Annotated in this window: 42 protein-coding genes and 2 pseudogenes (2 of these 44 only partly in view); 11 read left to right on the top strand and 33 right to left on the bottom strand. The window is 64.1% G+C overall.

What is annotated here, in order from left to right:
* From fabG to ACZ0AV_RS22855, 5 genes are all read right to left on the bottom strand, one after another.
* On the bottom strand, positions 1–415 hold the 5' portion of the coding sequence (gene fabG, locus ACZ0AV_RS22875) for a 3-oxoacyl-ACP reductase FabG (RefSeq protein ID WP_499153131.1). The gene continues 329 nt to the left of window position 1, outside the view; 415 of the gene's 744 nt are visible here — the first part of the coding sequence; it begins with the start codon at positions 413–415; the stop codon falls past the left edge of the window.
* Positions 416–436: 21 nt separating this feature from the next.
* Entirely contained in the window at positions 437–1,381 is a 945-nt protein-coding gene (gene fabD, locus ACZ0AV_RS22870; RefSeq protein WP_499153130.1) for an ACP S-malonyltransferase, read from the bottom strand.
* Between the two features lie 98 nt (positions 1,382–1,479).
* Positions 1,480–2,496 (bottom strand): phosphate acyltransferase PlsX, encoded by a 1,017-nt coding sequence (gene plsX, locus ACZ0AV_RS22865; RefSeq protein ID WP_499153129.1) that lies wholly within the window; start codon positions 2,494–2,496, stop codon positions 1,480–1,482.
* 3 nt (positions 2,497–2,499) lie between these two features.
* On the bottom strand, positions 2,500–2,682 hold the full coding sequence (rpmF, locus tag ACZ0AV_RS22860) for a 50S ribosomal protein L32 (RefSeq protein ID WP_025167420.1): 183 nt from the start codon (positions 2,680–2,682) through the stop codon (positions 2,500–2,502).
* Between the two features lie 12 nt (positions 2,683–2,694).
* Positions 2,695–3,222 (bottom strand): YceD family protein, encoded by a 528-nt coding sequence (locus ACZ0AV_RS22855; protein ID WP_499153128.1) that lies wholly within the window; start codon positions 3,220–3,222, stop codon positions 2,695–2,697.
* Between the two features lie 111 nt (positions 3,223–3,333).
* Here ACZ0AV_RS22855 and ACZ0AV_RS22850 point away from each other — a divergent pair, with 111 nt between their 5' ends.
* From ACZ0AV_RS22850 to ACZ0AV_RS22835, 4 genes are all read left to right on the top strand, one after another.
* Positions 3,334–3,912 carry a Maf family protein gene (locus tag ACZ0AV_RS22850; protein WP_499153127.1) on the top strand — a complete coding sequence of 193 codons (579 nt, stop codon included), beginning with the start codon at positions 3,334–3,336 and terminating at the stop codon, positions 3,910–3,912.
* A 275-nt stretch (positions 3,913–4,187) separates the two neighbouring features.
* Positions 4,188–5,132 (top strand): aliphatic sulfonate ABC transporter substrate-binding protein, encoded by a 945-nt coding sequence (locus ACZ0AV_RS22845; protein WP_499153126.1) that lies wholly within the window; start codon positions 4,188–4,190, stop codon positions 5,130–5,132.
* A gap of 99 nt (positions 5,133–5,231) precedes the next feature.
* Positions 5,232–6,155: a sulfurtransferase gene (locus ACZ0AV_RS22840; protein WP_499153125.1), complete on the top strand. Its 924-nt coding sequence runs from the start codon at positions 5,232–5,234 to the stop codon at positions 6,153–6,155.
* Between the two features lie 205 nt (positions 6,156–6,360).
* Positions 6,361–7,518, top strand: a complete 1,158-nt coding sequence (locus ACZ0AV_RS22835) for a YeeE/YedE family protein (protein WP_499153124.1) — start codon at positions 6,361–6,363, stop codon at positions 7,516–7,518.
* A gap of 574 nt (positions 7,519–8,092) precedes the next feature.
* On the opposite strand, the gene recD is transcribed toward ACZ0AV_RS22835, so the two are convergent.
* The 12 genes from recD to ACZ0AV_RS22775 form a co-directional block, all read right to left on the bottom strand.
* Complete coding sequence (recD, locus tag ACZ0AV_RS22830; RefSeq protein WP_499153123.1) at positions 8,093–10,117, bottom strand: exodeoxyribonuclease V subunit alpha; 2,025 nt, start codon at positions 10,115–10,117, stop codon at positions 8,093–8,095.
* A complete protein-coding gene (gene recB, locus ACZ0AV_RS22825; RefSeq protein ID WP_499153122.1) occupies positions 10,114–13,749 on the bottom strand; it encodes an exodeoxyribonuclease V subunit beta in 3,636 nt (1,211 codons plus the stop codon). The genes recD and recB overlap by 4 nt, the downstream gene beginning before the upstream one ends.
* A complete protein-coding gene (gene recC, locus ACZ0AV_RS22820) occupies positions 13,746–17,198 on the bottom strand; it encodes an exodeoxyribonuclease V subunit gamma (protein ID WP_499153121.1) in 3,453 nt (1,150 codons plus the stop codon). Before recC ends, recB begins: the two co-directional genes overlap by 4 nt.
* A 360-nt stretch (positions 17,199–17,558) precedes the next feature.
* A complete protein-coding gene (locus ACZ0AV_RS22815) occupies positions 17,559–18,206 on the bottom strand; it encodes a response regulator (protein WP_499153120.1) in 648 nt (215 codons plus the stop codon).
* A 404-nt stretch (positions 18,207–18,610) separates the two neighbouring features.
* Positions 18,611–19,675 (bottom strand): protein-glutamate methylesterase/protein-glutamine glutaminase, encoded by a 1,065-nt coding sequence (locus tag ACZ0AV_RS22810; protein WP_499153119.1) that lies wholly within the window; start codon positions 19,673–19,675, stop codon positions 18,611–18,613.
* 14 nt (positions 19,676–19,689) lie between these two features.
* Complete coding sequence (locus ACZ0AV_RS22805) at positions 19,690–20,502, bottom strand: CheR family methyltransferase (RefSeq protein ID WP_499153118.1); 813 nt, start codon at positions 20,500–20,502, stop codon at positions 19,690–19,692.
* Positions 20,499–20,996 carry a chemotaxis protein CheW gene (locus ACZ0AV_RS22800; protein ID WP_499153117.1) on the bottom strand — a complete coding sequence of 166 codons (498 nt, stop codon included), beginning with the start codon at positions 20,994–20,996 and terminating at the stop codon, positions 20,499–20,501. The genes ACZ0AV_RS22805 and ACZ0AV_RS22800 overlap by 4 nt, the downstream gene beginning before the upstream one ends.
* A gap of 13 nt (positions 20,997–21,009) precedes the next feature.
* Entirely contained in the window at positions 21,010–22,653 is a 1,644-nt protein-coding gene (locus ACZ0AV_RS22795; protein ID WP_499153116.1) for a methyl-accepting chemotaxis protein, read from the bottom strand.
* Positions 22,654–22,664: 11 nt separating this feature from the next.
* Positions 22,665–24,875, bottom strand: a complete 2,211-nt coding sequence (locus ACZ0AV_RS22790) for a chemotaxis protein CheA (protein ID WP_499153115.1) — start codon at positions 24,873–24,875, stop codon at positions 22,665–22,667.
* A 12-nt stretch (positions 24,876–24,887) separates the two neighbouring features.
* Positions 24,888–25,196: an STAS domain-containing protein gene (locus ACZ0AV_RS22785; RefSeq protein ID WP_499153114.1), complete on the bottom strand. Its 309-nt coding sequence runs from the start codon at positions 25,194–25,196 to the stop codon at positions 24,888–24,890.
* Positions 25,196–25,561, bottom strand: a complete 366-nt coding sequence (locus ACZ0AV_RS22780; protein WP_499153113.1) for a response regulator — start codon at positions 25,559–25,561, stop codon at positions 25,196–25,198. Before ACZ0AV_RS22780 ends, ACZ0AV_RS22785 begins: the two co-directional genes overlap by 1 nt.
* A 21-nt stretch (positions 25,562–25,582) precedes the next feature.
* Entirely contained in the window at positions 25,583–26,509 is a 927-nt protein-coding gene (locus ACZ0AV_RS22775) for a methyl-accepting chemotaxis protein (RefSeq protein WP_499153436.1), read from the bottom strand.
* Positions 26,510–27,070: 561 nt separating this feature from the next.
* Between ACZ0AV_RS22775 and ACZ0AV_RS22770 the strand changes: the two genes are divergently transcribed.
* Positions 27,071–27,913 carry a prohibitin family protein gene (locus ACZ0AV_RS22770; protein ID WP_499153435.1) on the top strand — a complete coding sequence of 281 codons (843 nt, stop codon included), beginning with the start codon at positions 27,071–27,073 and terminating at the stop codon, positions 27,911–27,913.
* A gap of 262 nt (positions 27,914–28,175) precedes the next feature.
* On the opposite strand, the gene ACZ0AV_RS22765 is transcribed toward ACZ0AV_RS22770, so the two are convergent.
* From ACZ0AV_RS22765 to ACZ0AV_RS22755, 3 genes are all read right to left on the bottom strand, one after another.
* Positions 28,176–28,736, bottom strand: a complete 561-nt coding sequence (locus ACZ0AV_RS22765; protein ID WP_499153112.1) for an ankyrin repeat domain-containing protein — start codon at positions 28,734–28,736, stop codon at positions 28,176–28,178.
* Between the two features lie 98 nt (positions 28,737–28,834).
* A complete protein-coding gene (locus ACZ0AV_RS22760; RefSeq protein WP_499153434.1) occupies positions 28,835–30,334 on the bottom strand; it encodes a catalase in 1,500 nt (499 codons plus the stop codon).
* A 969-nt stretch (positions 30,335–31,303) separates the two neighbouring features.
* Positions 31,304–33,226, bottom strand: coding sequence for a methyl-accepting chemotaxis protein (locus ACZ0AV_RS22755; protein ID WP_499153111.1), 1,923 nt, complete (start codon positions 33,224–33,226; stop codon positions 31,304–31,306).
* Positions 33,227–33,579: 353 nt separating this feature from the next.
* Between ACZ0AV_RS22755 and ACZ0AV_RS22750 the strand changes: the two genes are divergently transcribed.
* Positions 33,580–34,272: a DUF421 domain-containing protein gene (locus tag ACZ0AV_RS22750; protein WP_499153110.1), complete on the top strand. Its 693-nt coding sequence runs from the start codon at positions 33,580–33,582 to the stop codon at positions 34,270–34,272.
* A 59-nt stretch (positions 34,273–34,331) separates the two neighbouring features.
* On the opposite strand, the gene ACZ0AV_RS22745 is transcribed toward ACZ0AV_RS22750, so the two are convergent.
* From ACZ0AV_RS22745 to ACZ0AV_RS22735, 3 genes are all read right to left on the bottom strand, one after another.
* Positions 34,332–35,684, bottom strand: coding sequence for an APC family permease (locus tag ACZ0AV_RS22745; RefSeq protein WP_499153109.1), 1,353 nt, complete (start codon positions 35,682–35,684; stop codon positions 34,332–34,334).
* Between the two features lie 273 nt (positions 35,685–35,957).
* Positions 35,958–36,197 (bottom strand): hypothetical protein, encoded by a 240-nt coding sequence (locus tag ACZ0AV_RS22740; RefSeq protein WP_499153108.1) that lies wholly within the window; start codon positions 36,195–36,197, stop codon positions 35,958–35,960.
* A 138-nt stretch (positions 36,198–36,335) separates the two neighbouring features.
* Positions 36,336–37,544, bottom strand: a complete 1,209-nt coding sequence (locus tag ACZ0AV_RS22735; protein WP_499153107.1) for a cyclic di-GMP phosphodiesterase — start codon at positions 37,542–37,544, stop codon at positions 36,336–36,338.
* 271 nt (positions 37,545–37,815) lie between these two features.
* On the opposite strand from ACZ0AV_RS22735, the gene ACZ0AV_RS22730 reads away from it, so the two are divergent.
* The 4 genes and pseudogenes from ACZ0AV_RS22730 to ACZ0AV_RS22715 all read left to right on the top strand — a co-directional run bounded on the left by ACZ0AV_RS22730 (position 37,816) and on the right by ACZ0AV_RS22715 (position 42,174).
* A complete protein-coding gene (locus ACZ0AV_RS22730; RefSeq protein WP_499153106.1) occupies positions 37,816–39,459 on the top strand; it encodes a methyl-accepting chemotaxis protein in 1,644 nt (547 codons plus the stop codon).
* An 80-nt stretch (positions 39,460–39,539) separates the two neighbouring features.
* Positions 39,540–39,812, top strand: coding sequence for a hypothetical protein (locus tag ACZ0AV_RS22725; RefSeq protein WP_499153105.1), 273 nt, complete (start codon positions 39,540–39,542; stop codon positions 39,810–39,812).
* Between the two features lie 208 nt (positions 39,813–40,020).
* Positions 40,021–41,316, top strand: a pseudogene (locus ACZ0AV_RS22720) (methyl-accepting chemotaxis protein); the annotation flags it as partial.
* A 102-nt stretch (positions 41,317–41,418) separates the two neighbouring features.
* On the top strand, positions 41,419–42,174 hold the full coding sequence (locus tag ACZ0AV_RS22715; protein WP_499153433.1) for a methyl-accepting chemotaxis protein: 756 nt from the start codon (positions 41,419–41,421) through the stop codon (positions 42,172–42,174).
* On the opposite strand, the gene ACZ0AV_RS22710 is transcribed toward ACZ0AV_RS22715, so the two are convergent.
* The 5 genes from ACZ0AV_RS22710 to treP form a co-directional block, all read right to left on the bottom strand.
* Positions 42,171–42,614 carry a thiol-disulfide oxidoreductase DCC family protein gene (locus ACZ0AV_RS22710; RefSeq protein ID WP_499153104.1) on the bottom strand — a complete coding sequence of 148 codons (444 nt, stop codon included), beginning with the start codon at positions 42,612–42,614 and terminating at the stop codon, positions 42,171–42,173. The genes ACZ0AV_RS22715 and ACZ0AV_RS22710 overlap by 4 nt on opposite strands.
* A 230-nt stretch (positions 42,615–42,844) precedes the next feature.
* Positions 42,845–43,153 carry a PTS transporter subunit EIIB gene (locus ACZ0AV_RS22705; protein ID WP_499153103.1) on the bottom strand — a complete coding sequence of 103 codons (309 nt, stop codon included), beginning with the start codon at positions 43,151–43,153 and terminating at the stop codon, positions 42,845–42,847.
* Positions 43,154–43,155: 2 nt separating this feature from the next.
* The gene (gene ptsP / locus ACZ0AV_RS22700; RefSeq protein WP_499153102.1) at positions 43,156–45,699 is read right to left on the bottom strand and encodes a phosphoenolpyruvate--protein phosphotransferase; all 2,544 of its coding nucleotides are present in this window, start codon (positions 45,697–45,699) and stop codon (positions 43,156–43,158) included.
* A gap of 100 nt (positions 45,700–45,799) precedes the next feature.
* Complete coding sequence (gene treC, locus ACZ0AV_RS22695) at positions 45,800–47,455, bottom strand: alpha,alpha-phosphotrehalase (RefSeq protein WP_499153101.1); 1,656 nt, start codon at positions 47,453–47,455, stop codon at positions 45,800–45,802.
* Positions 47,456–47,526: 71 nt separating this feature from the next.
* Positions 47,527–48,969, bottom strand: a complete 1,443-nt coding sequence (gene treP, locus ACZ0AV_RS22690) for a PTS system trehalose-specific EIIBC component (RefSeq protein WP_499153100.1) — start codon at positions 48,967–48,969, stop codon at positions 47,527–47,529.
* 244 nt (positions 48,970–49,213) lie between these two features.
* Here treP and treR point away from each other — a divergent pair, with 244 nt between their 5' ends.
* On the top strand, positions 49,214–49,918 hold the full coding sequence (treR, locus tag ACZ0AV_RS22685) for a trehalose operon repressor (RefSeq protein ID WP_499153099.1): 705 nt from the start codon (positions 49,214–49,216) through the stop codon (positions 49,916–49,918).
* Positions 49,919–49,941: 23 nt separating this feature from the next.
* Here the strand turns inward: treR and ACZ0AV_RS22680 are convergent, their stop codons facing one another.
* The 5 genes and pseudogenes from ACZ0AV_RS22680 to ACZ0AV_RS22660 form a co-directional block, all read right to left on the bottom strand.
* The gene (locus tag ACZ0AV_RS22680) at positions 49,942–50,187 is read right to left on the bottom strand and encodes an Abi family protein (RefSeq protein WP_499153432.1); all 246 of its coding nucleotides are present in this window, start codon (positions 50,185–50,187) and stop codon (positions 49,942–49,944) included.
* 13 nt (positions 50,188–50,200) lie between these two features.
* Positions 50,201–50,638, bottom strand: coding sequence for a hypothetical protein (locus tag ACZ0AV_RS22675; RefSeq protein ID WP_499153098.1), 438 nt, complete (start codon positions 50,636–50,638; stop codon positions 50,201–50,203).
* 45 nt (positions 50,639–50,683) lie between these two features.
* Positions 50,684–51,831, bottom strand: a pseudogene (locus ACZ0AV_RS22670) (IS3 family transposase).
* Positions 51,832–51,879: 48 nt separating this feature from the next.
* The gene (locus ACZ0AV_RS22665; protein WP_499153097.1) at positions 51,880–54,924 is read right to left on the bottom strand and encodes a DEAD/DEAH box helicase; all 3,045 of its coding nucleotides are present in this window, start codon (positions 54,922–54,924) and stop codon (positions 51,880–51,882) included.
* A 9-nt stretch (positions 54,925–54,933) separates the two neighbouring features.
* A protein-coding gene (locus tag ACZ0AV_RS22660) for an STY4851/ECs_5259 family protein (RefSeq protein ID WP_499153096.1) crosses the window boundary here: on the bottom strand, positions 54,934–57,671 show its 3' portion. 583 nt of this gene lie beyond the right edge of the window; 2,738 of the gene's 3,321 nt are visible here — the last part of the coding sequence; its start codon lies off the right edge, out of view; the stop codon is at positions 54,934–54,936.

The raw sequence follows: 57,671 nt of genomic DNA, 5'->3' as shown, positions 1-57,671 counted from the left end.
TGTTGATGATACGCCCGAAACGCGCCTTGGTCATGCCACGCAGCACAGCCTTCGACAAACGATAGAGGCTGTTGAGGTTGGTATCGATAACGTCATACCACTCGTCGTCTTTCATGCGCAGCATCAGGTTGTCGCGGGTGATACCGGCATTGTTGACCAGCACCAGCACCTGACCGAAGTCTTTCTGGATCTTTTCCAGGGTGGCCGCGACAGACTCGTCATTGCTGACGTTGAGCATCAGGCCGGTGCCTTCGATGCCATTTTCCTTGAGGGTGGCTGCGATGCGCTCGGCACCCGCCTCGGACGTCGCGGTACCGATTACCACGGCCCCCTGACGCCCCAGCTCCAGGGCAATCGCCTGGCCAATGCCGCGGCTCGCGCCGGTAACCAGTGCAACCTTACCTTGCAGACTCATAGCATTCTCCTAGTGTTGGGCCTAGACGGCGGCCAATGCGGCACGCGCAGCAGCGAAGGCCTCAGGGGTGTCGAGGTTGTGCGTGTTGACGCCCTTGACACAGCGCTTGTTAAGGCCCGACAGCACTTTGCCAGGGCCGCATTCGACCAGATCGGTGACGCCTTGCTCGCCCAGGCGAACCATCGACTCCACCCAGCGGACCGGGCTGTACAGCTGCGCCAGCAGGTCGCGCTTGAGGGTATCGAGATCGGCCACCACAGCGGCACTGACGTTCTGCACCAGCGCAATCTGCGGCGCCTGCCAGGCAATCGCGGCAACGGACTCGGCGAAGCGCTCGGCCGCCGGACGCATCAGCTCGCAGTGCGACGGCACGCTGACCGGCAACGGCAATGCGCGCTTGGCGCCACGCGCCTTGCAGGCTTCCACGGCGCGAGCCACGGCCGCCGCAGAGCCGGCGATCACCACCTGGCCCGGTGCGTTGTAGTTCACCGCGCTGACCACTTCGCCCTCGGCCGCTTCGGCGCAGGCAGCCTGCACGTCGGCATCTTCCAGGCCAAGAATTGCTGCCATGCCGCCCTGCCCAGCCGGCACGGCCTGCTGCATCAGTTGGCCGCGCAGTTCGACCAGCCTGACCGCTTCGGCGAAACCAATGGAGCCGGCGGCGACCAGTGCGCTGTACTCACCCAGACTGTGCCCGGCGACGAACGCAGGGCGCGCGCCGCCCTCGGCCAGCCACAAACGCCACAGGGCGATAGAGGCAGCCAGAATGGCCGGCTGGGTCTTGTCGGTCTGGTTGAGCTGCTCTTCCGGGCCCTGCTGGGTCAACGCCCACAGGTCATAACCCAGGGCGCTCGATGCTTCGCTGAAGGTATCGAGGATCAGCGCGTGCTCTGCGCCGTGGCCGGCCAGCATGGTCAGCGCTTGCGAGCCCTGACCGGGAAAGACGAATGCGAGGGATGCAGACATTGAACGGTTCCCTTAGTGATCTTCTCGTCGAACATTGACGCCCGCCATCGGCGAGCGCTGGAAAACTGACATTTTGGATGGCTGCCCATCCCAAGTGGTCACATATTACCGATCATGTGTTTGATTCGACCACTCAGTCGCTCCGGCAAATTCTCCTGCACATCGGTCATGGCCCGGCGAATGGCGCTCTTTATACCATCCGGGCCGGCACTGCCGTGACTCTTCACCACGATGCCCTGCAGGCCAATGAAACTCGCGCCATTGTGCCGCGCAGGAGCCAGTTCGCCGCGCAGGCGGCGCAACACCGGCAACGCCAGCAGGCCCGCGATGCGGCTCAGCAGGTTACTGCGAAACAGCGCCTCGAGCCGCGCCACGATCATGGTTACCAGCCCCTCGCTGGATTTGAGCAGCACGTTGCCCACGAAGCCATCGCAGACCAGCACGTCGGCGTCGCCGCGATACAGACCGTCACCCTCGACGAAACCGATGTAGTTGAGGCCTTCGACACCTTCGAGCAGCGCAGCCGCCTGCTTGACCTGCTGGTTGCCCTTGGTCTCTTCGCTGCCAACATTCAGCAAGCCGACCCGCGGCGCCGGGATGCCCTGCACCTCGGCCGCCACAGCCCCCATGATCGCGAACTGGCAAAGGTGCTCGGCAGTGCAATCGACATTGGCACCCAGATCGAGCAGGTGGCAGACGCCATGGCGACTTGGAATGGCCACTATCATCGCCGGCCGGTCGATACCCGGCAGCGTCTTCAGCACGTGACGCGACAGGGCCATCAGCGCCCCGGTGTTGCCGGCACTCACACAGGCATGGGCGCGCCCATCGCGCACCACCTCCAAGGCCACGCGCATGGAGGAATCCGGCTTGCCGCGCAACGCCTGGGCCGGGCGCTCGCCCATCTCGATGGACTCGCCGGCATGCTCGATCTGCAGGCGCGACCGATCCACACCGGAGATTCCAGCGAGCAGGGTTTCGATAAGGGGGGCTTGGCCGACTAGCACCAGGTGTAGCGAGGGGAACTCAGCCAGACAGGCGACGCTGGCTGGAACAATGCAGTGGGGACCGAAGTCCCCACCCATTGCGTCAATCGCGATGATCGGAGCGGACAAGATTTACTCGTCAGCGCCCTTGTCGATCACTTTGCGACCACGGTAAACACCTTCCGGCGATACGTGGTGGCGCAGGTGAACTTCACCGGTGCTCTTCTCAACCGACAGAGCGTTACCCTCGAGCGCGTCATGCGAACGACGCATGTCACGGGCGGAACGGGATTTTTTGTTCTGCTGAACAGCCATACTAGTAAACTCCTAAACGTTTGGGTCACGCTTTAACTGTGCCAATACACTGAACGGGTTGGACCGCGTCTCCCCGTCCTCGCTCGACTCGGGCTCATCAAGGCCCGCCGGCTGCTGGCAATCTTTCGGGTCATGAACCGGCACGATGGGCAAGGCGAGCAAAAGCTCATCCTCGATCAAGGCCAGCAGATCCAGAGGATCTTCACCCATTTCCAGTACGTCATAGCCTTGCGGCACGGACTGGGTATTCGCGCCTTCCTTCACCACAGCGTAATCACACTCGCTGAGGATCGGTAAGGTGACCTGATCCAGACAACGCTGGCAAACCATCTTGACTTCGACCTCAAGCTGGCTGTGGATGACCACAGCATGGCGCTCGTCACGCTCGAAAGAAAACTTCGCGCGCACGTTACCGCCATTATCGGCAAGAGGGTCGCAGAGCCTCGACAAATCGGCTAGGGGTAGCTCACCCTGAAGGGTGGCACCACGGTCGGCGAGTTTGCGTGGATCAACGTGAGGTGGAATCGGGCCATTTGACATAGGCGCCGCATTCTATGGATGCGGCCGTACGCTGTCAAAGGAAATTGCGCCTGTCCAGCGCCTTTGCCGACGACTAGAATCAGCCGCTCGTTCCGTACAAGGTCAACGCCGATGCCGTCCCTGGTTCTTGCCTCCAGCTCCCCCTACCGTCGCGAGCTGCTGGGCCGTTTGCGCCAGCCCTTCGAGTGGGCCGCGCCAAGCATCGACGAGTCGCCCCAGGCCGGTGAATCCGCCGAGGCGCTGGTGCGCCGCCTGGCCCGTGAGAAAGCCCTGGCACTGGCCGAACGCTTCAGCTCGCACCTGATCATCGGCTCGGATCAGGTCGCCGTGCTGGACGGGCAGATACTCGGCAAACCCCACGAGTATAAACGCGCCCACGCCCAGCTGACCGCAGCCAGCGGCAAAAGCGTGACCTTTCTCACCGGCCTGGCACTGCTCGACAGCCGCGACGGCTCCTGCCAGGTCGACTGCGTTCCTTATACGGTGCACTTCCGTGTCCTGAGCGGCGCGCAGATCGCGCGCTACCTGAACGCCGAAGAACCTTATGACTGTGCTGGCAGTTTCAAGGCCGAGGGCCTCGGTATCAGCCTGTTTCGCCGCACCGAAGGCAGTGACGTCAACAGCCTGATCGGCCTGCCGCTGATTCGCCTGGTCGAGATGCTGGACGCCGCCGGCGTGCAAATCCCCTGAAATGCTTTCTTACAACGACCGAACGGCCTCGTAACGTCGTTGCTATCGCCTCGTAAGCTGCTGCATGGCGTCAATTCATGGCGTCGCGGGGCCGGCCCGATGCTGGATTCAGCATCGGGCTGCAATCCATCTAAGCTAATTCCTATTAATTATTGGATTCATATTTTTTAGATCGTCTAGTTTGCCTTACCGGATCACCGGACACCCTGCTCAACCCAGACCGTCCCGTGACCCGCCCTTATCCATGGCTGGCCACGCCATTGATGAGGCTCACCATGTCACTGCTCCGCCCTGCGCTGATCGCCGCCAGCCTGCTGCTTGCCCTGCCCCAGGCCAATGCCGATACCCTGCGTATCGGCTATCAGAAATCCTCGACCCTGATCAGCATCCTGAAAACCCAGGGCACGCTGGAAAAAGCCTTGGCCGATCAGGGCGTGCAGATCAGTTGGCATGAATTCCCCAACGGCCAGCCGCTGCTGGAGTCACTCAACGTCGGCAATATCGATCTGTCAGCGGATGTCGCCGATACCGTACCGGTGTTCGCGCAGGCTGCGGGGGCCGAGCTCACTTACTTTGCCCAGGAAGCGCCCTCACCTGCCGCCCAGGCAGTAATCGTTCGCGAAGATTCCCCAATCAACACCCTGGCCGATCTCAAGGGCAAGAAAGTCGCCGTCACCAAAGCCGCCGGCAGCCACTACCTGCTGATCGCCGCACTGGCCAAGGCCGGGCTCACGTTCGGCGACATCCAGCCCGCCTACCTGACCCCCGCCGATGGCCGCGCCGCCTTCGAGAACAAGCGCGTGGATGCCTGGGTGACCTGGGAACCCTTCCTCAGCGGCGCCCAACAACAACTGCCGACCCGAACCCTGGCCGATGGCGAAGGCCTGGCCGACTACCAGCGCTATTACCTGACCAGCACCCGCTTCGCCAAGGCCAACCCCAAGGTGCTCGAAACCGTATTCGCCGAACTGCAAAAGACCGGCGACTGGGTACGCAGCAACCCCCGTGAGGCCGCCGAGCTGCTCGGCCCGTTGTGGGGGAACCTGGACCCGGCCGTCGTCGAGAAAGCCAACGCACGGCGCAGCTATCAGGTGCGCGCCGTACACCCGGGCAGCCTGAAAGAGCAGCAAAAGATCGCCGACGCCTTTTACAAGGAAGGCTTGTTGCCCGCGCCAGTGGATGCCGTGGATGTCGCCACCTGGGCACCAGAGAAGCGCTGACACCAGGGCGCATCACAGGGAGGGCCAGGACGATCAATAGAACTGCCAGAGACACCGACCCAACAACGCCTAATTGCATCAGATGAAAAGGAGCCTCATATGCACATTCGTTCCCTGTTCGGCGCTGGCGTGATCGCCGTCGCCAGCCTGCTGTCCGCGCCCACCTGGGCTGCCAGCGAATTTCTGGTCACCACCGAGTGGCTGGAGAAGAACCTCGACAATCCGAAGGTACGCATCATCGAAGTCAGCGTGGTGCCTGGCGTCTATGAGCGCGGCCATATCCCTGGCGCGGTCAACCTGGCCTGGCACAGCGATCTGGTCGATCCGGTCAGGCGTGACATCGCCAGCCAGGAAGCCCTGCAGAGCCTGCTGCGCCAATCCGGCGTCTCGGACGACACCACCACCATCCTTTATGGCGACCACAACAACTGGTTCGCCGCCTGGGGTGCCTGGGTGTTCGATGTCTACGGCGTGGAGAACGTGAAGCTGCTCGATGGTGGGCGAGTCAAATGGGAAGCGGAAAAACGCACCCTGAGCAACCGCGCCAGCAGCCCGGGCAACGGTAACGTCACCCTCAAGGCCGCCAACAAGGAGCTGCGCGCCTTCCTGCCGGACGTACTGGCCGCTGCGGAAAAACGCAGCGACGCGCAACTGGTGGATATCCGTTCCGCCGATGAATACAACGGCAAGGTCTTCGCGCCTCAGGGGGTACAGGAGCTGGCTGTGCGCGCCGGCCACGTGCCGGGCGCCGTCAACGTTCCGTGGGGCCAGGCCGTCGCTGCCGACGGTACGTTCAAGTCCGCCGAGGAGCTGAAGAAAGTCTACGCAGCCGTGGGCATAGACGGCAGCAAACCGATCATCACCTACTGCCGCATCGGCGAGCGCTCCAGCCACACCTGGTTCGCGCTTAAGAAGATCCTCGGCTACGACGTGCGCAACTACGACGGCTCGTGGACCGAATACGGCAATGCCGTCGGCGTACCCGTAGTCAACGTCGCCGGCACGGTCTGGGGCGGCAAGTAACCCCAGGAAAACACCCTTGACGGGGCGGATGTGCCAGGCGTGGCATCCGCCCCTTTTTATGGCCTGCCATCCATGGCGGCCACCCTACGGGCCGTCGCAAGCGACGTTAAAAATCGCTCCCGGCGATTGTTATGGGCGCCCTCAACGCTACTCGGGATCTGTCCCAATTCCACCCAACGGACAACCGTCAATGGAGCGACCTTCCATGCTCACCTTGCGCACCGGCGGCGCCATCCTGGTTCTCTCTGCCCTGGCCATGGCCGCCTGGCTGCTAGCCACGCCTAGCAACGAAGGACGGGCCCTGAGTTTTTCCCTGCTGGCAGGCGGCCTGTTCGGTGTGCTGCTGCAGCGTTCGCGCTTCTGTTTCTTGTGCGTCAGCCGCGATTTCATCGAACGCCGTGACCCACGCGGCCTGCTCGGCATCCTCGCTGCCCTGGCGGTCGGCACCCTGGGTTATCACGCGGCCTTCGGCGCCTTCCTGCCGGACCCTGCCAGCGGGCGCCTGCCGCCGGACGCCCATATCGGCCCATTGAGCTGGGTATTGGCGTTGGGCGCCGCCCTGTTTGGCCTGGGCATGGCGATTTCCGGGTCGTGCATCAGCGCCCATCTGTACCGTTTGGGCGAAGGCGCCCTGGCCTCGGTGCTCGCACTGCTGGGTGCGCTGATCGGCTTCTTTCTCGGCTTCCTGTGCTGGAACACCCTGTACCTGGCTAGCATCCAGGAGGCCCCGGTGATCTGGCTGCCGGCACAGTTCGGTTACGGCGGCTCGCTACTGCTGCAACTGGCGGTGCTTGGCGGCCTGGCCCATTTGCTGTTGCGCTACCGCAAAAGCGATGAGCCCGGGCGCCCGGACAGTGGCCTGCGCCAATTGTTATTTGGCGCACGATGGCCGACCTGGGTCGGTGGCATCCTGATCGGCACGCTGGCCCTGGCGGCTTACCTGCGCGTCGGCCCGCTGGGGGTAACCGCCGAGCTTGGCAGCCTGTCGCGAACCGCCGCCAACGGGCTGGGCTGGCTGCCTGAGCGCCTGGAAGGTCTGGATGGATTTTCCGGCTGCGCCACCGTGGTGAAGGAAACCCTGCTGTCGAACAATGGCGTTTTCATTCTCGGCCTGGTTTTCGCCGCCTGGGCCAGCGCCCTGCTCGCTGGCGACTGCGCGCCGCGCTGGCCATGCGCTCGGGAGGCCCTGCGTAATTTCGTAGGCGGCGTATTACTCGGCCTGGGCGGCATGCTTGCCTTGGGCTGCACCGTCGGCACCCTGCTCTCCGGCATCATGGCCGGCGCCGCCTCTGGCTGGCTGTTCGCCGTGTTCTGCTTCGCCGGCCTGATCGCCGGGCTGCGCCTGCGCAAGGTGATTGGCTAACGACAAAACCGCAATAGTGAAATCCCGTAGGGTGGGTCACGCTTCACCGACCCACCAGGCCATTCAATGCCGATGGTGGCTGGCGAACATCGATACGCCTTTGAACTGCGCTCCGAACGGGGATCGCAATGGGGGATGAAAAGATCGTCGGCTACGCGCCCCGGCCCACCCTACGGTCTCAACCACGGGCTACCGCATCTCGTAGGGTGGGTCACGCTTCACCGACCCACCAGGCCATTCAATGCCGATGGTGGCTGGCGAACATCGATACGCCTTTGAACTGCGCTCCGAACGGGGATCGCAATGGTGGATGAAAAGAGCATCGGCTACGCGCCCCGGCCCACCCTACGGTCTCAACCACGGGCTACCGCATCTCGTAGGGTGGGTCACGCTTCACCGACCCACCAGGCCATTCAATGCCGATGGCGGCTGGCGAACATCGATACGCCTTTGAACTGCGCTCCGAACGGGGGTCGCAATGGGGGATGAAAAGAGCGTCGCTACGCGCCCCGGCCCACCCTACGGGGTGCTGCGCGGCCCGACCGATCCATCGGGCCATTCACCGGCCAAGGGACTATGTACTGAGCCGCTCCCACAACCCACTCCGGCGTTCGACACGGCGCCCGATGGCGGCCTCGAATATACCGGCGCGGCTTTCGATGAGGCTGAAACAATCGCGGGCGCGGGTGATGCCGGTGTAGACCAGCTCCTTGGTCAGCACAGGATTGAGAGTATCCGGCAGCACCAGGGCGCAATGGGCGAACTCCGAGCCCTGGGACTTATGCACGGTCATGGCGAATACGCTTTCAACGGCGCCGAGCCGGCTTGGCAGGATCGAGCGCAGGCCGCCCGAACCGTCATTGCGCGGGAACACCACACGCAGCGCCGAGCGCACTGGGCCGCCCGCCTCCAGCGCAGGCTCGGGCAAGCGCAGGGCGATACCAATATCGCCGTTCATCAAGCCCAGACCATAGTCGTTACGCGTGACCAGCACCGGACGGCCTTCGTACCAGCCGTGCTCCTGTTCGATCAGCCCGCGCTGCAGCAGGGCATGGGCGATGCGTCCGTTGAGCGCCTCGACGCCCCAGGGCCCCTTGCGTACCGCACACAACAACTGAAAGCGTTCGAACGCCGCCAGCACGCTGGCGCACCAGGTGTCCCAGCGATCATCACCATCAGCCAGATCAGGCCGTTGCCCGTGGAGAATATCCAGGTAGTCGGCATAGCCAACCGGGCGCTCTTCGCTGCCGGGCAGGCCATCCAGCAACAGCCGTTCGAAGGCGCCGTCCTGCTCACCTGCCAGGCGCAGCTGGTGCAGGTCCTTTCCGCCGGCGGCCAACACTTCGCGGGCCTCCATCGCGGCGCCACGATTCACCGCCAGGGCCAGCCGGCCAATGCCGGAACCGCCAGCGAAACGCCGCGAATGACGGAGCATGACAATGTGCTGCGACAGCGCCCGCTCCCCGATCTGCAGCCCTGCCTCGTCAATCCGCTCGCCGGTCTGCCGCGCCAGCCACTCGCGAGTGGCCGGGCTGTAGCCGCCCGCCTCGGCATCACGGCACAGGTCGCCCAGCACCGCGCCGGCCTCCACCGAGGCCAACTGGTCCTTGTCGCCCAGCAGGATCAGGCGCGCGTGGGTCGGCAGGGCAGCAAGCAGATTGGCCATCATTTCCAGGTCGATCATCGAGGCTTCATCGACCACCAGCACATCCAGTGGCAGCGGGTTGGCGGCGTGATGGCGAAAGTGCCGGCTGTCCGGCCGGCTGCCGAGCAGACGGTGCAAGGTGGTGACCGTCTTGGGAATCTGCTCGCGCACCGCTTCGCTGACTGGCAAGGTCGCCACCTGGGCGCCAATGGACTCGGTCAGCCGTGCCGCCGCCTTGCCGGTGGGCGCCGCCAGGCTCAGCCGCAACGGCGCGCCGCGATCCAGTGCAGCCGCCTGCAGCAGGGCCAGCAGGCGTACCACAGTGGTGGTTTTACCGGTGCCGGGGCCGCCGGTGATCAGCGTGAAGCGCGCCCGTGCCGCCAGGGCGCAGGCCAGTTTCTGCCAGTCGGCAAGGCGTTGGCCATCCAGTTCCAGCGGTTCGGGAAACAGCACCGCCAGGCGCTGAGCGAGATCGGCCGGCGCATCCGCCGCCGCGTGCAGGCGCTCGCCGAGGTCGATGGCGACGCTGCGCTCGTAGTCCCAGTATCGGCGCAGGTACAGGCAGGTGCCGTGCAAAACCAGCGGCGCGACCTCGTCTTCGGCATCGTGCAGCAGTGCGCTGTTGGTGCACGCTGTCAGCCAGGCGCCCGTGCTCAGACCGGCCAGCACCTCGGAGGGCAGCAGGCTGACGCCTTCGGCGCCCTCGCCTTCTGGCGGCAGCGACAGCGCCGAATCCGGGTCGGCCAGGGTGGTCTGCAGGTCGAGGCACACATGCCCCTGGCCCAACTGATGGCTGGCCAGTGCCGCGGCCAGCAGCAGCAGAGGCGAGGCCTCGGGATCGAGCTCGGCGAAGAAATGCGCCAGCGTCCGATCCAGCTCGCGCAGCCAGCCGCGCTCGCTCCAGGCTGCCAGCAGGGAGAACAGACCTTCGCGGTTATCGAGCATCGGCGTCATGCCAGGTCCTCCACGGGCTCGCCGAGAAACAGCGCATCCAGTCTTTCGATCAGCGCCCGCTGCGGCCGCGCACGGTACTGCCCAGCGCCCGGTGCGCGCAGAAACAGGTACAGCGCCCCGCCCATGTGCGTGTCGTAGTCGTAATCGGCCAGGCGCAGCCGCAAGTGACGGTGCAGGGCCAGCACGTACAGCACGTACTGCAGGTCGTAACGGTGGCTCGCCACGGCGGCGCTCATGGCCTCGACGGTATAGGCCTGCTCGTCGGCGCCCAGCCAGTTGGATTTGTAATCGACCACGTAGTAACGCCCCTCGTGTTCGAACACCAGGTCGATAAAGCCCTTGAACATGCCGTTGAGGGTGTCGCGGCTCAATTGCGGGCGCGCCACGCCGGGCATTTCAGCGCGCTGCACCAGGGCATCCAGGCGCAGCACGTCGACCCGGCGAGCCTCGAACCAGAACTCCAGCTCCGCCTGGTACTCCGTCAGTTGCGCCAGGCTCGCCGACCGGCCATTGCCCAATGCCATGGGCTGCACCAGCAGGCCCTGCAGCCATAGCCACAGCGGCTCGATCCAGCTTTCCAGGCCGCGTCGCTGGCAGCGTCGCGCCAGGTGCTCACGCAGCATCTGCGGGTCGGCCGCCATGGCTGCAAACCCTTCGGCCGCGGCGATTTCCAGCAGGCCATGGAGGAAGGTGCCGGGGTTCGGCCCACGGGGAAAGCGGTGCAAGCCCTGGGCAGAATGCGGAATCTGCTCCAGCGCCAGGGCAGGATTCTCGTCGTCGCTGGCGATCTGCACGGCAGAGCTGTCCGGGGACAGGTCGTCATGACGCGCCACCACGCTGGCGTCGCCCTCTTCCATGCGCAACGCGCTGTAGGAGGCGATCCACCAGTGCTCGGCGGCACGTCGTAATGGCGTGCGCCATTGTGGCTCGAAGGCGTCGGCCCCCTGCGCGCGGTACGGCTGCTCGCTAGCAACCGGCGCGGGCAACGCCACGCAGCGGGGCGGGTCGGCCAGCGGGCTCAGCCAGTCGAGCAGTTGCCCACTTCGTGCCAGCGGCTGCCCGCCACCAAGCAGGTAACCAAGGGCGCACTGGTGCAGGCGCGACGCCTTGGCGGTGCCGATCTTCAGGTCGGCGATACCCAGCCAGCAGGCGTGCTGGGCGCGGGTCAGCGCCACATAGAGCAGGCGCAGGTCTTCGCCCAGACGTTCCTGCTCGGCCTGGGCCAGGCTGTCTTCATCCGGTTTGAGCAGCAGCCGGCGACGCTCGCCGTCATGTACCTGCACGGGTTTCTTGTCGTCCAGCGGGCGGAAGGAACAGATGAAGGGCAGGAACACCAGCGGGTATTCCAGGCCCTTGGATTTGTGAATGGTCACCACCCGCACCAAGGCATCGTCGCTTTCCAGGCGCAGCACCTGCTCCTCGGCAGCCTGCCCGCGCCCGGCCAGGCACTCGCCCAGGTGGCGGATCAGCGCCAGCTCGCCGTCCAGCTCGGCGGCGGCCAGTTGCAGCAGCTCGGCCAGGTGCAGCAGGTTGGTCAGCACCCGCTCGCCGTCCGGGCGGCTCATCAACCGTTGCGGCAGACCGAAATCCTGCAGCAGCTGGCGCAGCATCGGCAGCACGCCCTGGCGCTGCCAGCGCTGGCGGTAACCGCGGAACTGCATGACTCGCGCCTCCCAGAAGCGCTCGTCGAGGTTCAGTTGCTCCAACTCGGAGAGGCTCAGGCCCAGGGTCGAGCTGGCCAGCGCCGCGCGCAACGGGCGATCCTGATCGGGCTCGGCGCAGGCGCGCAGCCACAGCAGCAGGTCATGGGCTTCGACGGTGGCAAATACCGAGTCCTTGTCCGACAGGTACACGCTGCGCACGCCCCGAGCCGCCAGCTCGCCACGAATCGCCTGGGCCTCCTTGAAATCGCGCACCAGCACGGCGATATCGCTGGGGCGCAGGGGCGTCAGCGTGCCCTCCTTGAGAAAGCCGGCACGCTGCTGCTGGCCAAGCACCAGCAGGCGAACGATCTCGCTCGCCGCGCTGGCGGCCAGGGCATCCAGGTAGCGGCCCTTGGCGATGGCTTCGTCGCTGGCCAGGTGCCAGAGATTGAGTGCCGGCTGCGCCTCGCCTTCCACGGTCCAGACTTCCTTGCGCCCCTGGGCGCCGACCGCCAGGAACGGCAGGTCGTCGCGCAGCAGAAAAGCGCCCTGCCCGCCTGCGCGAGTCTCGGCCAGCCCGAACAGCCGGTTGACCGCCGCGACCATGGGCTCGCTGGAACGGAAGTTGGTGTCCAGGTTGTAGTGCCGCCCGGCGGTGGCTCGGCGCGCACGCAGGTAGGTGTGGATGTCCGCACCGCGAAACGAATAGATGGCCTGCTTCGGGTCGCCGATCATGAACAGGCCACAGTCGTCGCGATTCGCGTCCACCTGATAGAGCGTGTCGAAGATGCGGTACTGCAGCGGATCGGTGTCCTGGAACTCGTCGATCAGCGCGACCGGGAACTGCTGGCGAATCACCTCGGCCAGGCGCGGGCCGCTGTCGCCCTGCAGGGCGTCGTCCAGACGGCTGAGCATGTCGTCGAAGCCCATCTCGGCGCGCTGGCGTTTCTCGCGGTCGAAGCGCTGGCGAATCCAGGTGGCGGCGTGACGCAACGCGGCATCCCCCGGCGCGGGCAATGCCTCGAGCTCGGCCCTGAGCGTGGCCATGGCCTCCAGCGCCGGATGCGCGGGTGGCGAGCCGACTTTCCAGGCTTCGGCCAGGCCGTCGGGGGTCAGCCGCATGAAGCCGGTACCGATATCCAGCTCGTCGTCATCGCCCAGTGCCCAGGCGCGCAGTTTGTCGAACCAGGGTTTGTAGTAGCGCGCCTGCAACTTCCGGGCATCCACCTGTTTCTCGGCTGCCGCCTGGTCGAGCAGGCCTTGCAGCGCGTCGGCCCAGCTTGCCCAGGGTTGCTTGAGGGCGAGCAGCGCGCGCTGACGCGCCTGCAGGGTGCCGTCCAGAAGATCGCCAAGGGCCAGGGCGGCGGCGCCATCGCTCTCGCCGAGCAGCGGGCGGATGCGCTGGCCCAGCTCGTCGGGCGCGCCCCAGTTTTCCGCCACCCAGTCGAGGGCCAGGCCCTGCAGCGGGTAGCAATGCTGGCGCCAATAGTCGCGCACCACTTCGGCAAGCAGCTCGCTGTGGTCGGTTTCCAGGGTCTGGCTGAACAGACTGCCGCTGTCGAAGGCGTGCTCGCGCAGCATGCGCTGGCACCAGCCGTGGATGGTCGACACCGCGGCCTCGTCCATCCACTGCGCGGCCAGTTCCAGCCGGCGGGCGCACTCGGACCATTGGCTGGCAGCGAAGTCGGCCTTCAGGGTGGCCAGCAAGGCATCGCCCTGGGCGTCGCCGCGAAACACCGTGGCCGCCTCCACCAGGCGCGCACGAATGCGGTCGCGCAGCTCGCGGGTGGCGGCATCGGTGAAGGTCACCACGAGAATTTGCGGCGGCAGCAAGGGCTCTCGAAACGCCGCCTCGCCACCGTGACGAAGGATCAGGCGCAGGTACAACGCCGAGATGGTGTAGGTCTTGCCGGTACCGGCGCTCGCCTCGATCAGGCGGCTGCCGTGCAGCGGAAAGCTTAGTGCCAGGGGGCGTGTCGGCTGACTCATGGCTGGTCGTCCTTGAGCTCGGTGATGCCGGCATCGAGCAGTGATCCGTAGAGCACGGCGCCCCAGTGAGCGAACTGGCCGCCGTCGTGCAGAAGGGCTTCGAAATCCGGGTACTGGCGTGCCAGGCTGGCGCTCTGCTGCACTTCACCGGTGACCAGGTGGCCGCCCTCGTAAACCTTGCGCGCGGCGTCCAGCGCCAGGTTCTCATCATCGCTCTTGTCGAGCTGAGCGAACCAGGCCGCTACCGTTCTGATCGCCACCGGCAGCGGTGCCTGCATGCCTGCAGCAAAGGCCTGCAGCCAGTGCTGCAGGATGCGCTCGCCGTCAGCCTGGGTCAGCGGCTCGAAGGCCAGACGCACGTCCTCGGCGACCAGCAGGGTGGTCAGCGGATGCCCACAGGCAGCGGCCACCACGTGGTTGACCCAGGGCCTGAGCAGGCGATGCCATTTGTACGAACGATCCTTGCGCTTCAGGTCACCGGCTTGCAGTTCCAGGCGCGCCAGGCCGTCGCCGCCACTGCGCAGCTCGCCGAGCCAGTCCTCCAGCGCCAGGCCGGCATGGGCGAAGCTCAGGCGAATCGGCGATGGCAGGCGAGCGGGCCAGCATGCCAGCAGGGCTTGATAGCCGCGCAGTTGCGCCGGCATCGGTTCGAGCAGTTGCGCGCGCAGGCGATCACCGAAACCCGCCACCGGCAGCAGGCCGCTGCGCTGGATACGCTGCGCGGCCCGTGCCAGCGCCGCGTCGACACCCTGCTGCTCGTCCAGCGCCAGGGCGGCGGCTTGCAGCAGTTGCTGCTGGACCTGATGACGCTGCAAGCCATCCAGCGCGAAGGGCTCGGCATCCAGCTCGGCCTGCTCGGCTTCGTCCAGGTGCACCTTGAGGCGCCCGGTGAAGAAGTGCTTTACCGGGTCACGCAGGAAACGCTGCAAGGTTTCCAGGCTGAGCGCATCGTCCGCCTGGTAAGTGCCCAGCGGCTGCTGGCTGGTTGCTGCCAGCGGCGCACGGTGGGAGGCGGCCCATTCGTGCACGTAGCTGAACAGCGGCCCCTCGCCGGAAAAATAGCGGCGACTGAAGGGTTGCAGCGGGTGCTCGGTGGTCAGGGCGTGGAGCAGATCACCGCCATCGGCCAGGCGCCAGGCGCTGCCCAGGTGGTCGCGCAACTGGCCGACCAGAACCGACGGCGGCCGCTCGGTGTTGTCGCGAATGCTGCGCCCTACCCAGCTGATATAAAGGCGCTCGCGCACCGCCAACAGCGCTTCGAGCAGCAGGTAACGGTCGTCTTCGCGGCGTGAGCGGTCACCGGGGCGGTAGTCGCCGCCCATCAGGTCGAAGTCCAGCGGCGCCTGGCTGCGCGGGTAGTCGCCGTCATTCATGCCCAGCAGGCACAGGTGGCGGAACGGGATGGCGCGCATCGGCATCAGCGTGCACACGTTCACCGCACCCGCCAGAAAACGCTGGCTCAGGCCACCCTGGTCGAGCCCGCCCAACCAGGCCTCGCGAACCACCGCCAGCGGCAAGGCGTCCTGCAGGCTTGCCGCCTCACACAGCTCCAGCCAGGTTTCCAGGGCATCCTGGGCCTGGTTGCGCAGCACTTCGTCGCGCTCGTCCTGGGGCAGGAAAAAGTCCTCCAGCAAGGCACGCAGGCGCTCGCCCCAGGTCACCGGCAGCAGCGTTTCGGCAAGGCTGTCGCAGTGACTCGCCAGGGCATCCAGCAAACGCGTCACCGGGCCGATAAGCGCCGCATCCAGGCCGCCGATCTCGTCATAGGGCTCGATCCCCGCACGCGCCCCGGCGCCGCCGACGGCATAGCCGAGCAGCATGCGGCGCAGGCCGAAGCGCCAGCTGTTCTGCTCCAGCCCGGCGCCCAGGCCGAGGGTTTCGCGCTGCGCGGCGTCCAGCCCCCAGCGTACGCCGGCGCCTTCCAGCCAGCGGCGCAGCAGCGGCAACTGATCTTCGCCAATCGCGAAACGCGCACGCACCGCGGCCACGTCCAGCAGGTCGAGAATCTCGCTCACGCTGAAGCGGCTGTCGGGCAGGCGCAGCAGGTGCTCCAGGGCGATCACCAGGGGCTCCTTGCCGCGCAGCCCCTGGTCCGCCAGGGTGAAGGGAATGAAGCGCGCATCGTCGCTGGCGAACTGGCCGAACACCGCGCGGATATGCGCGGCGTAGTTGTTCACGTCCGGCACCATGACGATGATGTCGCGCGGGCGCAGCGTCGGGTCTTCGCTGAACGCAGCCAGCAGGTGGTCGTGCAGCACCTCCACCTCGCGCTGGGCACTGTGGGCGACATGGAAGCGCAGCGAGCGGTCCTGTTGCGGGTCGATCGCCGGCCAGCGCGTGCGGCTTTCTTCGACCGGGCGCAGGTCAAGAATGTCGTTGTGCAACTGGCCGAGCAGAGTGCCCTCGTCCATCGGGCTGAACAGGTCGATGCGCTCGAACTGCTCGCGGTAGCGCTGCGGCTCGTCGTACTGGTCGAGCAGGTTGATGTAGTCGCGGCCCTGCTTGCCCCAGGAGGCCAGCAGCGGCTGGCCGTGCTGGTGCAGTTCCACGGCGTCGAACAAGCCCAGCTGGCCGACCTGCCCCGCCTGGCCCCCGGCCTTGCGCTTTTGCCGGCGGTACTCGTGGCGCAGCAGGTCCTTGTCTTCGACGATGTCGCCCCAGTGGTGCTGCGACGGGTTGTGCACGTAGAGCATCACCTGGCTGAAGCGCGCCATGGCCGCCAGGGCCTCGAGCATCTGCGCCGGTAGCGAGGAAATACCGAACACCGTGACCCGGCGTGGCAGGCCGCTGGGCGGCGCCTCCAGCTCGGCCAGCCTGGCGACGAAGCGCGGATGTACGCCGGCGCGGCTCTGCGACAGATGTTCCTCGCCAACATCGGCCAGCAGGGTGCGCCACAGCAGCGGCTGCCAGAGCGCGGTTTCATCGAGCGGGCGCACGCCACCACGAGCGTTGCGCAACTGATCGAGCCCCTCGGCCCAATCGGCCAGCCAGTCGGCGCGGTAGACCTGGTACTGGTCGAACAGGTCCGCCAGGCGCTCGGCCAACTGATGGCGCTTGCGCAGGTCGGCATCGTCGGCCAGAAAGCGCCGCAGCGGCGCGAAGCACGGTTCGCCGAGCAGGCTGGGCAGCAGGCGCATCAGCCGCCAGGTCAGCGGCGCCTTGTCCAGCGGCGACTGCTGGGGAATCGCCTCGCTGCCCAGCACGCTGCGGTAGGCCTGCCAGAGAAAGCGCGCCGGCAGGCTCACGTCGGTGGCGGCAGCGATGCCGCAGCCCTCCTGTTCGGCGAGCGCCAGCTTGAGCCATTGGGCGATGCCGTTGCTCTGCACCAGCAGCACCTCGTTCTCCAGCGGCCGCAACGGGTACCGGCGCATCCACTCCACCGCCAGGGCACGCAGCTCCTCGAGGCGGTTGCCATGGATGACGATCAGACCGGGGTTCAACGCCGACATGGATGAGGTTCTCACGCGTGCAAAGGCAAAGGGTGAATGATGACAGAGCGCGGCGCCAGGGTGGGAGGCGAGGCGACAATTGATTGCCTCACCACGCGCGAACCTGGGCAGAACCGCTGCGCGGCTGTGAGCTGGAGGCTGGAGGCTGGAGGCTGGATGAGCGACGCCGGTGATGAGCTGTCGACTCGCCCTTGCCGAAGATTTGCCATGGGCGGCCCGGTGGGAAGGCGGCACGACCAGCCTGGTGAATCGCTGGCGCCCGGACCAGCGGGCAAGGCTGCGCTGCCAGGGCCTGGTCAGCCCTCCTGGCTGGCCAACGCGCCGGGCCCCAGCGAAGCCCCTTGCGCCCCCAACGGGCGTTCAGTCGTCTGGGGTGATCAGCCCTTCGCGCACCGCATACAGCACCAACCCCGGCACGTCGTGGATATGCAGGCGGCGCATGATCTGCGCACGGTGCGCCTCCACCGTCTTCACGCTGAGGCCAAGGCCGTCGGCAATCGCCCGGGTCGAGGCGCCACGGGTGATCAGACGCAGCATCTCGATCTGCCGCGCAGTCAGGTTGCTTTCCGCGGGAATCGCCTTGACGTGGGCCAGAGCCTGGTCGATCACATAACGGGCCACCGCCGCGCTCAGGTAACGGTCACCGCGGCCCACGGCGCGCAATGCCATGTGCAGCTCGGACATGGCCGCATCCTTGAGCAGGTAGCCCGCGGCGCCGCGCTCCAGGGCCTCCAGCACCACCTTGGCATCGGTGTGCATCGACAGCATGAGAATGCGCGAGCCCGGCACCTCGCGACCGATCACTTGCAGCGCGTCGAGGCCGCTGAGCCGGTTCATGGTCACATCCAGCAGGATGATGTCCGGCATCAGGGCGCGCGCCATGGCGATGGCCTGGTCGCCGTCCTCGGCCTCGCCCACTACCTCGTACCCCTCCAGTTCATTGATCATCGCCTTCACACCGACGCGTATCAGCGCGTGGTCGTCTGCCAGCAGTAACCTGCACGTCATGGCACCGTCTCTTGTCTCGCTCCAGTGGGGAGCCGCGACGTCCCTTGCAGCCGCGGCTTATCCGTATCGCGCCCTCAAGCGACGACCGGATACGTCGAGCCTGTTCATTTCCTTGCCTGGCACCCACGCGGTGACAGCGACATGAATCGGCAGCCGGCGCGGCCTGCGCGAGGCGCCAGCACTGCAATGGGCCGTTAAGCCGGCCCGCGCCCGCCCGGGCCAACCGTCGCCCGGCCGCCGTGCTCGATGGCGGCATGCCCTGGTTGCGCTGATCATCACGATGCGGCTACGCAAAGATTGTGAACATGCTCTTACAAATGAGCATAGCCGGCCTTTGCCGTTCGCCCAGGCGGAGAAACGCTGCGCCTGGCCATGCCGGCTAGAGAGAAGCGCGGGCGCGGGCGTCAGCCGGTGGCATAACCGACATGCTGGAGGATGGTACGCGGCAGGTTCGACAGCGATTCGCTGAGCTGCGCGGCGCCCAGCTTGAGCGCTTCCTTGGGCATGCCAAAGACCACACAGCTGGCCTCGTCCTGGGCGATGGTGCAGCCGCCCGCCTCGCGCATGGCCAGCAGGCCACGGGCGCCGTCGTCGCCCATGCCGGTCATGATCACCCCCACGGCGTTCTGCCCCACATGCCGGGCCACCGAGCGAAACAGCACATCCACCGAGGGTTTGTGGCGATTCACCGGCGGGCCGTCGAGCACCTCCACCACGTACTGGGCGCCACTGCGCCTGACCTGCAGGTGGCGCCCGCCCGGAGCGATCAGCGCCAGGCCCGGCAGTACGCGGTCCATGTGCCGCGCCTCGCGCACCTCGATGCGGCACAGGCCATTGAGGCGCTGGGCGAAGGCCGCGGTGAACTTCTCCGGCATGTGCTGCACCACCACGATGCCGGGACAGTCGACCGGCAGGCGGCTGAGCAGCACCTCAAGGGCCTGGGTACCGCCGGTGGAGGTGCCCAGAGCGATCACCCGGTCGGTGGTGTTGAAGCGCATCGGCTCGGCGGCCGCCGGTGGCTGGGCCGCGGCGGTTTCGCTGGGGCGCCCGGGCAGTGGCCGGGGTCGGCTGCGCGAGGCCTGCTCGATCTGGCGGATCAGTTCGCCGGAAAGCTGCTGCAGGTTGTCCTTGAGGCCCAGGCGCGCCTTGGTGAACACGCCCACCGCGCCAGCCGCCAACGCCTCGAGGGTCAACGGCGCGCCGGCCTCGGTCAACGACGAGCAGATGATGCAGGGGGTCGGCCGCTCGGCCATGATCTTCCTGAGAAAGGTGATGCCGTCCATGCGCGGCATCTCCACGTCGAGCAGCAGCACGTCGGGCCACTGGCGCTTCATCTTGTCCAGGGCAAACAGCGGGTCGGCGGCCTGGCCGATCACCTCGATGCCCGGGTGGTTACCCAGGCAGGTGCTCAGTACCTGGCGCACCAGCGCCGAGTCGTCGACGATGAAAACCTTGATGGGCGTGGGCATCGTGGATGGCTCCCTCATGCCCGCTCGAACACCGAGGGGCGAATGCTGCGCAGTGGCAGGTTCATGCCATGCAGGCTTTCGGCATGACCGATGAACAACAGGCCGCCGGGACGCAGGCAGCCCAGGAGCTGACGCACGATGGCGGCCTTGTCGGTGTTGGAAAAGTAGATCAGCACGTTGCGCAGGAATATCGCGTCGAACACGCCAAGGTCCGAAGGCAGCGGCTGCATCAGGTTGACCTCCTCGAAGCACACGCGCTGGCGCAGCTCGTCGCGTACCCGGAACAGCCCATCGCTCTCTCCCACCCCGCGCAGGCAGTGACGCTGCAGCAACCCCTCGGGAAACTGCCGGGCCTGCTCCAGGGAATAGGTAGCACGCCGCGCCTTTTCAAGGATGCGCTGGCTGAGGTCGCTGGCATGGATCGACCAGTCCAGGTGGCCGGCCTGCTCCGCCAGGGTAATGGCCATGCTGAAGGCTTCCTCGCCCGACGAGCTGGCAGCGCTCCACAGGCGCAGCGAGCGCTTCTGGCGTTTGGCCCACTCGCCGAGAAACACGAAATGCTGCGGTTCACGGAAGAAGTAGGTCTCGTTGGTAGTGAGCAGGTCGACCACCAGCCGCCGTTCACGCTCCTCGCCGGCCTGGCGGATCAGTTGCACGTACTCCCGGTAGCCGGCTACCGCCCTGGCGCGCAGGCGTGACATCAGCCGCCCGGCCACCAGCATGCGCTTGTGGTCCGCCAGCTTGATGCCCGACACCTCGTTCATCAGGCGCTGCAGGTGGCGAAAATCCTCGTCGGCCAGCAGCGGCAAACCGTTCTCGCTGCTCATCCGCCAGCCTGCCCCGCCTGAATCAGGTGCAGGATATCCTCCAGCGAGAGGATCCGCGGCACATCGAGGATGATGGTGAAACCGCGTTCGTCGCGTGCCATGCCGGCGATGAATTCGGTGCGGATACCCACACCGAAGGCAGGCGTCGGCTCGATCTCGCGGGCTTCGATGTCCAGCACCGCGTCCACCGCGTCGACCACCAGGCCAATGCGCTGATCGATACCCTGCAGGCTCAGCTCGATGATTACGATGCAGGTCCGCCGGCCCGCCACGCTGCGCGACAGGCCGAAGCGCGCCGCCAGATCGAGCACCGGCACCACGCTGCCGCGCAGGTTGATCACGCCGTGGATGAACGCGGGCATCATCGGCACCCCGGTTACCCGGCCATACTCGATGATTTCCCGCACGCCATCCACTGGCAGCCCATAGCGCGTGTCACGCACGCGAAAGGACAGGTACTGGGTGGTGGCATCGGCCTCCAGCACTGCATTCATTTGCCCACCCCCCTCAGTTGAAGCTGACGAACTGGCCGTCGTCGGCCAGGTTGGCCACGCCCCGCCGCGGGCTCGGGCGCAGCTCGCGCACCACGGCATTACGCACTGCGGGCATCGCGGGCTGGCTGCTGCGCTGCTCGGCAGCGCCCAGGCGGAAGTAGCTGATCAGTTCCTGCAGTTGGCTGGCCTGGGCGTTCATCTCCTCGGCGGTGGCCGCCAGTTCCTCGGAGGCCGAGGCGTTCTGCTGGGTGATCTGGTTCATCTGGCCCATGGCGATGTTGATCTGCGCCGCACCGGCACTCTGCTCCTGGGAAGCGGCAGTGATCTCCTGCACCAGGTCCGAGGTGCGCTGGATGTTCGGCACGATCTGCTGCAGCAGGGCCCCGGCCTTCTCCGCCAGTTGCACGCTGTTGCCGGCCACGCTGCCGATCTCCTGGGCAGCCACCTGGCTGCGCTCGGCCAGCTTGCGCACTTCCGCGGCGACCACCGCGAAGCCCTTGCCATGATCGCCGGCACGCGCTGCCTCGATGGCGGCGTTGAGCGCCAGCAGGTTGGTCTGGTAGGCGATATCGTCGATGATGCCGATCTTGTCGGCGATCTGCTTCATGGCACGCACCATGTCTTCCACTGCACGGCCACCCTCGACCGCGTCATTGGCCGCCTTGCCGGCGATGCCGTCGGTAACCTGGGCGCTGTCGGTGTTCTGGGCGATGGAGGCGGACATCTGCTCCACCGAGGCGGTGGTTTCCTCGACCCCGGCAGCCTGTTCGGTGGCGGCCTGGCTCAGCGACTGGGAGGTGGCGCTGACTTCCTCGGAAGCCGAGGACAGCTGGTCGGCGGCGCTGCGCACATCACCGATGACCGTGCGCAGGCGCTCGGCCATGCCATTCATGGAGGCCAGCAGGCGGCCGGTTTCGTCGCTGCGGTCGACCAGCGCCGAGCCGCTCAGGTCGCCCCTGGCCAGGTCGTCGGCCAGGTTCACCGCACGGTTGAGCGGCTGGGTGATGCTGCGGGTGACGAAGATGCCGACGGTGAAACCCACCAGGGCGGCGATCAGCACCAGGACGATCATCTGCAGGCGCGAGTCCTCGTAGATGGCGCTGATGCCCTCGTTGGCTTCCTTGGCACGCATCTTCTTCTGCTCGACCAGCGCGCTGATGGTGCGGTCGGCGGCGTTGCCGTCCTGGCGCAGTTGCGGCAGCAGCGCAGTGGATGCGCTGGCCTCGGCCAGCACATCGCTTTCCTGGTTCAGTTGCAGCACCTTGGCGACGGTGGCTTCGTACACGGCCAGCTCGCGGTCCAGGTCCTCCAGCTGCGCAAGGGCCTCGGGCGTGCTGAAGCTCGACCGGGCCTTCTCCATGTTCTCGTGCATGGACTTGATGGCCTGGGCCACCTGGGCACGACTGGCCTCGCGCTCCTGCGCCGAAGTGGCCAGCATCACGCTGCGCAGATGGCGCCCGGCGTACACCAGGTCCAGGTTGGCGTTCTGCATGCGGTCGAGCGCCATCATTTCGCGCTCGTACATGCGGTCAGACAGCGTGTTGACCTTGGCCAGGTTGAAGATACCCAGGGCGCCGACCAGGGCGGTCAGGATCACCACCAGGGTAAAGCCGGCGATCAGGCGCACGCCGATTTTCATGTTGCGGATAAATTTCATGGTGGTTTCTCCTACGCGCCGATCGTTTCGGTACGCGACTGGGTGGGGCGCGAGTCGAGCTCGAGGTTATGTTGCAGATGGCGGAACAGGCTGACGATGTCGAGGATCAGGGCGATTTGCCCGGAACCGAGAATGGTCGACCCGCCGATACCCTGCAGGTGCTGGAACAGCAGGCCGAGCGGCTTGATCACGGTCTGCAGTTCGCCATGCAGGTGGTCGACGATCAGGCCGGCCTGTTGGCGACCGATGTTGACCACCACCACGTTGCGCCGCTTGCCGCGGCCAGCCGGCAGGCGGAAGTGGGCGGCCAGGTCGATGCACGGCAGCGGTCGCCCGCGCAGGTCGAGGCAGCCGTAGGCGCCTTCGGCCAGGGGCGTGTCGTTCAGCTCCAGGCATTCGGTGACCATGTCCAGCGGCACCACGAAGTGCTCGTCGCCGAGGCTCACGTGGAAGCCGTCGATGATCGCCAGGGTCAGCGGCAGGCGAATGCGGAAGGTGCTGCCCAGGCCGGGCCGCGAGTCGATTTCGATGGTACCGCGCAGCGCATCGATGGCGCTGCGCACCACATCCATGCCCACGCCACGCCCGGACAGATCGGACACCGCATCGGCGGTGGAAAAGCCGGCCGCGAAGATCAGCATGTGCACGTCTTCATCGGCCAGGCTGGCCTGGCCGTCGATCAGCCCGCGCTCGATGGCCTTGGCGCGAATCCGCGCGGTGTTCAGGCCGTGGCCGTCGTCACTGACCTCGATGACGATCATTCCCGACTCATGATAGGCGTTGAGTGACAGCCGACCTTCGGCGGGCTTGCCTGCGGCCACGCGCTGCTCGGCCGACTCGATGCCATGGTCGATGGCGTTGCGCACCAGGTGCGTGAGCGGGTCGGCGAGCTTGTCGATGACCGACTTGTCCAGGTCGGTATCGGCGCCGCGGATTTCCAGGCGGATGTCCTTGCCCAGTTGCTGGCTGACGTCACGCACCACCCGGTGGAAGCGGTTGAAGGTGTCGCCGATCTCGATCATGCGCAGCTTGAGCGCCGCTTCGCGAATCTGCTCGACGTACTGGTTGACCGCCTTGGCGCTTTCCAGGCAGGCGGCGTTGCCGTGCGCCTGGGCCTGCAGCTGGGCGCCAGCGGCACCGATCACCAGTTCGCCGACCAGGTCGATCAACTCGTCGAGCTTGCAGGCGGCGACGCGCACCTGGGCGCTCTCCACCGGCTTGCGCTCGCGCACTGCCTTCTGCTTGGCCAGGGCGGCGTTGACCGCCTGCGGGGCGACCATGCCCTCTTCCACCAGCACCGCACCCAGCGGGGGCTTGAGCGCCGTGGCGCCGGCCTGCAGGGCCAGGCCCTGCTCCAGCTCGTGCTCGGTGAGCAGGCCGGCGGAAACCAGGATCGAGCCGATCCGCTCATCGGTTTCCGGCAGCGCCTGGATCAGGCGGATGTAGTCGTCAAGGGCGCTGTCCGGCGGCAGGATGCGCAGGGTGCAGAAGTCCTGGATGAATTCGAAGACCTCTTCGATCTGCGCCTTGCTGCCTTCGCTGCACAGGTCGATTTCCAGCCCGGCGTAGCAGGCTTCGGCATCCAGTTGCGCGAGCGCGGGCAGGCCATCATCGATGACCCGCACGCTGAGCAGGTCACCCAGGCGCTGCAGGTAGCGGACGAAGGCGATGGGATCGAAGCCGTTGCGCAGCAGCTCGGCATCGAAACGCAGGGAGATGTGCCAGGCGGACTCCTTCACGCAGCCACCACAGTGCTCCAGCGAACCCTTGCCAACGCAGCGGCTGGCGGCCTCGGTAGCGCTGCAGGCGATCAGCGCCTGGGTAGCGGGCGTCCCGTCGAGGGCCTCGAGCAGTTGCGCCTGGTGCGTGGCATCCACGTCCAGGGTGCCGCTGTCGACGTCGATCATGTCTACCATCGTGGCCACTTCGTCGAGGCAGCGCAGCAGGATTGATACCTGGCCCGGCAGCAGCGGCTGCACGCCGTCGCGCACCGCCATCAGCAGACTTTCCAGGTGATGGGTGAACTGCACGATGGGCGTCAGGGAAAACAGCCCGGCCGAGCCCTTGAGGGTATGCATGGCGCGGAACAGGCCGTTGATGGCCTCGACATCGTCCGGCGCCGTCTCCAGTTGCAGCAGATGGTCCTCGGCCTGCTTGACCAGGTCCCGGGCTTCTTCGACGAAGCCTTGCAGCAGCTGACTCCATTGATCCTTGTCGAACATGGATGCCTCCCTTCAGTCCTGAAGCAGTAGCTGGGCGTCGAGTTGCAGCAGCGCCAATACCTCGCGCAGCGGCTCGCTGACACCGGCCAGTTGCAGCGTAGTGCCGGCCTGGGCCAGGTGGCGCTGCCAGGCCAGCAGGATTTGCACGCCGGCGTAATCCAGTTCTTCCACCGCTGCGAGATCGAGCACGCAGGTGGTCGGCAGCGCGCCGTCATCGATTGCCAGCAGCGCGTCGCGCGCCTGGGCGGCCTCGTAAATGGTCAGGTTGGCGCGGGCCTGCAGGTGCAGCAGGCCGGCTTCGCTCTCCATGCGCAGGAACATCAGCCCACCAGCTTGTCGACGGCGGCGAGCAGCTGAGCCGGCTGGAAGGGCTTGACGATCCACGCCTTGGCGCCCGCCGCCTGACCTTCGGCCTTTTTGCCCTGCTCGCTTTCGGTAGTGAGCATGACGATGGGCGTGAAGCGGTATTCGCTCTTCGCCTTGATCGCCTTCACCAGGCCGATGCCGTCCAGGTTGGGCATGTTCACGTCACTGATCACCAGGTTGATCTTCTGGCCGTTGAGCTTGGTCAGCGCATCGCGGCCATCGACCGCCTCGATCACCTGGTGGCCGGCACCGCTGAGCGTCATGCGCACCAGCTGACGCATGGAGGACGAGTCATCGACAATGAGAATGGTCTTGGACATGGAACGAACTCCCGCAGAATTTCAGAAAAAGGTGATTTCGGACTCGGCCACACGGCGACGGCCGTGGCGCTCTTCGTCAGTGGTGAAGTTGCGGCGAAAGGCCTCCAGCCAGGCGCCCGGGTCGGCGCCATGGGCCTGCCCGTCCTGCACGCCCTGTTGCAGGCGCAGCAGGTCGCGCTGCAGGTGGTCGAGCATCTGGTCGGTGCGGTCCTGCACCTGCAGGTTGACCACGATCTCCTGGATGTCCGTCTGTGCATGGCGGGCATCGCGCTGCAGCTGCTCGGAGGCCGTGGACAGCTCCCGCAGATTGCCAGTGAGACCCTGCATCAGTTCGCCGGCCACCTGGTCCAGATAGCCGAGGTTGCTCTGCTCGGTGGCGGTCAGCTCGCTGGCGGCGGCCACCGTGTTGCGGATCGCGCCATTGATTTCGCCGACCTTCTCGGCCATGCGCTGACCGGTTTCGGCCGACAGGTTCGAGAGTTTGCGCACCTCGTCCGCCACCACCGAGAAGCCGCGACCATGCTCACCGGCGCGCGCCGCCTCGATGGCCGCGTTGAGCGCCAGCAGGTTGGTCTGGTGGGCGATATCCTGGACCCGTTTGGACATGCTCTGCAGTTCGGTGGCGTAGGCGTCCAGGCTGCTGATAGTGCCCAGCAGCTGGTTCTTGCGCTCGCCGGCCGAATGGTAGGCGCCGGTTACCTCACGCAGGCTCTCCTGGGCGCGGCGCAGGCCATCGCTGACGCCTGAGCCGCCAATCACCTGCTCGGAGGTCGCCAGGGTATCGCCCAGGCGCAGGCCGAGGCTGCTGAAGCGCTCGAGCAGTTGGCTGACGTGTTCGGCAAGCAGGCTGCGAGTCTGGCCGAGGTTCTGCTCCCAGGCGGGCAGCAGGGTCAGCAGCAGGGCATCGGTACTGGGCGCCGCCAGGCTTTCCCGTGGCTCGCTGACCATCGCCGCGGGTGCCTGGCGCTGTGGCAGGAGCGAGCCGACCGCCACCAGGGCCAAGCTGCTCAGCACCAGCCACGACAGGCCAAACCAGTACCCGGCCAACCCTACGATAATCGCTACCCACAACAGAACCTTGGTCAGCACTGACGCATCCTCCCTGAACATGGCCGCCACCTTATTGGCGCCAGCGCTCCGGCGAAATCGGGAGATCCCCTACAGGCTCGTAGGGGAAATGCGATTAAAGTTCCCCGCTTGCCTGCCGAGCCCTGCCGGCCGGGGTTGTGCATGCCCAGGCAGAGCTCCCTGGGGGGCATCTGGCGGACCGGTCGTTTGTGAAGACCGTCACCACCTGCTGTCCCTCCCTCGGCCATGGGCAAGCACCTGCAACTGTGCGTTCGTGCTCAAAAAATGCATCGAGCCGGCAAATAGGGTCGATTCTTTTCAAGAAATTGTGTCCGCGACTGACCGGCAGCTGTCTAGCGTTCAGACATCAACATGGCCTGGCAGGTAGCCGGGCAGCCATCAAGGGGAAGGACGTTGGACAAGAACACAGGCGCCACTTACATGAAGCCGGCCATCATTGCCGGGTTGGTTCTCCTGGTGCTGATCGCGGTCATCAGCAGCTTCTACACCGTCGACGAGAAAGAGCGTGCAGTGGTATTGCGCAACGGCGCCTTCGTCGAGGTCGCGGACCCAGGCCTGCACTGGAAAATCCCCTTCATCGACAGCGCCAAGGCGATTTCCGTGCAGAACAACGCCACCAAGTGGGACGGCCTGCAGGCTTATAGCCGCGACCAGCAGGCCGCCACGCTGTCGGTGTCGGTCAGCTGGCACGTACCGGCTGGCGAAGTGGCTGCGGTGTACAAGGGTTACGCCGACCTCGATGGCCTGCTGGCCAGGGCCATCAGCCGCCACGTGCCAACCCAGGTGGAAAACGTCTTCGGCCAGTACACCGCCGTCAACGCCGTGCAGCAGCGCGGCAAGCTGGTCACCGATATCGCTGGCGCCATCAAGGGCGCGATCAGCGGCCCGGTGGTGATCGACAGCGTGCAGGTCGAGAACATCGACTTCAGCGATGCCTATGAAAAATCCATCGAAGAACGCATGCGCGCCGAAGTGGCGGTGAAGACCCGCGAACAGCAACTGGCCACTGAACAGATTCAGGCGCAGATCGTCGTCACCCAGGCCCAGGCCAAGGCCGACTCGGCCCTGGCCGCCGCCCGTGCCGAAGCGGAAAGCATCCAGCTGCGTGGCGAGGCGGAAGCCAAGGCGATCGACGCCCGCGCTCGCGCCCTGGGCAGCAACCCGGGCCTGGTCGAACTGACCAAGGCCGAGCGTTGGGACGGCGTACTGCCGACCACCGTGCTGCCAAGCGGCACCCTGCCGTTCATCGAAGCCCGGAAGTAACCCGCTACGCCGAGGCTGAATGCTGGATAGCGGGCCGTTGTCGGCCCTGGTATCCAGCTGTCATCGTCGCAACCACCTCAAAGCGCGGCAACCCTGGCCTGCTGGGCCTGTTGGCGTGGCCGCGCGACCTGGCTCACCCCACGTACCTGGCCGGGCCGACAACCACGAACAGACGGCTGACACCCTGCAGGCCACGGGTCGCTAGCCTGCCGTCAGTCATCTGCACCGGCCGCGATACCGCCATGGCCGAGCGCGTTCGTGCTCAACGCGGCCCCTGCGTCCAGCCGGTGCGGATCTCACCGCGAGCCAGGCCGTGCGCGTCGTTGCCGAATGCATCCGCGGCCTTCAGGTCGGCCCCTTTGCCGGCCAGCGCATCGAGCATCTCCTTGCGCTGGAACAGCGCCGCATACATCGCCGCCGTTTGGCCACTGCCATTGCGCTGGTCAGGGTTGCAGTCGGCCTCGAGCAGCCGCCTGGCGATGCGCACCTCACCCTTGAAGATGGCGCCCATCAGCGCCGTGTTGCCGCGCTGGTCCTGGGCGCAGGCGTCGGCGCCGGCACCCAGCAGGCGCTCCACAGCCTCGAGGTGGCCGTGATAGGCGGCCAGAATCAGCGCGGTATAGCCCTTCTCGTCCGCCGTATCGAGGTCATAGCCTGCGCCGATGAACTCGTCGAGCATGGCGGTGTTGCCCTCGCGGGCGGCCTGAAAATAGTAGTCGCGCAGTTGCGTGCGAATGTGCTCGGCCTCGCTGGCCGGCAGCGTGTCCGCCAGCAGGGGCGCTGCGCCGCTCAATGCCAGCGCGAAACAGAGGGTACGCCACATGGAATCCTCCCGAACGGCCACTGGCCGCTCCCGGTATCAGGAAAACCGCGACGCACGGCATTTACCGGCCGTGCGCCATGCCGTTGCCGGCTGCGGATTCAGTCCTGCAGCTTGGCGGCCAGTGCCTTGACCCGCGTCAGGTCACCACCGGCCACCTTGCTCAGGCCCTCGCCATACTGCGCATCGGCCTTGTAGAAGTACGACAGCATGATGTGCTTGCTCTCGTCTTCGGCCTCGGCCAGGGCGCCGCCCAGGCTGGCGATCAGGTCGCCCTGCATTTTCTTGTCGTAGGAGCGGTACAGCTCACCGGCCTGTTTGAAGTTCTGTTCGCGCTGGATTTTCTTCTGCTCGGTGCTGCCGCTCAGTGGCAGGCTGCTGTAGCGCGCGTGTTCGCTGGCCGGCCGCGGGTTGATGCGGCTGGGCTCATAGTTCACCTCGGTGGTGGTGTGGCCGCTGTTCGCCGCGCCGTCCTGGTTGCCGTTGTTGACCGGCACCTTGGCCTGGTTGATCGGCAGGAACGCATGGTTGGCGCCGAGGCGATACATCTGCGTGTCGGCATAGGAGAACAGCCGGCCCTGCAGCAGGCGGTCCTCGGAAGGCTCGATGCCCGGCACCAGGTTGGACGGCGCCATGGCCACCTGCTCGGTTTCCTGGAACACGTTGTCCGGGTTCTTGTTCAGGACCATCTGGCCGATCTTTTTATAAGGCACGTCCGGCCATATCTTGGTGGCGTCCAGCGGGTCGAAGTCGTACTTGGCCAGGTCAGCCGGTTCGAGCACCTGGATGTACAGGTCCCACTTGGGATAATCGCCAGCGTTGATCGTGGTGATCAGGTCGCGGCTCATGTGGTTGAAATCCTTGCCCTGGATCTGCTCGGTCTGCTGTGGGTCGTTGTTCTTGACGCCCTGCAGGCTGCGCCACTGGAACTTGACGTAGCGGTACTCGTTCTTGTCATTGACCAGCTTGTAGGCATGCACGCTGTTGCCGTTCATTTGCCGATAGTTAGCCGGCGTGCCTTCGTTGGAATAAAGCTGCGTCAGGGTACGGGTGGATTCGGGCACGTGGCTGAAGAAATCGAACTGGGTGCGGTTGCTGCCGTAGTTGGTATTCGGGTCGGGCTTGAAGGCGTGCACCATGTCCGGGAACTTGATGGCATCGCGGATGAAGAAGGTCGGAAAGTTGTTGCCGACCAGGTCCCAGTTGCCTTCGCTGGTGTAGAACTTGGTGGCGAAGCCACGAGGATCTCGCAGGGTTTCCGGGGAATGGTTGCCGTGCACCACGCTGGAGAACCGCACGAACACTGGCGTCGTGGTGCCCGCGGTAAAGACCTTGGCCCGGGTCAGGTCGGAGATGTCGGCCGTGGCCTTGAATTCACCGTGTGCGCCAGTGCCACGGGCATGCACCACGCGTTCCGGGATGCGCTCGCGGTCGAAGCGCTGCAACTTCTGGATCAGTTGCACGTCTTGCAGCAGGGTCGGGCCCTCGCTGCCGGCGGTCTGCGAGTTCTGGTTGTCGCCAACCGGTGCGCCGTTGTCACGGGTCAGCGGCGCGGCATGGGCGCAAAGACTGAACAGGGAAGCGGACAATGTCGCCGTCATCAAACCGAGGGCGGGTGCCCGAGAGGTCGTGGGTTTCATGGATGAATCCTCGTGTTCTTATGGTTACAAGCGCGTCATGCGCTTACCCAAGGCTACGAGAGGTCGTCCGCTGCTCTAAATTGGCAAAACCCAGCGCCTCGATAGACAATGCTTATTACGTGATAGAGCGAATAGGTGGTAGGCGAAACGCTGGCGGCGCTCGGTTCACCCCCAAGACACCCCGCCCCCCCGAGCGGCAAATCGCCAACGACACGGGGCACCCAGCCTCGCGCAGGAACCTCGCCCCCGGCGCGAACGATTGTCGCCATGCCGCGATATCGGCGTTGCTGCCGCCATTCACCGCGGGGGCGCGGCTCCTACGGGATGTGCGCCGGGATCGAGAACGACACCCCTCGCGTAGGAGCGTCGCCCCCGGCGCGAACGATTGTGGCCGTGCCGCACCTTCGGCGTTGCTGCCGCCATTCGCCGCGAGGGCGCGGCTCCTACGGGATGTGCGCCTGGATCGAGAACGACACCCCTCGCGTAGGAGCGTCGCCCCCGGCGCGAACGATTGTGGCCGTAGCGCGATATCGGCGTTGCTCCTGCCATTCGCCGCGGGGGCGCGGCTCCTGCGGGATGTGCGCCGGGATCGAGAACGACACCCCTCGCGTAGGAACGTCGCCCCGGCTCGAACGATTGTGGCCGTGCCGCACCTTCGGCGTTGCTGCCGCCATTCACCGCGGGGGCGCGGCTCCTACGGGATGTGCGCCGGGATCGAGAACGACACCCCTCGCGTAGGAACGCCGCCCCCGGCGCGAACGATTCGTGGCCGTGCCGCACCTTCGCCGGTGCTGCCGCCATTCGCCGCGGGGCGCAGCTCCTGCGGGATGTGCGCCAGGATCGAGAACGACACCCTCGCGTAGGAGCGTCGCCCCCGGCGCGAACGATTCGTGGCCATGGCGCACCATCCGCACTGACCACCTGCGCGCGTTACACGCGGAAATGGCTAACCATCATCTGCAACTGGTTGCCCAGGCGTGCCAGCTCGACGCTCGATGCGGCGGTCTCTTCGCTGGCGGCTGCGGTCTGTTCGGAGATGTCGCGAACGTTGACCACGCTGCGGCTGATTTCCTCGGCCACCGCGCCCTGCTGCTCGGCGGCTGCGGCGATTTGCTGGTTCATCGCCTGGATGCTGGACACCTTGCGGGTGATGATTCCCAGCGCGTCGCCGGCCTTGCGAGTCAGCGCCACGCTGCTGTCGGTCAACTCGCGGCTGCCGTGCATGATCGCCGCCACCTGCTGGGTACCCTGATGCAGGCCCGCCACCAGCCCTTCGATCTCCTCGGTGGACTTCTGCGTGCGCTGCGCCAGGCCGCGCACCTCGTCCGCCACCACCGCGAACCCGCGCCCGGCTTCACCGGCACGTGCCGCCTCGATGGCGGCGTTGAGCGCGAGCAGGTTGGTCTGCTCGGCCACGGCCTTGATCACGTCCATCACGCCGCCGATCTTCTTGCTTTCCTTCTGCAGCTCGCCCATCGCGTCGGTAGAACGCGTGACTTCCGCGGCCAGCCGGTCGATCTGCGCAATGGCTTCGGCCACCACGCGATCACCCTGGGCGGCCTCCTGGTCTGCATCGGATGCTGCCTGCGAGGCCTCGGCAGCGTTGCGCGCCACTTCCTGCACGGTCGCCGACATTTCCTGCATGGCGGTGGCCACCTGGTCGGTTTCCACCTTCTGGCTGTTGACGCCAGCACTGGTCTGCTCGGTGACCGCCGAGAGCTCCTCGGCGGCGCTGGCGATCTGCGTGACGCCGTCGCGAATGCCACCGATCAGCTCGCGCAGGGTGGTGCCCATGCGCTGAATGCCCTGCTGCACGACACCGAGTTCGTCACGGCGGGTGACCTGCAGCGTGTGGGTCAGGTCGCCCTGGGTGATGCGTTCCACCGCTTCCAGGGTTTCCTGCAGCGGCCGGGTGATCTGGCGGGTGATTAACCACGCGGCCAGCACGCCGACCAGCAACGCCAGCAGCGTGGCACCGATGATCATGCGGGTGGCATAGGCACTGTCTTCATCGCGCAGCGTCGTTTGCATCGTCTGCATGAGCTCGCCGCCATTGACCAACTCCTGCGCCAAATCGCTCATCAGGCCCCGCAATTGCACACGCTCCGCGGTGGCCGTCCGATAGGAGGCCAGCATGCTGCGGTAGGCCGTGACGGTAGCCTCGAGCTGCTGGATCTGCTCGCGGAAGTCGCCGACAAACACGGAGGTCAGCGTACCGAGCCCCTGGTCGACGCGCTCGATCTGCTGGTTCAGCGCCTGCTCGGTCCCCTCATTGGCATCGGCGGTGAAGTTCACCACGCGATAACGCAACGTCTGCATATCGTCCTTGGCCTGGGCAATGGCCTGGTAACGTGCAAAGGCCGTTTCGTCACCAGCGGCGCTACGCGCCACTTCGCCCCTCACCCGGTCGATCAGCTCACCTGCGCGCTCAGCCAGGTCGATCATCTCGGTGCGCGTGCTGCTCGCACTTGCATAGGCTGCCTTGGTTCTATCGAACGCCTGCTGGTACTGCCCGACCTGCTCAATTTGCTGCTTGAGCAGCCGCTGATTCTCGGCGTTGCGAAACTTGGGCAGCATTTCCTGCTGACGCTGCAGGAGCTCGCGCATCTTCAGCTGAACCTTGTCGCCCTCCGCCGCGCCCCCGTTACTCTCCAGGAACTGCAAGCGGGCGACACGCAATTCGGTCAGCGCGCTCGTGAGGTTGGTGACGTCGCTCATCCGCTCACTGCGCAGCACCACGCTACCCAGGCTGGTCCAGCTGACGGCGGCCAGTGCCAGGGTAAGGGCAAGCACGAGGCCGAAGCCCAGAGCCAGTTTCTTGGTGACGCTGATATTGCCAAGCCATGTATTCATCGATTGCTCACCCAGTGAGTAGGATCAGAACGACTGGAGATTTGTTCTTATGGGCCAGTCCGCGCGTCCAGCGCTGTGGCGAAACGACATCCTTGCCGCTCGCGTGCGACCTGACTGGCTCTCCCCTCCGAGCGCGCATGACAGGTATATCAGCTTGATATCACATGGACCGGGGAACTGTACGCCTTACTCCGAACTAACTTGTAAAAAGAACTACGCGCTAACCGGGTACACAATCGAGGCGCGAGCCCGCCCAGGCGTGACCACCACGGATACGCGAACAGCAGCGTTAGTTCGATCCAATCCGCGTGGCAGTGGTCAGACAAGTAATCGATGGCCTGACGGAGCAACCCATGCACGCGTTCGATTGGCAGCGCATGCTGCTCGATGATTTCCCGGTGCTGTTTCTTGGCGAAGTGGCGCTGCGTGCGCTGTTCGCGTTCGTCGTGGTTTTTCTGTTCCTGAAGGTGAGTGGGCGGCGTGGCATTCGCCAGCTGTCGCTGTTCGAACTGGTGGTGATCCTCACCCTGGGTTCGGCTGCCGGCGACGTGTCGTTCTACGACGATGTGCCGCTGCTGCCAGTGGCCATGGTCTTCGTCACGCTGCTTCTGCTGTACCGCCTGACGGTTCTGGCGATGAGCCACAGCGAGCGCTTCTCGAACTGGATGGAAGGCAAGCCGGTCACCATCATCAAGGACGGGCTCTACGAACTGAACAGCCTGGATCACCTGAACATCTCGTCAGACGAGCTGTTCATGGAGCTGCGCCAGCAAGGGGTCGAGCATCTGGGTCAGGTACGCCTGGGCATTCTCGAAACAGACGGCGACGTGAGCCTCTACTTCTACCCCGCGGAGGCAGTCAGGGCCGGCCTCTCGGTGCTGCCAGCCGAGCATCGCGAGGAATACCGACACATCCCTGAAAACAACCTGTACGCCTGCATCCGCTGTGGCCACACCCAGCCCATCGAGGACCGGCAGCACGCCACCTGTACACGTTGCAATCAGGACATCTGGTCTGTGGCGTTGCGCCACCCGCGCCAGCGCTGAGCGGCGTTGCCCACGGCAAGGCGCCTGGCGCCCGGGTACGGCGGCCACCGCCTCAGGCGCTAGGCGTCCGCCTCGCCCGCCACCCTGTAGTCGTCCGCCTTCAATGGGCGCACCCCGCCAGCACGGGTGACGCCGTACAGGACCATGCCGGCCAGCAGCAGCCCGCCAGCACGCAGCCAGGTGGCGAAATCCTGTTGCGTCATCAGTAGCAGGCAGGAGGCGATTGCCAGCACCGGCACCCAGGTTGGCACGCGAAAATGCTCGGTCGCGACCTGATCTCGGCGCAGCACCAGCACCGCCAGGTTGGTACTGATGAACACGAACAACAACAGCAACACCACGGTCTGCGCCAGAGCTTCCAGCGAACCGGTAAGGGTCAGCAGCATCGCCACCAGCGTCGTGGCGACGATGGCTACTGCCGGAGTCCGGCGCACGGGCAGGACACCGGCCAGCGCGCTGGGCAGCAGCCCCTGCCGGGCCATGCCGTAGGCCAGGCGGCTGGCCATGATCATCGTCAACAAGGCGCCATTGGCCACGGCGATCAACGCGATGAAGGAAAACAGCTGCGGCGGGATGCCCAGGCCCGACGCATTCACCACCTCGAGCAACGGCGCGGTGGAGCCTGCCAGTTGCTCGACCGGCATGACCACCGCCGCGGCAATGGCCACGGCCATGTAGATGACGCCAGCGAGCAGCAAGGCACCAAACAGCGCGCGCGGGTAGGTTTTGCGTACATCACGAATTTCCTCTGCCAGGTTGGCCGAGGTTTCGAAGCCCACGAACGAATAGAACGCCAGCAGTGCCCCACCAAGCACGGCGAAGGCAGGATCGACCCCGGCCTTGAATTCGACGACTCGGCTGAAATCCCCCGCCCCGCCGCCTAGCAGCCAGGCAGCGGCAAACACCACCACCAGCAACCCGGACAGCTCGATGAAAGTCATCACCAGGTTTGCCGACAGCGACTCCCGGATCCCGCGTGCATTGAGCAACCCCACCAGCAGCAGAAACCCCAGCGCGGCGATGGCCGGCGAGATATCGACAAAGGACGACAGGTAATCCCCCGCGAAGGCAAGTGACAAGCCGGCGGCGCTGGTCACGCCTGCCGCGAGCATGCAGAACCCCACCAGAAAGGACACCAACGGGGACCGGAAGGCCCTCGCCGCAAACACTGCCGAGCCGCCTGCGTGGGGGTACTTGGTCACCAGTTCTGCATAGGAGCCTGCGGTCAGCAGGGCGAACCCCAGGGCCACCAGCAAGGCGACCCAGACGGCGCCGCCAACTTCGCCGGCAATGACGCCGACCAGCGCATAGACACCCGCGCCGAGTACGTCGCCCAGGATGAACAGCGTCAATAGCGTGCCGGTTACCGCGCGCTTCAAGGCAGGTTTGGCGGGGGAGTTCGAGGCGGGCATTTACAGCGTCCTGTCCAATTGGCAGACCGCCAAGGCGGGCTGCTTGAAAGCCGGACCAGTTCCGGTTCCTTACCCTGGGGAAGAGGCTTGCCGTCTGGAAAGATTCAACAAGCCAGCCGACCGGTATCGCTCGCAGGGCTGACTCGCGGTGGCGGCCGAAGGGCTGATCACCCGGCGCATTTCAGCTGTAGAAAACTGCAGAAGAACAGGCTTGCCGGCCACAACAGTGGCCAGCCTGACCTGTCCCGCATGCTGCTGCGGCACGCCAAACGATCAGCGGGTTTCAGCACTGCCCATGTCGCGATCCTGCTGGGCGTCCTGATCGGAACCGGGGTTGCCTGGCGGTGGGTTCCAGTCCACGCGGTTTTTCTTGGCATCCGCCTCGTCAACGCCCTGCTTCGGTTCGGAGGTGGCTTTTTCCAGGCCCGAGTCGTGGCCCTCGCCGCTGTCGGGGTGCTTGTGAGCAGGTCCCTGATAGGGTGCTTCAGGCCCGTTGTTTTCTTCGACTGACATAACAGTTCTCCCGTCTCCACGCAGGTCATCCACGCTTAAGGGTGTGAAACCGGGGGCGCAGATCTAGTGCCGCGACTGCGACGGACGGCAACCGCCGAGCCTAACCAGGGTGCATGGCTGAACAGCATGCGCGTGGCGTCAGCGCCAGAAATCATCCAGGTTGCTGAAGCCCCACTGGCTCGGGTCTTCGCGCCCGACGATGCGGTCGTTGGCTCCATGGCGCGACAGGTCAATGTCCTGCTGCTGGATGGGCCCCTTGTTGGTGGCCGAGAAAAACACCCGCACCACCGGTTCGGTCAGCTTGCCCGGCATCAGGTCGATGACCACGCCAAGGCGCCCGGACTCGAGGCGCACCAGGGAGCCCAACGGATAGATACCGACCGAGCGCACGAAGGCGTGGAATACCTGCGTATCGAAGTGGCCTGCCCACTGCGCCATGCGCGCCAGGGACTCGGCCGGGTTCCAGGCCTGCTTGTAAGGCCGATTCGAGGTGATGGCGTCGTATACGTCGCAAACCGCGCCCATGCGCGACAGCAGGCTGATGTCCTCGCCCTGCAACCCGCCGGGGTAACCGCTGCCATCGTATTTCTCGTGGTGGTGCAGGCAAACGTCCAGGGCTGCCGGGGGAATCGCCCCGGAGCTGACGAGAATGGCGTGTCCGCGTTCAGGGTGGGTGCGCATGACGCCAAACTCGGCCTCGGTCAGGCTTCCCGGCTTGTTGAGCACCTCCATCGGCATCATCATCTTGCCGACATCGTGCAGCAACCCCGCCAGGCCGGCCTCGCGCACGGCCTCTTCGTCCAGCCCGAGTTGACGGCCCAGGGAGATCATCAACGCGCACACGGCCACCGAATGCAGGTAGGTGTATTCATCCTTGGTCTTGAGGCGCGCCAGCCCCAGCAATGCCGACGAGTTGCGGGCCAATGAGTCGCTGATATTCGCCACCAGGGGCAGACACCCCTCGACATTGATCGCATTGCCAAGCCGCGCCTCGTGAAAGAGCTCCGTGACCGCCTTTTTCGAGCGACTGAGAAGCTTGGCGGCCCGCTGCAACTCGTCTTGCGCACTGCACCGTGCCACCGTGGATGTAGATGCCTGCACAGGCTCGGCCTCGACCGGCTGCGCCGCTGCCGAGCAGGCCTGGGAGCTCGCCGGGCAGGCGACGTCGAGCCCCCTGCTGGTGTCGATCCACACACCGCTCAGGCCGCTCTGGCGCAGACGCGTCAGGTCATGGGCATCCTGCAGGACGAACTTGCTTTTCCAGAATGGATGCGCCAACCAATTTCCCTCGAAGCCCTGAATGAACATCCCGCAGCGGACCGCGTCCGTGGAAATCTTTTTCAGCATGAGTGCCCCGACACTGCAACGAGCGCATGGATGGTTGTCTCGTTAAATCTAGCTCATTAAGCCGTAGCCATCCGTGCCAAAGGTAGGTGGCAGAACGAATGATTGGCCAACGCGCCAGTCCGCACGTACAACCGGTGCCACCTCATAGCGGCCGTCTATCCACCCGGTAGGCAAGCCTAATTGGGCGCCGATCAAGCACGTCGGTAATTTGGCGCCGAAATGATGTCACATTGACATCCAGCTTTCTCTCTTGCGCCTATCGAGCTTGCCCATGAAAACTTCGATCTCTCTCAGTGCTCGCATCGGCCTCGGTTTTGCTGCAGTGGTGTCGCTGCTCGTCATCATCACGGCCGTGGGGATCCAGCGGGTCGGCTTCATCGACTCGACACTGGAAGACGTCAGCCAGAACGCGGCCAGGATTCAGCGGTACGCCATCGACTTCCGCGGCAGCGTGCACAACCGGGCGATTGCCATCCGCGATGCGGTGCTGGTGGACAACGACCAGCAGCTGGCCAGGCACCTGGACGAAGTCACTCAGCTGCAAGAGGCCTACCGCGAGGCAGCCAGCGCGATGGATGCTCTCTTCGCGGGCTCCCAGGCCTCCGCGCAGGAGCACGCCTTGCTGCAGCGCATCAAGGAAATCGAACGGGACAGCCTGGAGACCACCACCACACTGATTGCGTTGCGCCGCAGCGGTGATATCGCCGGCGCCCAGGCCCTGCTGCTCAACCAGACGGCCCAGGCCTACAGCGAATGGCTGAACCGCATCAACGTGCTGATCGACCATGAAGAGGCGCTGATCAAGTCGCGGCTGGGGGATGTACAGGCGACGGCCAGCCAGTTCCGTGGCCTGATGCTGCTGGCAACCGCCATCGCTCTGGTGCTGAGCATCGGGCTGTCGGTATTGATCATCCGCTTCGTCAACTCGACCCTGGGCGCAGACCCCGCAGACGTTGCACGGGTGATACAGCGGTTGGCCGCCGGCCAGCTCAAGCAAACCATCACCACTGCCTACCCCAACAGCGTGATGGGCATGCTGCACACCACGCTCGGCCGCCTGGCGGACACCATGGCGCAGGTACGCGAAGCGGCACGTGAGGTGACCGACTCCTCGACGCAGCTTGCCCATACTTCCGCCACCAACAACGAGCACATCGGCGTGCAGACCCAGGAGGCCGAGCAGGTGGCCACGGCCGTCACCCAGATGGCCTCGACTGCCGGTGTGGTGTCCGGCTACGGCTCCCAGGCAGCCGAGGCCGCCAGCAAGGCCGCCAGCGAAGTGGACACCGGCAACCAACTGGTCGCCGGCTCCACCCAGGCCATCGGCCAACTGGCGTCCTCGCTGACCGAGACCACCCGCACGGTCGAGCAGGTCGCCAAGCAGAGTGAGCAGATCGAAACCGTAATCGAGGTGATCAACTCGATCGCTTCACAGACCAACCTCCTGGCTCTGAACGCCGCCATCGAAGCGGCCCGCGCCGGAGAGCACGGCCGCGGGTTTGCCGTGGTGGCCGATGAAGTCCGTTCCCTCGCCACCCGTACCCAGCAATCTACCCAGGATATCCGCGAGATGATCAGCACCCTGCAGAGCGGAACGGATACCGCCGTGCAAACCATACGCGACAGCTGCGAGCTGGCGAGCCATTCAGTTGAGCAGACGCAACTCGCCCAGAACGCCCTGTCGCGCATCAGCCAGGAAGTCGGCGCCATCAACCACATGAACGCCCAGATCGCCAGCGCCTCCCTGCAGCAAAGCACCGTGGCCGAAGGCATCGCGCTGAACATCAAGCGAATCCACGGCTCTATCGTGCAGTCCGCGCGCGGCTCGCGTCAGGTGGCCAAGGCGAGCCAGGAGCTGAGCAGGCTGGCTGACCAACTGACGCAGAAAGTGGCGTTCTTCGATGCGGCGAATTGACGTGCACGCGCCAGCCCGCGCGCCGGGCCAACCACCGCCCCGCCCACTCCACCGGCGCACCGCCAAACCGGCGGTGCGCCATGACTAACCCACCCGGCCGCGTACTCAACTTCCCCAAGCGCCCCAGCCCGATAGCCGGCACCAACTACCAGACCCCGAACGCGCTGGCCGATGCAGACCTGCGCGCCGCACTGTTGGCCGAGCTACTCGAAGACCTCATGCGCAAGGAGCGCGAGCGACCGGACTCGTTGCGCGTGCAGATGGCCTGCATCGCCGCGCAGGACCTGCTCAATGAACTGACGGTGCTCTACCGCCGCGCCGCCTGTGAAACAGGCGCAGGAGCCACCGATTAGGCAGCCCTGCCCGCGAACGCCCGAAGCGCCGCCACGCGGCTCATCAAGGAGGGCGCTCACCGCTCAGAGGCAGGGCAGCAGCAGAATCCGCCCGTGGCACTTCCGGGCAAGCCCACCGAAGCGGCCCCCTTCCACAGGGCGACAGATGGCAGCGTGAAGCGCTGAAGCCACACGTGCACCGGCCGATAACGTGCGCGTCTCCCTCCACATGGTTGTATTCATGTTCAATCGGCTCTCCATCCAGTTCAAGCTGACCGCCCTTGCCGGCCTGTGCCTGTTGCTCGTGGTGTCCCTGCTGGTGCTCGTCTCGCAGTTCTATGCCGCACGCAGTAGTGCGGTCGTCAAGGACACCAGCTTCCACATGCTCGGCGATTCGGCGCAGTTGCGCCTCCAGGCCCGCGCACAAGCGCAGGCACAGGGCATTCGCGGCGAATTCCTCGAGGTTTATCTGTACGGCACCGGCCTCGCCAAGCAGGTCGACATGCTGCGTAAGCAGCACGGCAAAGACATCCTGAGCGCGGAACAGCTTCGTGGCGACCTGACGGCTGTGCTCGCCGACGCGCTGAAAGCCCGCCCCGAGTCGCTCGGCATCTATATCGCCTTCGAGCCCAACCGGCTGGATGGCCAGGATGCGCAGTTCGTCGATAACCAGGGCGCGAGCAGCAACGAGGCAGGCCGCTACGCGCTCTACTGGTCCCAGAGCCAGCCAGGCGCGTTCGAATCCGAGGTGATGACCGAGCAAGAGCTCGCCGACACCACGCCCGGCCCCAGCGGCGCAGCGTACAACACCTGGTACAGCTGCCCGTTGCAGACCGGTTCCGCCTGCCTGCTCGACCCTTACGTCGACCTGGTGAATGACCAGCCCGTGCTGATGACCAGCGTGGCCTTGCCATTGCGCGACGGCGGCAAGGTAATCGGCGTGCTTGGTATCGACATCAGCCTCGCCGCCCTGCAAGCCACGGCCGACTCCGCCAACCGCGGCCTGTATGACGGCCAGGGCGACATCAGCATCATCAGCCCCGCCGGCCTGCTGGCAGCCTACACGCGTGACGCCACCCTGCTGGGCAAACCCGTGGACAACGCCTACCCGACTCAAGCGGCAACGCTGCGCCAGGCGCTGCAGACCGGCCAGCCGTCCGTGGTGTCGAGCGAGCAATCGCTCGGTGTACTGGAGCCGGTGCAGCCCATCCCGGGCGCCAAGGCGTGGGGCATTCTCATCCAGGCGCCGAAGTCGGTCGTCCTCACCCGCGCCCTCTCACTCGCCGACACCCTCGAGTCGCAGCGCGCCCAGGACAGCCTGATCTCCTGGCTGGTGGGCCTGGGCGCCATCGTGCTGGGCCTGGTGCTGATGAACATCATGGCGCGCCGCGTCACCCGCCCGATCCTCGCCGTCGCCGATATGCTCGACGACATCGCCAGCGGCGAAGGCGACCTGACGCGCCGCCTGAACTACCCGCGCGAGGACGAACTCGGCCGCCTGGCCAACGGCTTCAACCACTTCCTCGACAAGCTGCAACCGATCGTGGCGAAGGTGAAGGAGTCGGTGCAGTCCGCCCGCCACACCGCCGACCAGTCAGCCGGCATCGCCACGCGCACCAGCCAGGGCATGCAGGCGCAGCTCAGCGAAGTCGAACAGGTGGCAACCGCCTCCAACGAGATGAGCGCGACCGCCCAGGCCGTGGCGCAAAACGCCTCCGAAGCGGCCGCCGCCGCCCGCTCCGCGGACCAGGCCACCCGCGAAGGCCTCCAGGTCGTCGACCAGACCACCCAACGCATCGACCGCCTGGCCAATGATCTGGGCACCGCCATGCGCGACGTCGAAGAGCTGGCTGCCAGCAGTGAACAGATCGGCTCGGTGCTCGAAGCCATCCGCAGCATCGCCGAACAAACCAACCTGCTGGCCCTCAACGCCGCCATCGAAGCCGCACGCGCCGGTGAGGCCGGGCGTGGCTTCGCCGTCGTCGCCGATGAAGTCAGAAGCCTGGCCACCCGCACCCAGGTGTCGATCGAAGAGATCCGCCAGGTCATCGAGCGCCTGCAGCAAGGCACCCGCGATGTCGTGGAATCCATGCACGACGGCCACCTCCAGGCCCAGGACAACGTCAGCCACGTCGCCCTCGCCGTCAGCGCGCTCAAGCGTATCGGCGACGCGGTATCGGTGATCACCAGCATGAACCTGCAAATCGCCAGCGCCGCCGAAGAACAAAGCGCCGTGGCCGAGGAAATCAACCGCAACGTGGCCGGCATTCGCGACGTGACCGAATCCCTGGCCGAACAGGCGGACGAATCCGCCCAGGTGAGTCGCTCGCTGAACGCGCTGGCCAACCATCAGCAGGAATTGATGGATCAGTTCAAGGTCTAGGGCCGGTCAGGGGGAGTATGGGTGCTCTTGGGAACCGCACAGCCCTGCCCGTTACAGCGGGCGGCTCCATCAGGATGAGGCAGCCAGGCCAGGTGCGGACGCCAGCGGCAAAAAAGCCGGTAGGCCCCGTTCAGCAACGGCCTGGCCCAGCGCCACGACAGCGGTGCAGCCCAGAAGCCCAGGCCAGCCGCGCGCCAGCTCCACAGCGTGGCTTCCAGGCCGGTGACCCAGCTGCCATCGGCAAACCTGGCGTGCAGCAATGATTCCATCCGGGCGAAGGTGAGGCCCATGGACTCGGGCTCGAAACCTTCTTCGCGGATATCCACGAAACGCAGACGCTCTGGTGCGGCACGCCCGCGCAGGGTGTTTATCTCCCGGGCACAGAGTGGGCACTCGCCGTCAAAGTAAAGGGTCAACGGCCACGCCGGCTTTCTGTCCATCAACCATGTACCTCGTTTTGGTTTTCATGGGCTTGTGTCGCCAAACCCCAGCCCAACATGGGCAGTACACCCAGTATGACAAGAACCAGCGCCACCTGACTGCAGCAACCGCTTGGCCAGTGAACCCATGAAAAAGCCCGATCATGGCTGATCGGGCTTCGCTATTGCGCTGGCGGGAAAAATGCGTGCACTCGCTCTGCGCCCAGCTTGTTCGGTCTGCACGCAACGCCTCAGCCGGTTTCCGCCAGCGGCGCCTCCACCGGGGTCAGCACATGCACCACGCCGTTACCCAGCACCATCACCGCAGGCATGCCAGGCGCTTGCAACGCCGGCATGTCGAGGCGTTCAGCGTCGCGCAACTGCACGCGGATGCGGGTAATCGCGACGCGCTGTTGCGTGGTCAGGTTCTTCTCGCCACCCAGGGCCTCGACGACGTTGACCGGCAACAGTGTTTCAGACGCCGCGCTCACCTTGGGCTCGTCCGGCACCAGATCCGGCGTCAGGGCCTTCCAGAAGGCACTTTGCAATTTGTCGAACATGCTCAGCTCTCCAACAGGGGTGACAGGGGTAACGACGATGGCCGCCATGACCGCAGGGTTTCACGAACCTGCGCGGCGCTTTCCAGGGTCAGCGCCTGACGTGCAATGGCTTGGCAATCGCTGAGTTGCACGTCGCGAATCGCCGCCTTGATGGCTGGAATCAGCGGCACGCTGGCCGACAGTTCATCCACCCCCAGGCCCAGCAACAGCGGCACGGCGAGCGGCTCGGAGGCCATGGCGCCGCAGACGCCGACCCACTTGCCATGGGCGTGGGCGGCTTTCACGGTGGTCGCGATCAGGCGCAGCACCGCAGGGTGGAAACTGTCGGCCTGGCTGGCGAGGCGTCGGTGGTCGCGATCCATCGCCAGGGTGTATTGGGTCAGATCGTTGGTGCCGATGGAAAAGAAGTCGACTTCCGGGGCGAACGCATCGGCCATCAATGCCGCGGACGGCACCTCGATCATGATGCCGAGCTTGGGCAGCGTCTCGAGGCCAATGCTCGCCGCTTCCTCCTCGAGGATCTGCCGGGCCAGGCGCAGTTCGGACAACTGGCTGACCATCGGCAACATGATGTGCAGGCGCGCCAGTGCGCAGCTCGCCAGAATGGCGCGCAACTGCTCGCGCAGCAGTTGCGGGCGCTCCAGGCACAGACGAATGCCGCGCATGCCGAGGAACGGGTTGGCCTCGGCCTCCATCGGCACATAGGCCAGCGGCTTGTCACCGCCAACGTCGAGGGTGCGCACCACCAGGTTGCGCTCCGGGCCCAGGGCGCGCGCAATGGCGCTATAGGTGGCCGCCTGCTCGTCCTGGCTGGGCGCGTTGCTGCGCTCCAGGTAGAGAAACTCCGAACGCAGCAGCCCTACGCCCTCACCGCCCAGCTCCATGGCCTGCTCGGCCTCCGCCAGCGAGGCGATATTGGCGGTGACCTCGAAGCGATGGCCATCGCGGGTGGTGGCGGTCAGCGAGGCCTGCTCAAGGTCGCGCTGCTGGCGCAGGGCTCGTTGCTCGCGCTCGGCCTGCAATTGCTCGATGGAAACAGGATCGGGATCGAGGTGCAGTTCGCCCTTGTCGGCATCGAGCAGTACCCGGGTGCCGTCGGCCAGGGCAAGCACCTCGGCCGGCAGCCCGCAGACCGCCGGCAGCCCCAGCGCACGGGCCAGGATCGCGACGTGACTGGTGGCCCCGCCGCCAACCGTGGCAAAGCCCACCACCTTGCTGGTATCCAGTGCCGCGGTCTGCGACGGGGTCAGTTGCTCGGCCACCAGAATGGCCTGGTCAGGCAGCTCCCAGGCGCTGTCTTGCACATCCAGCATCAGCTTGAGCACCCGCTGCCCGACATCGGCGAGGTCCAGCGCACGTTCGGCCAGAAACCGGTTGCCGCTGGCCTTGAACAGCTCGGCGGTCGCTTCGGTCACCGAGTTCCAGGCGAAGGCGGCGCTTTTGCCCTGGTTGATCAGCAGCCGGGCCTGCTCCAGCAGGCTCGGGTCTTCCAGCAGTTCCTGATGGGCCTTGAAGATCTCCTCCTGGGCGTCGCTGGCCGCCGCATCGCGCAGCTTCTGCAGGGCAGCCAACGCCCCTGCCAGCGCACGATCCAAGGTTTGCAGCTCGGCGCGAGGGTCGCCGGCGGCCTCGGCAATCTCCAGCTTGTGCTCGACCACCTGAACCACCTGCCCCAGGGCAGAGCCTGCCGAAGCACACACACCCTGCAACGACAGCGCCGGGCTCTTCGCTGCCGGCGCCGCTTCGATGGCCGGCGCGCTGACCACGACCGGTGCCACGGCCTCCCCGCAGCCATCGGCCAGCAACTCGGCAAGCGTCTCGATGGCCGCGGCGGCATCCTCGCCGGTGGCGCTGATCGTCAGCATGTCGCCAAGGGCCGGCTGCATGGCCATGATCGCCACCAGGGATTTGCCGTTGGCGCTGTCCTGCTGCCGGTGCAGGCGGATATCCGCCTTGAAGCCCTTGGCGGCCTGGGCGAACACCGCTGCCGGCCGGGCATGCAGCCCATTGGCATTGGGCAGGCTGATCGGCTGCGAGACCAGCGCCTCCCCTTCATTCACCGGCGCATTGGCCGCCAGCCCGACGTGGCCAAGCTCCAGCAACGGCTGGCCACCGACTACCCTGGCGCTGTCACCGGTAAGCATGCTGAACGGCTCGGCGCTGACCACCAGCATCAGCGTCATCAGGCTGCGCGCATGCACGGCGATATGGTCGGCATCGAACTCGATCAACGCCTGGCCGGCCTCGACGCGCTGGCCTTTTTCGACCAGGGCGGTGAAGCCCTTGCCGGCCAGGTTCACGGTGTCCAGGCCGATATGCAGCAGGATCTGCGCGCCGCCCTCATGGGTAATGGTGATGGCGTGGCCACTGGCTTGCAGATCGCTGACCACGCCCGCCAGGGGCGCACACAGGGTCTGCGACGTCGGGTCGATGCACAGGCCGTCACCGATCACCCGATTGGCGAACACCGGGTCAGGCACATGATCAAGGGGCACCAGCACCCCGGAGAGCGGTGCCAGCAATTGCAAGGGTTGAGGTACGGTCATGGCTTCACCTGCGGTTTTGTTCTTGGAATGCATGGCGTAACTGGGTTGCTCGGGGCCGAGCGCCGCGCGGCGAGTCGGGCATGCGCGGCACCGCCCTCAATCAGCTGTCTGCAAGGTGCAACACGAAGGACTCATAAGGCCTCAGGTACAGCTGGCGCCCCCGTTGTTCGCAGCCCGGGTAATTGCTGATCACCACCCGCTGTCGGCTGACGGTATCGATCACCCGCTCAGGCAGCTCGACTTCGCACGCCGTGCCATAGAAGTTGTTCACCACCAGCAGTCGCTCATGGGCGCTTTCACTTTCGCGCAGGTAGATCCACACCTGCTCGTGCTCCGGCAGTAATTGACGATAGACGCCCTGCTGGATCAACGGCTCCTGGCGGCGCAAGCCAACCAGCTGGCGGTAGTAGTGCAGCACCGACGTGGGATCGTCGAACTGGTTGGCGACGTTTATCTGCGCGGCATTGCGCGCCACGCCTATCCAGGGTTCGGCGGTGCTGAACCCGGCGTTCGCCTCGCCATTCCACTGCATCGGCGTGCGCCCGTTGTCGCGGGACTTCTGCATGATGGTGGCCATGATCGCTGCAGGGCTTTCGCCAGCGTTGCGTTTGAGGCGGTAGATGTTCAGGCTCTCGACATCCCGGTACTGCTCGATGCTGTCGAAACCCGGGTTGGTCATGCCCAGCTCCTCGCCTTGGTAGATGAACGGGGTGCCCTGTAAAAAGTGCAGCGCGGTGGCGAGCATCTTTGCCGACTGCACACGGTATTCACCGTCATCGCCGAAACGCGACACCACCCGCGGTTGATCATGGTTACACCAGAACAAGGCGTTCCAGCCGCCGCCCGCCTGCATGCCGGTTTGCCAGTCGGAGAGGATGCGCTTGAGCGCCAGGAAGTCGAAATCGGCCTGCACCCACTTCTGCAGATTGGGGTAGTCCACCTTCAGGTGATGGAAATTGAAGGTCATCGACAACTCTTTCGAGTCGGGGCGCGAATAGCGGATGCAGTGTTCGAGCGAGGTCGAAGACATCTCGCCGACGTTGATCAGCTCGTGGCCCTCGAACACCTCGCGGTGCATTTCCTGCAGGTACTCATGCACGTTCGGCCCGTCGGTATAGAAGCGGCGCCCGTCGCTGGCGTCCTCGGGAAAGTCGGCCGGCTTGGAAATCAGGTTGATCACGTCCAGGCGGAAGCCGCCCACGCCCTTGTCGCGCCAGAAGCGCATCATCTTGAAGACTTCCTCGCGCACCTTGGGGTTGTCCCAGTTGAGGTCGGCCTGGGTGTGGTCGAACAGGTGCAGGTAGTACTGCCCGGTCTGCGCTTCGTACTCCCACGCCGAGCCGCCGAATTTCGACTCCCAGTTGTTCGGCTGGTCGCGCCAGATGTAGAAATCGCGGTACGGGCTGTCGAGGCTGCTGCGCGCCTGCTGAAACCAGACGTGCTCGATGGAGGTGTGGTTGACCACGATATCGAGCATCAACTTGATGCCGCGCTTGCCCGCCTCGGCGATCAGCAGCTCGCAGTCGGCCATGGTCCCGTAGCTGGGGTCGATGGCGTAGTAATCGCTGATGTCGTAGCCGTTGTCCCGCTGTGGCGAACGCAAGAACGGCGTGAGCCACAGGTAATCGACACCCAGCCATTGCAGGTAATCGAGCTTGGCCACCACACCGAGCAGGTCGCCGGTGGGGTTGCCGGCTTGGCTGTAAAAGCTCTTAGGGTAGATCTGGTAGATCACCGAATGCTGCCAGTCTTGCATGGCGCTATTCCTTCATCTGTTTTAGAACAACGAGCGGCACGCCATCGCGCTGCGGCTCGCCAAGCGATGGTTCAGGCCACCCGGTAGCCCGGGCGGACGATCTTGACGCTGAGCGCGCAGGTGAGCAGGAACGGCACCGCGATGGCGATGACCATGCCCACGATGAACACCGGGATGTACTGCGGCATGATGGAAATGAAACCGGGCAGCCCGCCGACGCCGATGGCCGAAGATTGCACCTTGTTCAGCGACAGGAAGATGCAGCCCATGGCAGAGCCGATCAGGGCGGCGTAGAACGGGAATTTGTAGCGCAGGTTGATGCCGAACATCGCCGGCTCGGTGATGCCGAAGTACGCGGAAATCGCCGAGGTGGACGCCATGCTCTTGTCCCGCACGTTACGGGTCATGTAGAACACCCCGAGCGCGGCGCTGCCCTGGGCCAGGTTGGACATCACGATCATCGGCCAGATGAAGGTGCCACCGTGGGTGGAGATCAATTGCAGGTCCACGCCCAGGAACATGTGGTGCATGCCGGTGATCACCAGCGGCGCGAACAACACGCCGAAGATCGCCCCGCCAATCAGCGGCGCGAAATCGAACAGGGTGACCACGCCCTCGGTGATCAGGATGCCTAGGTGGCGGGTTACCGGGCCGATCAGGGCCAGCGCCAGAACGCCGGTAATGACGATGGTGGTGATCGGCACCACCAGCAGCTGGATGGCATTGGGCACCCGGGCGCGCAGCCATTTCTCGATCACGCTCATCACATAGGCGGCCAGCAGGATCGGCAGGATCTGCCCCTGGTAACCGACCTTCTCGATCTTGAACCAGCCGAAGATGTCGAAGTACGGCATGCCCTGATCGCCCAGGCCGGCGACCACCTTGCCGTAGTTCCAGGCGTTGAGCAGGTCCGGGTGAACCAGCATCAGGCCGAGCACGATGCCGAGGATTTCACTGCCCCCGAAGCGCTTCGCCGCCGACCAGCCAACCAGTGCCGGCAGGAACACGAACGAGGTATTGGCCATCAGGTTGATCAGGCTCCACACGCCATCCAGCGCCGGATAGGCCTCCAGCAGGGTAACCCCCTCGATGAACATGCCCTTGGCGCCGATCAGGTTGTTCACCCCCATCAGCAGGCCGGCAATGATCAGCGCCGGCAGGATGGGCATGAACACGTCGGAGAGAATCCGCACCAGGCGCTGCATGCCGTTGATCTTGGCGGCGCTCTGCTGCTTGAGATCGGCGATGGTCATGGCCGCCAGGCCGGTCTGCTCGCGCAGCGCGGCATACACCTTCTCCACATCGCCGGGGCCGATCACCACCTGGTACAGGCCGCCGGTGAAGAACGAGCCCTTGACCAGATCGATCTGGTTCAAGGTCGCCGCGTCGACCTGCTTGGGGTCCTTGAGGGACAGGCGCAGGCGCGTCACGCAATGAGCGGCCTGCTCCACATTGTCGACGCCGCCGAGGCTCTGCAGCACGTCGCGGGCAATGGCTGAATAATCGTGACTCATGCGCTTTTTATCCTTCGAGGATTTTGTTTTTGGAGAGCGGCATAGGTAGCAACCTGAAAAGACCTTACTCGTACATACGAGTTAAATCAATAACTCGTATAGACCAGTCAGGCCCTGTTTGCCAACCTGCCTGCCAACCAGCAAATGCCCGGCCGCCCTCGCCCCCATGTCCAGACGATAGACAAACCGCCACGCGCTCCCTAAGGTTCCTCGCTTGACGACAACCCGGCATCGAGCCCTGCACATGAGCAAATACAGCCAGATCTACAGCGATCTGCTTGCCAGCATCACCAGCGAACGCCTGGAGCGCGGCGCCCGCCTGCCCTCGGAAACCGAGCTGATGGAGCGCTATCAGACCAGCCGCGGCACCGTGCGCAAGGCCATCGAGCAACTGCAGGAACGGGGCTTCGCGCAGAAGATCCACGGCAAGGGCACCTTCGTGCTATCGCGCGCGCCCATCGAATTCCAGCTCGGCGGCATCGTCAGCTTCCAGGAGACCTACCCCAGGCTGGGCGGCAACGTGCGCACCGAAGTGGTCGAGCTCAGCCAGCTGCCGCTGGAAGGCAGCCTCTGCGAGCACATCCAGGCCGAACAAGGCACGCTGATCACCCGCATCAAACGGGTCAGGCGCATCGATGGCCGGCGGGTGATCCTGGATATCAACCACTTCGTCGCCGGCCTGATTCCCGGCCTGGATCGCACCATCGCCGAGCATTCGATTTACCAATACATCGAAAAGACCCTGCAGCTGCAGATCAGCTACTCGCAACGCACCATCGAAGCCGTGCCCCGCGGCGCGGACGACCTCAAGCACCTTGACCTGGACGACCAGAGCCACGTGATCGTCGTCAGCAACCAGACCTTTCTGCAGGACGGCAGGCAGTTCGAGTACACCCAGTCACGGCATACGCTCGACAAGTTTTACTTTTCGGATGTGGCTCGGAGGTAGGGAGCTTAGTGGCCTGCCACGACTTACGCCAATTTGGCGAACTTGTGGTGCTTACCCAGGCCATGGGAGATGTCAAAACGCAGGGCGATTTCAACGCGTTCCAGTGCATCCAGTACGAGCAGCCGAAGTTTCTTATCGAACACATATAGGTCTACAGCGTTCTGGAAGGTTGTACCTGGGCGAAAGTCGTCGAGCGGTAGCCGGTCGTGTTTGACCTTCTTGGGCTTTGTGGGTGCTGCCGATGAAAAGACCGAACCTGGGTCAGACAGTGAAAGTTTTGAATCAAAACCACGACAGCCAGGCCGCCAGCACCAGTGCAGTAATAAGAGTGATTATACCCCACGTTTTCTTTGAGTTTTTTTGCCGTAGGTGAGAAATTTCAGCTTTGAGATTATCGATATGGATTACATTGCATGTAGTGACCTTGAGCACCCGCTGGAAGTCATCCTCATAAGTTCGCAAGGCACTCAGAATGTCGAGTCGTTCCATTTTCGTTGACCAAGCTTCATGGCTAATCAAGTCATCAACAGTCATTGGCATTGATCGGCCATCAATGATCCCTTTGTTCAGGGGTACGCCAAAGGATATTCCAAAATTCGCATAGAATTTATTCCTCCTTTCGCGGTTCTCTTCGGTTGCATCAATAGCAGCCACTTTGATCGGGACAACCTTAGTCGACGGATCAAGCTTCTTTGCCCATCTGATGATTATATCAAACATGAATGAGCCAATACCAAGGCCTCGGAATGAATCGCCCCGGCTTTCCTAGACACTTTCCAAGCTCTGGAAATATCGCTTCTCAAACTCCACTGGCGATAGCTGCATAGCGCTGCTGTGCCGGCGTTTAGGGTTATAGAACATCTCGATGTAATCGAACACATCAGCGCGTGCTTCTTCGCGGGTGCTGTAGGTTTTTCGTCTGATACGTTCGCGCTTCAGTAGTTGGAAAAAGCTTTCTGCCACGGCGTTGTCGTGACAGTTACCGCGTCGGCTCATGCTACTAATCAGGTTGTTGGCCTTGAGGAAACTTTGCCAGTCCAGGCTACTGAACTGACTGCCCTGGTCTGAGTGGATCATCACTTCCTGCTTGGGTTTGCGCCGCCATACCGCCATCAGTAAGGCATCAATCGCTAGATCGCTGCACATCCGTGGCTTCATCGACCAGCCGACCACCTGGCGTGAAAACAGATCCAGCACCACTGCCAAGTACAGCCAGCCTTCATAGGTGCGAATGTAGGTGATGTCAGTGACCCAGACCTTATTGGGTTGCGACCTTGAACTGTCTCTCCAGTCGATTGGGCGAGGCTACTGACGGCTTGCCGCCGTAATAGCCAGGGCGCCGACGATAGCCAGTTTGCGAGCGCAGCTTCTCCAACCTCATCAGGCGGGCCACGCGGTGACGACCACAAGACTCACCCAGCTCACGCAGGTCGTCGTGGATCTTTCGGTAGCCGTAGACACCACCACTTTCCAGCCATGCATGCTTGATCAGCCCGAGCAGGCGCTGATCTTCCTTGGCGCGTACGGACTTAGGCTCGGATAGCCAAGCGTAGTAACCGCTGGGATGCACTTTGAGGGTTTGGCAGAGACGCCGAACCGGATACTCCACCGACAGCTTGCTGATGAAGGCGTACTTCAGCCGGACTCCTTGGCAAAGTACGCGGCGGCCTTTTTAGGATGTCTCGCTCTTCGGTCACTCGCTTGAGTTCAGCACGCAGACGACGCAGTTCGGCCTGCTGATCGCCCTCTTGCTGCCGCTTTTCCTGGGGCTTGCTGTAGCGCTTGATCCAGGCATACAGGCTGTGCACCGACATACCTAACCGCGCTGCCACTTCGGCTACAGGAAGGCCACGCTCGGTCACTTGCTTGACCGCTTCGATTTTGAATTCTTCGGGGTAACGCTGGTTGCTCATGGCACCTCCTAGTGGGCCTCATTATGAGGCTTGGAGGTGTCTACGAAACTAGGGGCGATTCAAAGCTAGCTGGACTGGTTGACACCGGTAATCTCGAGGGAGCTGCTTGATAGGAAGATAAGGTGTAAGGCCTCTAAACGTTGTATCAAAAATTCGATGCGTAAGGGGGCAGACCCAGCCTGTGGCCGGTAACGAAAACGTTAAGGACTCCAATCTGAGGTTATGGCCGGCATCCGTAGACTCCAAAATGGTAGCTTTTACCAGTGTGTACCAAGCGGCATCGAGCCAGCCGTTGATTTTATCGGCATCGATGCTCTGAGTTCGGCTCAAACTTGTGGCCATTTCAAGGAGCTTCACCAGCCTCGGGGGATTGCCAGCTCTGACTTGTGGCCATTTCTTGATGACATGACTTTCGTCGATATCGCTCTTCGGCGGGAACAGAGACTTAGGCGTGAATCGGCTACCCATCCAAAGTTGCATATCTCGATTCAAGCGCACGAAGGTGTTGTCTCGCACATAAAAATCCAGCGCAACTTTCAGAAAGCCCTGCCAGTCCTTGAGCGTCAGCTTAGATTTGCTGCTGGGATCACCTGTCGCTGATATTGCCGCGGTCTGCTCCCAGAGCGGTGGGCAACTGTTTATCGTCTCCAAACCTTTGTAGCTAACACGAACCAATCCCAGTGTTTCCGTGCTGTTCTGGCTCTTGGGGCGACGGGCAAACTCCCTGGCCAACAGCAGGCGCGCCATGGTTGCACCGCCCTGACTACCATCGAACAGGGCTGGGTTGGCATAACGGTTGTACTCAAGGATGGATTGCTCAATGTCTTTTGTGGTAGCCAGCTCGCGAACCATCTGCTCCCAGTCAACTTCGGCGACACGATCCTGCCCCAGGCTTCCTGAGCGCATGGCTTCGGCTTGGGAGCGAAGATCGCTCGCCATACCCGCCATACCGAGCCTCTCCAGGCTGGCCGCCTGCATAATAAGTGCATCGTAATCACCGGTTGGCACGTCCTGCGGCTGGCTATCAATTTTGGCCTGCGCATTACGTAGCGTCTCAAACACCAAGCCACGCAGACGAGAGCGCTCTGCTTCCTGCTGCATGCGCACCGCCATGCGTGCCGTACCTTGACGGCTGTCAGTAAAAGTAATCAGTTTACGTCCGCGCCCTGGTAGCTCCTCAGGGGAACGACCATCACAATCCTCCTTATCGGGATCAGGGCAGAACTCCAATACGGTTGGAACCGCATTCGCCACGTAGAATGGCGCCCCCAAATAAGCTTTTCTCAGGAAACTCCGGCCATCTGGAAAAGCGTGCTCACATTCACTGCAACATGCGTGTTTCTCTTCAGCAAAAACAATGTGAAGAGGTCTCTGCCCCAGCAGACTGCCGATCTTCAGGGTTTCCAGATCGATTCGATCAGATTGATAGGGTTCATGGGCCGCAGGTAATCCAGCAATCACAATACGCTGAACAGGAGCCTTGTGGCTGGGGCCGGTAATCGCACTACCTGTAGAAGAATCCTCTTCCCCATGTTCATAGCTCAAGGAGAACTCATCGCCGGTATAAGGGCTGAGCTGATGCAACTCGCCATTTCGATCTTCTGCAATCAAATGTGGCGTCTTGCAGTCATCGCAGAAGCCCAGCTCGTAGACAGGGGCCTGGCATTCACAGTGGGCGCGTTGGTTGACGTAGACATTGCCAAATGGCCACTCCAGCAAATGCTGGGATTTGGCGCTGCAGTTCGGATCGACGCAGGCCCATAGACCATGCAGCATGCGCTGAAAGAAGTGGGCGCGCAGCTTTAAGAAAGGAGGCTCCGATGGGGCGGGTCGAGTGCCGGTGAGTACATCTATCCAATCAAGAACCTCCTGCTGTCGGGCCAGCTGGGTGCTGCCCTGCAGTTCGTCACTCACGGAACGGATCAGGTCATTGAGATCCAGCGGCTTGGGTGAGCTGACCACAGCGTGGCGGAGAGCCTGGGCGACGGGGTGCTGACACAATGCTTCGAAGCGAACAAGGGAGTCCTCAATATCAGGCTCAAGAGCCTGCATATCTTGCAAGGTCAGTGTGTGCTGCGACTTGTGCAATTGCAGATCGGGCCACTCACGTGAACCACTGATGACCTCGACCTGTTCAAGCCTTACGCCGGCGAGGTTGGCCAAATATTGCTTCAAACGCTCTTCGGCATCGGCGCCGGCGATGGTGGCGGACGTGGCCACAAAGCGGATCTGTTCGGGATGCTTACCGAATGCCTGAACCACACGCCGCAGCAACAGCGACATCTCAGCCGCCTGCGAGCCAATATAAGTGTGCGCCTCATCGAGGACAATCCAGCGCAGAGATTGCTGCTGTCGGGAAATCTCCAAGATCGGATTGTCCACCTGACGTACCAGCATGTACTCCAGCATGGTGGCGTTGGTCATCAGGATGGGGGCAGGCTCCTTGCGCAGTAGTTGACGGGACAGAATCTGGTTGGGCCTCAGTGCCTGCTCTTTACGCACGATGCCCTGGGCCTCTTCGGTCTTGCCGTTATAGAGACAGAAACGAATGTCTTGACCATAGGCCCGCGTCCAGGCATCCAAGCGTTCTTGCTGGGAGTTGATCAGCGCATTCAACGGATAGAGAAACAGTGCCCTCACACCAACCAGAGGTGCCTTGCTCCGCTCACGTTCACGAATGAGATCCTCGAGGATCGGCACCATGAAGCATTCCGTCTTACCCGAGCCGGTGCCGCTAGTAATCACCACCGATTTGGCCTTGTCGGCCAGAAGCATGCGCCAGGCATGAAGCTGGTGGGCGTATGGCTTCGCGTTTCTCGGAAATTGATAGGCGTGGGCATTCTGCAGGGTACTCAGCAGACTCTCAGAGAGCAGGTTGGGTGATAAATCCTGCAAGCGTTTGTCGGACTCCTGCCAGCCAAAGGTGTGTTCAAACACTGGTGGTGCCAGAAAGCAGCCGTCAGCCCCCAACTCACCCACCAGACTCTCGCTAAGGTGGTGACGCAGCCCTGCATGGTTGATACCCAGCACACCCAGTGTTGCCTCTCGCGTACGGTTGAGGCTCTGTTCGATCAAGTCCCTGAAGAAACGCATTGGAAATCCTTATGCCTCGCTCTGCGTGGCCAGTAGATAAGACACCATCAGTGCATGAACCGGATTGAACCAGTTTTGCCTGTCAAAGTCGGCGAGCATGCGGATGGCGAATTTCAGATAGGGCAATGGCACGCTCAGGTCATTCAGCCGGGCCTTTTCGGCAGTCACAAAAGCCATGAAGATCGGCAGATAGATCACCGCATTGGCATAACCCTTCGTAGAGAGCGTCTTGAGCTGTTCCGGCAGTTGCTGACGGGAGATCCAGGATCCAAGTTCGGAACTCAGCTCCGTCGGCCAGCGGCTGTTCGAACCATGCACCTGGCGCAGTTGCCCGCACCAAATGGGTAGAGCAGCTTCAGGCGGCACTTTGGTGAGCGAAGCGCACTTACCTGTATGCAGATAATCGTCGACATGGTCAAAACCGGATACGACTGCACGCAGGACAGAAGCCCGATTTTCTTCAAGATTGCGGATCAATACCTCCGGCAAACCCAACTCATGGAGGCTGCGCAGGAAGTACTGATAGACCTCAGCCCAGAGGCGCAACGGCGTTGCCTCCCAGATCACCGCCAGCTCATCGCGTACCCGGTCGCAGAAGGCCACGTCCATTTCCAGGCGTAGCACAGCTAATGCCGTGGCACGTGGTTGGCGCGAAAGCGCCCTCCAGCTTTCGAACGACGACAGAGGCAGGTGCGCGAAATGCTGTTTAAGGTCGGCCAGGTATTGCCAGCCACTGTGACCGAAGTCTTCGGCCATCGCAGCGATCTGCTGATTGATCACTTCCGGGTTGCGCTCGGGATGGAAAACCTCTGTCGCCCGGTGCAGCGAGCCGACCTCGCTCACCATTTCGATACCCTGGGTATTCGGTGCGTATAACGCTGGACGGAACTGAATGGTGCTGTCCTGGGATGGATAAAGCAGCCAGGGGCCACTGCGCTGCAAGGCGTTGGGTATCTCAAACAAGCCCGTGCCAACATCCTGGCTTGTCCTTTCCGCCAGTACCAAGGAAGTCTGCTTAGGGTCGGACATCAGCATGGCCTCGACTTGCGCGGTGTCGAGTACATTGGGCGAGCTGATATCGCAGATGGCAAAGACATCCTGCCCTTGCCAGACCAAGCGCCCGTTGTAGCGCCGGATGTTCAGGCTGAGCAGGCGTTGCTCGGTTTCCACATGGAGTTTGATGAAGGCATCCTGTTCGTCCACTGCCCCCAGCATCTGCAAGATGTCGTTTTGATAGCTGTAAAGACTCAGTTGGACCGGATCCTGGCCGACCCGGATCTCATACACCCGCTGAGGGCGCAGCGCTGATTCGCTCACCAACTCCAGTACCAGAAAAAAGCTCTGGCCTTGCGGCTGGCCTGAGGCCAGAGCAACACGATGGCCAAGCAGCTCGCTTAGACCGAGCTCACGGCTGCTGATAGGCTGTAGATTCGTATCAAGCAGGCGCGCACCTTGGTAGGGGTACGGCAGACGCAACTGTATAGCCTGTTGATTCCCTTCAGTGCCAAGCTCCAGAACAAAGCTGGCGGGAGGCCTCTGGCTGTCGTGCTGAAGTAAGAAACCGTTTGCTTGCACATCGGGCAGTGATCGGCATTTCAAGCTGTCACTCACGATTCGGCAATCTAAAGGCTGCGCACTCTTGAGTGTGATCCGTGCCGGTTGCCCCTGAATGCCGGGAGATAATCCCAGGCTGAACTCCCTGGGAAGTACGGCAAATCGACGCTGCAGCAGGGTTTTCCCGCTCTTGCTACGCAGGCTGTAACTAACCAGGCCATAAAACCCAGAACGCCTTAGCGTGTCCAACTGCTGGCCATTGGCGAACTCGACCAACTCGTCGCGGCCATAAATGAAGCCTTTCGGCAGGTCGAGACTGGGCCAGCCGAGGAAAATGGTCGTGGGATTGCTGTCGTACTCAGCCTGGTTGCCGATGAGCGCTGGTTTCAGCGCCTCACACTGCGCCTGATCGAGCTCAATGCGATAGACGTCATCTTTAAAGTGCAACGAAATATCCGCATTCACTTCGACCCAATGGCCGGCCTCACTGTCGCGGACAATATCGGTCACTGAGTCCAGCTCTGCGTCCAGCTCAAATCCTAAAGGCAAGCGGATCAGCGCCTTGTCGCCCGACAGACCGCAAGAGGATGTCCCCGCCAGCTGCCAACGCTCCGCGCGGCGCTCGAAGACCAGCGGCGTGTACTGGAAGTCAATCGCGCTGTCTTCAAATTGGAAGCGCTCGACCACCCGCCCATTGTCTAGCAGGCGCATCGTCACTGGCTCTGAAATGTGGCGGCGCTCCAGAGTGATCTGCGTATTGCTAAAGCGAACCTGCAGATTATCGCCGCTTAGTTGTCCGTAAACGGCGCCCCCTCGGGCCAGTATGTGCTCGCCTTCGTAGTAGGCGACATCCAGCCGCGTGCTACTGAGCTGGGTAAGGTCGATGGTGAATGTGATGTGCTGTGGCAGGATCAGTTCGGTGCGAATCGCCCACGCGGGCAGCACGCCTTGAAGTACATGTTCACAGGTAAAATCCCGCGCCCTTTCGAGGGCCTCCTTGCGCTCCTGACGTTTTTGCCCTGCATCACGCAGCCAGTCGTTGATCAAGCGGCGTGCGTTAGTTTCGTCGAGCGGGATGGGAAACGCCCCGGACCAATAGGGAGCCGCATTATCTAAATAGCCAGCTGGATCCTGTTGATCCTTAAGTGGATAGTTTTCAACCAGGTACATCAATTGGTCAACGATACCAGCCA

Source organism: Pseudomonas sp. AC532, assembly GCF_979258965.1.
Note: the sequence above shows the minus strand (reverse complement) of the source record. Positions and strands in the feature narration are given on the sequence as shown.

Excerpts from the sequence above, each read along its gene's own strand:
- fabD (WP_499153130.1), bottom strand. The coding sequence starts at position 1,381 with ATGTCTGCATCCCTCGCATTCGTCTTTCCCGGTCAGGGCTCGCAAGCG.
- rpmF (WP_025167420.1), bottom strand. The coding sequence starts at position 2,682 with ATGGCTGTTCAGCAGAACAAAAAATCCCGTTCCGCCCGTGACATGCGT.
- ACZ0AV_RS22855 (WP_499153128.1), bottom strand. The coding sequence starts at position 3,222 with ATGTCAAATGGCCCGATTCCACCTCACGTTGATCCACGCAAACTCGCC.
- ACZ0AV_RS22850 (WP_499153127.1), top strand. The coding sequence starts at position 3,334 with ATGCCGTCCCTGGTTCTTGCCTCCAGCTCCCCCTACCGTCGCGAGCTG.
- ACZ0AV_RS22845 (WP_499153126.1), top strand. The coding sequence starts at position 4,188 with ATGTCACTGCTCCGCCCTGCGCTGATCGCCGCCAGCCTGCTGCTTGCC.
- ACZ0AV_RS22840 (WP_499153125.1), top strand. The coding sequence starts at position 5,232 with ATGCACATTCGTTCCCTGTTCGGCGCTGGCGTGATCGCCGTCGCCAGC.
- ACZ0AV_RS22835 (WP_499153124.1), top strand. The coding sequence starts at position 6,361 with ATGCTCACCTTGCGCACCGGCGGCGCCATCCTGGTTCTCTCTGCCCTG.
- recD (WP_499153123.1), bottom strand. The coding sequence starts at position 10,117 with ATGACGCCGATGCTCGATAACCGCGAAGGTCTGTTCTCCCTGCTGGCA.
- recB (WP_499153122.1), bottom strand. The coding sequence starts at position 13,749 with ATGAGTCAGCCGACACGCCCCCTGGCACTAAGCTTTCCGCTGCACGGC.
- recC (WP_499153121.1), bottom strand. The coding sequence starts at position 17,198 with ATGTCGGCGTTGAACCCCGGTCTGATCGTCATCCATGGCAACCGCCTC.
- ACZ0AV_RS22815 (WP_499153120.1), bottom strand. The coding sequence starts at position 18,206 with ATGACGTGCAGGTTACTGCTGGCAGACGACCACGCGCTGATACGCGTC.
- ACZ0AV_RS22810 (WP_499153119.1), bottom strand. The coding sequence starts at position 19,675 with ATGCCCACGCCCATCAAGGTTTTCATCGTCGACGACTCGGCGCTGGTG.
- ACZ0AV_RS22805 (WP_499153118.1), bottom strand. The coding sequence starts at position 20,502 with ATGAGCAGCGAGAACGGTTTGCCGCTGCTGGCCGACGAGGATTTTCGC.
- ACZ0AV_RS22800 (WP_499153117.1), bottom strand. The coding sequence starts at position 20,996 with ATGAATGCAGTGCTGGAGGCCGATGCCACCACCCAGTACCTGTCCTTT.
- ACZ0AV_RS22795 (WP_499153116.1), bottom strand. The coding sequence starts at position 22,653 with ATGAAATTTATCCGCAACATGAAAATCGGCGTGCGCCTGATCGCCGGC.
- ACZ0AV_RS22790 (WP_499153115.1), bottom strand. The coding sequence starts at position 24,875 with ATGTTCGACAAGGATCAATGGAGTCAGCTGCTGCAAGGCTTCGTCGAA.
- ACZ0AV_RS22785 (WP_499153114.1), bottom strand. The coding sequence starts at position 25,196 with ATGTTCCTGCGCATGGAGAGCGAAGCCGGCCTGCTGCACCTGCAGGCC.
- ACZ0AV_RS22780 (WP_499153113.1), bottom strand. The coding sequence starts at position 25,561 with ATGTCCAAGACCATTCTCATTGTCGATGACTCGTCCTCCATGCGTCAG.
- ACZ0AV_RS22775 (WP_499153436.1), bottom strand. The coding sequence starts at position 26,509 with ATGGTCAGCGAGCCACGGGAAAGCCTGGCGGCGCCCAGTACCGATGCC.
- ACZ0AV_RS22770 (WP_499153435.1), top strand. The coding sequence starts at position 27,071 with ATGAAGCCGGCCATCATTGCCGGGTTGGTTCTCCTGGTGCTGATCGCG.
- ACZ0AV_RS22765 (WP_499153112.1), bottom strand. The coding sequence starts at position 28,736 with ATGTGGCGTACCCTCTGTTTCGCGCTGGCATTGAGCGGCGCAGCGCCC.
- ACZ0AV_RS22760 (WP_499153434.1), bottom strand. The coding sequence starts at position 30,334 with ATGACGGCGACATTGTCCGCTTCCCTGTTCAGTCTTTGCGCCCATGCC.
- ACZ0AV_RS22755 (WP_499153111.1), bottom strand. The coding sequence starts at position 33,226 with ATGAATACATGGCTTGGCAATATCAGCGTCACCAAGAAACTGGCTCTG.
- ACZ0AV_RS22750 (WP_499153110.1), top strand. The coding sequence starts at position 33,580 with ATGCACGCGTTCGATTGGCAGCGCATGCTGCTCGATGATTTCCCGGTG.
- ACZ0AV_RS22745 (WP_499153109.1), bottom strand. The coding sequence starts at position 35,684 with ATGCCCGCCTCGAACTCCCCCGCCAAACCTGCCTTGAAGCGCGCGGTA.
- ACZ0AV_RS22740 (WP_499153108.1), bottom strand. The coding sequence starts at position 36,197 with ATGTCAGTCGAAGAAAACAACGGGCCTGAAGCACCCTATCAGGGACCT.
- ACZ0AV_RS22735 (WP_499153107.1), bottom strand. The coding sequence starts at position 37,544 with ATGCTGAAAAAGATTTCCACGGACGCGGTCCGCTGCGGGATGTTCATT.
- ACZ0AV_RS22730 (WP_499153106.1), top strand. The coding sequence starts at position 37,816 with ATGAAAACTTCGATCTCTCTCAGTGCTCGCATCGGCCTCGGTTTTGCT.
- ACZ0AV_RS22725 (WP_499153105.1), top strand. The coding sequence starts at position 39,540 with ATGACTAACCCACCCGGCCGCGTACTCAACTTCCCCAAGCGCCCCAGC.
- ACZ0AV_RS22715 (WP_499153433.1), top strand. The coding sequence starts at position 41,419 with ATGCAGGCGCAGCTCAGCGAAGTCGAACAGGTGGCAACCGCCTCCAAC.
- ACZ0AV_RS22710 (WP_499153104.1), bottom strand. The coding sequence starts at position 42,614 with ATGGACAGAAAGCCGGCGTGGCCGTTGACCCTTTACTTTGACGGCGAG.
- ACZ0AV_RS22705 (WP_499153103.1), bottom strand. The coding sequence starts at position 43,153 with ATGTTCGACAAATTGCAAAGTGCCTTCTGGAAGGCCCTGACGCCGGAT.
- ptsP (WP_499153102.1), bottom strand. The coding sequence starts at position 45,699 with ATGACCGTACCTCAACCCTTGCAATTGCTGGCACCGCTCTCCGGGGTG.
- treC (WP_499153101.1), bottom strand. The coding sequence starts at position 47,455 with ATGCAAGACTGGCAGCATTCGGTGATCTACCAGATCTACCCTAAGAGC.
- treP (WP_499153100.1), bottom strand. The coding sequence starts at position 48,969 with ATGAGTCACGATTATTCAGCCATTGCCCGCGACGTGCTGCAGAGCCTC.
- treR (WP_499153099.1), top strand. The coding sequence starts at position 49,214 with ATGAGCAAATACAGCCAGATCTACAGCGATCTGCTTGCCAGCATCACC.
- ACZ0AV_RS22675 (WP_499153098.1), bottom strand. The coding sequence starts at position 50,638 with ATGTTTGATATAATCATCAGATGGGCAAAGAAGCTTGATCCGTCGACT.
- ACZ0AV_RS22665 (WP_499153097.1), bottom strand. The coding sequence starts at position 54,924 with ATGCGTTTCTTCAGGGACTTGATCGAACAGAGCCTCAACCGTACGCGA.